This is a genomic window from Acidobacteriota bacterium (assembly GCA_016196035.1).
Taxonomy (GTDB): domain Bacteria; phylum Acidobacteriota; class Blastocatellia; order RBC074; family RBC074; genus JACPYM01.
On record JACPYM010000095.1, the window covers coordinates 1 to 57,671 of the forward strand.

Here is a 57,671-nt window from a genome sequence, read left to right on the forward strand (position 1 = left end):
GTTTTGCAGCCGCGTAGCGGCGACCCGATTTTAGCCCGGCGTTTCAACGCCGGGAAAGCTTGGCAACGGTTCCGCGTCGCGTCAGCGACGCCTGAATTCAAGCGTCGCTGACGCGACGCGGAACCGTTGCCAAGCTTTCTACCGTGGTTTGAAAACCACGGCTAAACTCAACTGTCGCTACGCGACAAAAACTGATGAGCCTTGCATTTTTACCACTACCTACAGTTTTACTCACACCTCATTTGAAACTATTGAAGCTTGAGCGTCCGCCGCCAGCGCCGCGAGCCGCGGTTTTCCGCTGATGATAAAAACAGCGGCCTTGCTTGCCGTGACCTGGCTGGATCCGCCGAAGGCATTACGTTATGAGTGAGAAAACGACCTCTGAATACATCCACGGCACCGACCCTGAAGAGCAGGCGCGCCTGTCGCTGCTCAATGATTTGCTCAACGTCGGCTCGTTGCGCGAACTGCATTTGCAGGTCGGCGAACGCATCCTCGATGTCGGCAGCGGCCTGGGCCAACTGTCGCGGGCGATGGCGCGGGTGGCGGGCGAGCGCGTGCTGGGCATCGAACGCAGCGCCGCACAAATTGCCGAGGCCGTGCGCCAGGCCGCGCAGGCGGGCGAAGCCGCGCTGGTCGAATTCCGGCAGGGCGATGCCTTGCAGTTCCCCTTGCGTGACGAAGAGTGGGGCACGTTCGATCTGGCGCACACGCGCTTTCTGCTCGAACACCTGCCCGACCCGTTGCCCGTGGTGCAAGCGATGGTGCGCGCGGTGCGGCCCGGCGGACGTATTGTGCTGGAAGACGACGATCACGATTTGTTGCGCCTCTGGCCGGAGCCGCCCGGCTTCGCGGCGTTTTGGCAGGCGTATCAGCGCAGCTATGAACACCTGGGCAACGACCCTGTCATCGGGCGGCGGCTGGTGTCGTTGCTGGTCGAGGCCGGCGCGGCCCCGGTGCGCAACACGTTTATCTTTTTTGGCAGTTGCCAGGGCGAACCGCATTTCGCGCATTACGTCGAAAACTTGATCGGCGTCATCCACGGCGCGCGCGCCACTGTGGTCGAGGCTGGTTTGTTGGCTGCCGCGCAATTTGACGCGGGCCTCGCCGCCTTGCACGAATGGAGCCGCGACCCTGCCGCGACGCTCTGGTATGCGGTCTGTTGGGCGGAAGGCCGCCGCGTGCATTGAAACACGGTTGCGCGGTTTGGTTCGGCGGCGCGCTCGGACGGGCTGAACCCTCAATCGTGTCCGCCAAGTCATCACTGCCACTGATAGCGGTTTGCAAGTATGTGCGACCGAGACGATACGGAGAGCGGTCGCGACCTGGCAGCTCGTTGGTGTGCGACACCGCAGCACCAGGTCACGACCGCTCTCCGTATCGTCTCGGTCGCAGGTCATCCCCAACTGCAAGCTGCTATAACGCTTTTGGGAAGCGTCATTCTCAAAAGTGGACACCCGCCGTTGGCGTACCGCCACAATGCCGAAGCCATTGAAGAACTTACCCCCGCCGCTGTCTTGGCACGCTGCTTGGAACTGCACTCTTAACCGGCAGTTCGTTTTCTATCAAGAGGAGCAACGATGAACACCTTACTGCAAGACCTACGCTTCGGCGCGCGAATGTTATTCAAACAACCGGGCTTCACGCTGATTGCCGTCGTCACGCTGGCGCTCGGCATTGGGGCGAATACGGCGATTTTCAGCGTGGTGAATGGCGTCCTGTTGCGCCCGCTCAATTACCGCGAACCGGAGCGCCTTGTGACGCTCTTGCACGAAGGGCGCGGGCCGGTTGCACCCGCCAATTTTCTGGACTTTCGCGCCCACGGCCAAAGCTTCGCCCAGATGGCGGCGGCGGAAGCCTGGGGCGGCGCGCTCACGGGCAACGACCGGCCCGAACAACTCAGCGGCTTGCGCATGGGCGAAGGGCTGTTCGACATGCTCGGCGTGCCCGCGCTGTTGGGGCGCACCTTGCAAGCCGAGGACTTTCAGCCGGGCCAAGAGCACGTGTTGCTGCTGAGCCACAAACTTTGGCAGCGCGTCTTTGGCGGCGTGGCGGATGTCGTGGGCAAGCAGGTGCGGCTGAGCGGCGAAAGCTACACGATCGTCGGGGTGATGCCGCCGCAGTTTCAATTCCCGCCGTTCTGGTCAACGCGGGCTGAGATGTGGACGCCGCTCGATTTGCGTGCGCGCGCCACCAGCCGGGGCGGGCAAAGCCTGCGCGTGTTTGCGCGGCTCAAACCGGGCGTGACGCTCGTGCAGGCCCAGACCGAGATGGAAGCCATGAGCAAACAACTGGCGGCGGCCTACCCGGCAGCCAACACCGGCCTCAACATTCGCGTCACCACTTTGAATGAAAAAATCGTCGGCGATGTGCGCCCGGCTTTGCTGATTTTGTCGGTGACGGTTGGCATGGTGTTGTTGATTGCTTGCGCCAACGTCGCGTGTTTGTTGCTGGCGCGCGCGGCGGCGCGGCAAAAGGAAGTCGCGATTCGTGGGGCGCTGGGTGCCAACCGCTGGCGCATTCTCAGGCAGATGCTGACCGAGAGTTTGTTGCTGGCGTTGGGCGGCGCGTTCAGCGGCGTGTTGTTGGCCGTCTGGGGCGTCGAATGGTTGACCGGCTTGCTGGCAGGTAATAGCACGAGTTTCAGCGTGCGCCTACCGCGTCTGAACGAAATTCAAATTGATGCGACGGCGTTGTTGTTCACCTTGTCCGTCGCATTGCTGACCGGTTTGCTCTTCGGCCTCGCGCCCGCGCTGGCCGCGTCAAAACCGGATTTGAATCAGGTACTCAAAGAGGGCGGACGCGGCAACACGGGCGGCCCCAGCCGCTGGCGCGCCATGCTGGTCGTCGCCGAACTCGCTTTGTCGCTGGTCTTGCTGATCGGCGCGGGCCTGCTGGTCAGTAGCTTTCTGAAGCTGCAAGCGATTGATCCGGGCTTCAATCCGCGCAATTTACTGTCGGCGACGGTTTCGCTGGCGGGGGCGACGCAGTATGTCGGCCCGGCGCGCGAGGCTTTTTACCGGCAATTGACAGAGCGGCTCAAAACAGTGCCGGGCGTCACAGCGGCCAGCGCGATCAACCACCTGCCGCTGGCGGGCGATACCTGGGGAACCAATGTGGTGTTTGAAAATCAACCCTTGCCACCGCCCGGCCAAGAGGCAGGCGCGACCTTCCGCGTCTGCCGCCCGGATTATTTCAGCACGATGGGCGTGCCGTTGCGCGCGGGCCGCGAATTCACCGAGCGCGATGCGCCGGATGCGCCGCGCGTGGTGATCGTCAACGAAACCCTGGCGAAACGCTACTGGCCGTCGGAAGAGGCCCTCGGCAAACGCCTCACGCTCGACGATCCGCGCGACCGCACACAACCGGTGCAATGGCTCACCGTGGTCGGCGTCGTCAAGGATGTGAAACAGGGAAGCTGGACCGCCGCGCCCGAGAACGAAATCTATCTACCCTTTCAACAAGACCCGATCTTTTATGCCGGTACCGCCGGGCACATGACTGCGATGACGTTGGTCGTGCGCACCACCGTCGCGCCGCAAACCCTCGCCCCGGCGGTGCAGGAGGCCGTCAGAGCGCTCGACCGCAACCTGCCCGTCTCGGCCAGCGTGAGCATGGAGCAAGTCGTCGCGGATACGCTCTGGCAGCCGCGTTTCAACTTGCAACTGATCGGCCTCTTTGCCGCCCTGGCGCTGGTGTTGGCGGCGGTCGGTCTCTACGGCGTGATGTCCTATTCGGTCACCCAACGCACGCACGAAGTCGGTTTGCGCATGGCGTTGGGGGCGGGGCAGCGCGATGTCATTAAGCTGATGGTCGGGCAAGGGATGAAACTGGCATTGCTCGGTGTGGGCCTGGGCCTGCTGGTGGCGCTGGCGTTGACGCGGTTGATGACGAAGCTGTTGTTTGGCGTGAGCGCCACTGACCCGCTGACCTTTGCGGGAATCGCCTTGTTGCTGACGCTGGTCGCGCTGCTGGCTTGTTACATCCCCGCCCGGCGCGCGGCAAAAGTTGATCCGATGATTGCGCTGCGGTGCGAATAGATATTGGATGCTAGAAGCTGGCTGCTATAGACCTCAAGAAAAAGAATTTCCCTAGCAAGCTCCAACGGAGCATCAGCCAACAGCCTGGGGTGCAGCCCCAGGCTGCACATTGAGTCGTTGCGCGAAGCCCTGAAAGGGCGCCAGCCATAGGCTTGGCTGGCGCCCTTTCAGGGCTTGCCGAACCATTTGCACGCCCCCAGGGCTTCACCCTGGGCTGTTGGCTGGCCGTCCCTTTGGGACTTTTCGGAAATTCTTTTTCTTAAAAACTATAGGAAAGGAAGCCAGCCTCTAGCCTCCAGCTTCTGGCATCTCCTATGAGGTATTTATGCAAATCTTAACTCAAGACCTGCGCTACGGCGCGCGAATGTTACTGAAGCAACCCGGCTTCACGTTGATTGCCGTGCTGACGTTGGCGCTGGGCATCGGCGCGACGACGGCGATCTTCAGCGTGGTGAATGCGCTGGTGTTTCGCTCGCTGCCTTTCACGGAAGCCGAGCGGCTGGTCTGGATCGCGAATGTCGGCGCAGATGGGTTGTCGGGGCAGACGACGCGAATGAACAATTTTCTGGACTGGCGCAATCTCAATCAGTCGTTTACCGATCTCGCGGGCTATTTTGCCTTCTCCGATTACGAAAGCTTCAGCCTCACGGGCAGCGGCGAACCGGAGCGATTGACGGGCTATTTCATCACGCAAAATTTCCTGCCGCTGTTGGGCGTGCAGCCGCTGTTGGGGCGCAATTTCGATGCGGACGAAAGTCGCTTGAACGGACGCAAAGCCGTGCTGCTGAGTTATGGATTCTGGCGACGACGCTTTGGCGGTGACGCGAAAATCGTCGGGCAAACCATCACGCTCAAAGATCAGGCGACAGTGGTCGTAGGCGTCTTGCCCCCGACGTTTGATTTCGCTTCGACGTTCACGCCCGGCACACGCGTAGACCTGCTCGCGCCGTTTCCGATGGCGAAAGAATTAGACCGTATTGGGAATACGCTGGCCGTCATTGGCAAGTTGAAACCGGGCAGCCACATCCCGCAGGCGCAGGCGGAATTCGATGCGCTGAATCAGCAATTGCAGAAACAATATCCGGCCCGTGGCGCTGGGTTCGGCGCACGGATGACAGACCTGCAACAACAGATCAACGGGCGCTTTCAGCGCGGCCTGTGGGTGCTGTTGGCGGCGGTCGGCTGCGTGCTGCTGATTGCCTGCGCGAATCTCTCGAACCTGATGCTGGTGCGGGCTTCGGCGCGCCGCAAGGAGATTGCGTTGCGACTGGCACTCGGTGCCACGCGCTGGCGTTTGGTGCGCCAGATGCTGACGGAAAGCGTGTTGCTGGCAGTTGCTGGCGCGGCAGTTGGCTTGTCGCTCGCGCTGTTCGCAACCGATACCATCGCGTCCACCAATGCGTTCAGCCTGCCGCTGTTGCAATCGGTGAAGGTGGATATGACGGCGCTGTTGTTCACGCTGGCGGTGACGATTGGCACGGGACTGCTATTTGGCATGATGCCCGCGTTGCAAGCGACGGGGACGAATGTGCAGGAAGATTTGCAGGACGCGACGCGCGGCTCCAGCGGAGGCAAACAACGCGGACGGTTGCGCGACACTTTGGTGGTTGCCGAAATCGCGCTGGCCTGTGTGTTGTTGATTGGTGCGGGCTTGCTGATGCGCAGCTTCTGGCAGGTGCTGCAAACCGATCCCGGTTTTCGTGCGGAACGAACGGCGGTCTGGCGCATTGAGCCGGGACAAAAATATGACACCCCCGGCAAAAAAAATGCGCTGTATGCTGCGCTCACCGAACGCGTTGCCGCGCTGCCCGGCGTCGTTTCGGTGGGACTGACCGATACGCTGCCGCTGGGGCGTAATCGCAGTTGGGATGTGCGCGTCAAAGGGCAAGCCGTGCGTGAAGGCATTGGCGTGTTTCCGCGCATGATTGATCCCGGTTATCGCACGACGATGGGGATTGCTTTGCGAGCCGGGCGCGACTTCACGAAATTCGACACTGAGAAAACCGAACAGGTGACGATGATCAGCGAAGCTCTCGCCCACCGTTTGTTTCCCGGCCAGGAAGCCGTCGGACGCCAGGTGATCACGGGCGACCGCGAATATCGCGTGACTGGCGTTGTGAGTAGTGTCCGACACAGTTCGCTCGAAGCCGAGGCCGAACCGGAAATGTATTTTCCGCTCGCGCAAGCCGTGCAAAGCTCGATGGAGATGGTAGTGCGGACGACGCAGCGACCAGCGGCAATGGCCGCAGAGATTCAACGCGCCTTTCACTCGGTAGATGCCAATCTGCCTGCCCGCGACTTTCGCACGCTGGAAGGCATCGTGGCGCAATCGGTTTCGCCGCGCCGCTTTGTGATGCTGTTGCTGGGCGGCTTTGCGGGGCTGGCGCTGTTGCTGGCGGCGCTGGGGATTTACGGCGTCATTTCGTTTTCCGTCGCGCAACGCACCAATGAAATCGGCATCCGAATCGCGCTGGGCGCACAGGCGGCAGACATCTTCAAGCTGGTGCTGGGACAGGGCGCGCGGTTGATTGTCGGCGGTATTGTCATTGGCTTACTGGGCGCATTGGCTCTGACAAAAGTGATGCAAAGCTTGTTGTATGGCGTAAGCGCGTCTGACTTGCTGACCTTTGCCGCTATCACGACGTTGATCTCTTGCGTAGCGTTGCTGGCCTGCTGGATTCCGGCGCGGCGAGCAACAAAAGTTGATCCAATGATTGCGCTGCGGTGCGAATGATGCACCACGCCAATACGTCGGCGGGCGTGATGCCGAGGGCTGTCGGATGCAGAAACTACACCTTGACACCGATCTGGGCGGCGACATTGACGATCTGTGCGCGCTGGCAATGGTGCTCAATTGGCCGGAAGTGGAGTTGCTCGCCGTCACCACGGTGGCTGAACAGCAGGGCCAACGCGCCGGTTATGTGCGCCATGCGTTGCGGCTGGCGCAACGCCCAGATATTCCCGTTGCCGCTGGGGCCGACATTGCGCAGCACGCTTACCGCGTTTGGCAGGGCTTGCCCAACGCCGCCGACTACTGGCCGGAACCGATTCCGCCCGCCCGTCCCGCGTTGGACGAAGCGCTGGCCCTGCTGGCGCGCAGCATTGAGCAAGGTGCCACCATTGTCGCCATTGGCGCGTTCACGAACCTGGCGTTATTGGAACAGCGCCAGCCCGGCATCCTGCGCCAGGCTCGGTTATATCTGATGGGCGGATATGTCTTCCCGCCCCGCGCCGGATTCCCGCAATGGGGGCCTGAGATAGATTTCAACGTCCAGGTTGATGCCGCCTCGGCGCAGTTGGTCATCACGCATTCCAATCCGACCTTCGTCACGCTGGCGGTCAGCGTCGAAACCTCGTTGCGCCACGCCTATCTGCCCCGCTTGCGCCAGGCCGGGCCGCTGGCGCAACTGATCGCGCGGCAGGCCGAGACGTTTGCGCGGGACGAAAACCACGCTGCGCAGTTTGGGCAAACGTGTGCGGGTGTGCCGGACGATACGATCAACTTTCAGCACGATGCGCTGGCGTGCGCCATCGCCCTGGGCTGGCGCGAAGGCGTGGAAATTCGTGAGTTGCCGTTGCGGTCGGAAATCAAAGACGCCTGGCTCTGCCATACGCCAGACGCGCGCGGCAAACCCACGCGCGTCGTGACAAAAATCAATGGCGACAGGTTTAATGAATTCTGGCTGGAGACCGTTACCCGCCGCATTTGAGGCTGCGTGCTTCACTTGGTTCATCCCGCTGGTTTGACGAGGCTGTTACTTGGCTTGGCCGTGGCTCGCGGCAGCTTGCAGCAATTGAGCAATCTCTGGCTTGCCCAACTGCTTGGCCAACTCCAACGCGGTCAGGCCGCTCTTGTCCTTCGCTTTGATATCGGCACCGTGCTGTAATAGCAGGCGGATGGTGGTGGGCCGATTGTAACGCACGGCGTACATCAGTGGCGTAGACCCATTGCTGTCAGCCGCATTGACATCGCAACCAGCCCGCAACAATGTTTCGCCAATCAACTGTAACGCCTTGTCAGGCAGTGCCTCTACTTCAAAGACCGACACCTCGCCATGCTCATCCTGTATTGCTTGGAACTTGCCACTCGAACCAGGCTTGGGTGGCGGCGGCGGGATTCTCTTGTTTCCCCGTTCGATCACGTCGCCACTGGGCCGACTTTCCATAGACATCACCATCAAAGCATTGCGTCCGTCGCTATCGCGCGTGTTCGGATCAGCGCCTTTTGCCAGTAGGATTTTGAGGGCGTTCTCGTTTCCCTGGATGAGCCTGGGAAAGCGGTGATTGGGCATTGGATAAAGCCATTGATAACGCGCCGCCGCCAGCAACGGCGGGCCAAAGCGGGTCGGTTCGTTGAGGTCTGCGCCGTGAGCCAGCAGCAGTTCGATAGCCTGCGGGCAGTAGGTGAGCGCCACGATCAAGGGGCTGCGTCCGATGGAATCGCGCGCCTGCACGTCAGCGCCGTGTGCGATCAGCAATTGCGCGATTTCTACGCGGCGATCCGTCAACGCCACATGCAAAGGCGGCATCGCGACAGCGCCGATGCCCGGTGGCGTCCAGCTTCCACTCAACACGAGCGGTGTATTCACGCCCACGCCCTTTTCGAGCAGGAATTCCGTCATCGCTCGTGATTGAATGATGCGCAGGTCGTAGGGATGGAAACTGCGCCCACCGAATGGCAGTACTGCGCGCCGCAGCCAGCGTTGCCAGCCTCTGGCTGGCGTACTTGGCAAGGCCCAAAAGGGAAGCGGGACGCCGGCGGCTTGCAAAGCTTTGACCGTATAGAGCCGGCCTGAGTTGATGGCCGTGCTCATCAGGGGAAGTTTCAAGAACTGCAAGTTGCCCAGCAGCAGCAGCAGCGCGCAGGTCGGCGCATAGGTCTTGAAATAAGGCCACCAACCGTTCGTTTTGGTTTCCATCGCCTGACGCAAGTGCGACACGGCTGTGTCTGTTGTGGTCTCACCCAAAGCTTTTCGCGCGGTGAAGTACAGCACAGCTTGTTCGATTGAGCTTTTCACGCTGAGGTTGAAGGCGGTAAAGCCGAGCGCCAGCAGCAACGGCAGCAGCAAAACGGCGTTGTCGAACAATTCCCTGCGCCCGCCATCCAGCGTGTTGCCCCAGAGCACCAACGCCGTCTGCCACGCGGTCAGCACGAGTGCGAAGGCCAGCAAGCGCCTGAACAAAGGATAGGCCAGCTTGCGGCGCAACGGCTCAATCAGTTTGGCTGAGCGTTGCGCGGCTTGGTCAACGCTCAGACCTTCCTGCATCAACGGCGGAACGCTCAGCAGGGAATCAGCCCAACGCTTAATCTCAGCCAGTTTGAACGAGCTCAGTTTGCGCGCGAGGCCCGCCAATTCGGCCCAGGTTGCTTGGGCCAGCGCGCCGCTGCGCTGCCGAATTGCGCTGACGATGTTGCGTGCGTCTAGCTCCGACTTGGCGGTTTTCTGCGTCTGTTCGAGGAAAAGCGTGAATGCTGCCGTGACTGAATTCTGTTTCCATAAAGTCGTAGCCGCGATCAACAGCCAGAGCAACCCGAAGACCAGGCCCGCTGACAAAGGCCGCAGCCCCGGCAATTTTACCGTCGCCAGCAGCAGCAAGCCGGTCAAGAGCCACATTCGCCATTGCAAGCGCACCGCCAGTTCCAGCAGTTTGAACCTGTGTTGCCGCAGCAGGGCATCGGCCTGCTGGCGCAACCAGTCATTGCCGGTGGTTTGCAGATTCAGCAGAAAAGCAAATGCGCCAGCCGTAGCGGGCCGCGCCGCCGGTTCTTTTGCCAGCGCCTGACCAACGACGGCATCGAGTGTGGCAGGCAGACCCCAACGTTTTTGGCTGAGCGGCACGGGCGTGGTTTCACGATGTTGTTGCAGCAGTTCCGCGAAGGTTCCGTCAAAGGGCAACTCGCCGCTCAGCATCTGGTACGCGATCACGCCCAGGCTGTAAATGTCCGAAGCGTTGTCTAGCTCTTCGCCCCGGCCCTGTTCGGGCGACATGTATTTCGGCGTGCCCAGCACGGTGCCCGCGCGCGTCAATTGCCGCAGCGTCAGATTCAGCCGCAGCGTTTCGTCTTCTGTGATGGAATAGGGCTGAAGTTGCGGCGCGGCTGGCTGGCTCGTTTCGCTGACGACCGGCAGTGGCTCCGGCTCTTCGAGCACCAGCAAGTCTTGCAACTGGGCGATGCCGAAATCGAGCACCTTGACGTTGCAACCGGCAACTCCGACCGGTTCGAGCCAGATGTTTTCCGGTTTGAGATCGCGATGCAGAATGCCCAGCCGATGCGCTTCGTCAATCGCCGCGCAGGTCTGGCTGAGAATGTCGAGCGCGTCAGCCAATGGCAGCGGGCGTTTGTCTTTGAGCTTGGCCGCCAGCGTACCGCCTTCGAGATGTTCCATCACCAGATAGGCCAGCGTTTGCTCGTGCTCGCCCGTGATGCCGAAGTCGGTCACGTTGACGATATTCGGATGGCGCAAACGCCCGATGGTCTTGGCCTCGCGCCGGAACCGTTCGATGAATTCGCGCTGGCCCGCCAGTTCGGGCGCGATCACTTTGACGGCCACGCGGCGGCCCGTGCCGACGTGCAGCGCGCGATAGACCGCGCCCATGCCGCCGCGTCCGCACAATTCCTCCAAACGGTATTTCCCATCGAGCAAGCGTCCGATCATCTGCTGACCAGAGGGCGGCGTCAGCGCCTCTGCGAGTTGCGCTTGCCAGCGGCCAAATTGGGACGCAAGGCTGATGCGCAGGGCGGGCGTTTCCAGGAAGCTGTGATTTTCCTCGTGGTTGTTGAGCAGGGATTGAAGTTCGTGTCGCAAGGCCGGATCGTGTTGTGCGACCTGCGCCAGAAACGCCGCGCGTTCTTCGGTTGGACATTCCAGCGCCTGGTGAAAAAGCTGATCAATCTTTTCCCAATCTGTGTTCATCGCTCGGCTCCATTGTCCTGCTGTGTCGGTGATTGTTTAATATGCTGACGGTGCAAGCAATCGTCCGTCACCGCAAATAGCGACAAAGCGGTGCGAATCCGCCCAGGCTGAACGAAAAAAAGAAAATCCCTGGGTACGCAGCGCTTCCAGCGTGCAGTCTCGGCGTGAGACCGAGCAATGCCGAAGGGTACCCTTTCAGCATCATTCTATCTTCTGCCAAGACCGCACGCTGGAAGCGGTGCGTACCCAGGAATTTCTCTCGAAGGAAAACGCAATGTCTACGAACTCATCCGAAATCAGCCTGTTACTTGATCAATATCGCGCCGGGCAGGCCGAAGCGTTTGGTAAATTGATGGCGCTGGTCTATGACGACCTGCGCCGCCTAGCCGCCTGGCAGCTTCAGACCGAACGCCCGGAGCACACCTTGCAACCCACCGCGCTGGTGCACGAAGCCTATCTGAAACTGGCCGGACAGAATCCGGTCGAATGGCAAAACAAGGCGCACTTCTTCGCCCTGGCGGCCCAGGTCATGCGCCACATTCTGGTGGATCACGCGCGCACCAAACAGCGCGACAAACGCGGCGGCGGACAAGCCAGCGTCGCACTTGATGAAGCGCTCAAGCTGAGCAACGCCAGCGAACCGGGCCTGGTCGAATTGGATGAAGCGCTCGACACCCTGGCCGGGCAGGACGCGCGCAAGGGCCGCATCGTCGAGTTGCGCTATTTCGGCGGACTGAGCATCGAAGAGACTGCCGACGTGCTGGGCATCTCGCCCACTTCCGTGCGCCGTGAATGGACGCTGGCAAAAGCCTGGCTGCGGCGCGAACTGGGCAAAGACGTCCGCGCTAATTGAACACGCCTTTGTTCTCTACTGGGAAGCGCCGTTCCCGAAAGCGAACAATCAATCTCGCGCAGCGTTGCGTTCCCGTTTCAAATTGCTTTTCGCCGCAGACTTTAGCCGCGCGCATGCGCTGGCACGGAAACTGTATGCCAAACCCCAGAGCCGCTGACGATTCACTGACGATTCACTGACGATTGTTGACCAGTTATTCAACGCAGATTCAGGGAGCACCACTGATGAACACCTTCTGGCAAGACCTGCGCTACGGCGCGCGAATGTTGATGAAACAGCCCGGCTTCACGTTGATCGCCGTTGTTACGCTGGCGCTGGGCATCGGCGCGAATACGGCGATTTTCAGTGTGGTCAATGCGGCGCTGCTGCGCCCGTTGCCATACGTCCACGCCGAACAACTGGTCGCGGTCTTTGTGCGCACGAACAGCGACCCGCGCGAATATGTCGCGTGGCCTGATTTGCTGGACTGGCGCGCGCAGAACCGGTCGTTTGCCCAACTGGCGGCTTTCGTGCCGCAGAGCGTCAACCTGACCGGGCGCACCGGCAGCCAGATCGAACCGGGCCGGGTCATCGGTGGTTTTGTGAGCGCCGATTTTTTTCCCATGCTTCAGGTCACTGCCGCACAGGGGCGCGCCTTTTTGCCCGGCGAAGATGTGACGGGCGCTGAGCGCGTCGCTGTTGTCAGCTATGAAACCTGGCGCGACCGGTTTGGCGCTGATCCGCAACTGCTCGGCCAGACGCTGACGCTCAACAATCAACCGTTCACGGTCGTGGGCGTCCTGCCAGCGGGCTTCCGCGCGCCTTATTCCGAAATTGAGGTGTGGCTGCCGATTCAGCATTACCCGAATTTTTCGCTCGACCGCAAGGTCACGAGCGCGGGCGTGTTCGGACGGCTCAAGCCGGGCGTATCCATGCGGCAGGCGCAAACCGAGATGGATACGATTGCCGCCCGCCTGGCCCAGCAATATCCCGAAACCAACAAAGAGCGCGGCGTCAATCTGGTTGGTTTGCAAACGCTGCTGGCCGAGCAATTGAAACCCGCGTTGCTGGTATTGTTCGGCGCGGTGGGCTGCGTGCTGTTGATCGCCTGCGCCAATATCGCCAACCTGTTGTTGAGCCGCGCGGTCGGGCGTGCGCGTGAACTGGCCTTGTGCGCCGCCTTGGGCGCCAGCCGCGCGCGCCTGTTGCGGCAACTGCTGACCGAAAGCCTGTTGCTGGCGCTGGTGAGCGGAGTCATCGGGCTGCTGATCGGCGTCTGGGGGATGGAGGCCCTGGCAACCAGCAGCGCCGTCAATTTGCCGGGGCTGTTTGAAATCAAACTCGATCGCGCGGTGTTCGGGTTCACGCTGGGCGCGGCGCTGTTGACCGGTTTGGTTTTCGGCTTGTTGCCGGCCTGGCGTTTCTCGCGGCCTGACCTGAACGAAGCCTTGAAAGAGGGCGGGCGGACGGCGGGCGCGCAACCTTCGCGCAACCGCTTGCGCGGATTGCTGGTCGTCGCTCAGGTCGCGCTCTCGCTGGTATTGCTGGTGGGCGCGGGGTTGATGGTCAGAAGTTTTGCGAACCTGCTCGGCGTTGATCCGGGCTTCGATGCGCACAATGTGCTGACGCTGGAATACCGCGTGCCGCGCAACAAATATCCCGAACCGCAGCAGCAATGGCGCTTTCACGAACAGGTGGTCGCGCGCGTGCAAGCCCTGCCCGGCGTTGAATCTGCCGCCGCCGTGGGCGCGATTCCGCACGGCGGAAATTCCGGCACCTCCGGGTTTACTCTGCCTGAGCGCGCGACACCGCCCGCCGGTCAGGAACCGCGCGCGCAAACCAATCGCGCCGATCCGCACTATTTCCGCACCCTGAAAATTCCGGTCTTGCAGGGCCGCGTTTTCACCGCGCAAGATCAAGCGCAAACGCCGCCTGTGATCATCATCAACCAAACGATGGCGCGGCAATACTGGCCGGCGGGCGAGGCCCTCGGGCGGCAGGTGCATCTGTTGTCCCCGGACGTCACGGCCACGGTTATCGGCGTCGTCGGCGACATCCGGCATCTCAGCTTGGACGAACCCGCGCAGCCGCAAATCTATCTGAACTACGCGCAGCAGCCGCACATCTTTGCCTCGCTGGTGGTGCGCACGCGCGGCGATGCCAACAGCTTTGCCAACGCGGTGCGCGCCGCTATCTGGTCGGTGGACAGCGAACAGCCCGTTTGGAAAGTGCGCACGCTCGAATTCCTGCTGCAACGCTCGTTAGGTGGGCAGCGATTTCTGCTGCAATTAATCGGCGCGCTCGCCGGCCTGGCGCTGCTGCTGGCGGCGGTCGGCATTTATGGCGTCATCGCCTATGCGGTCAGCCAGCGCACGCATGAGATTGGCATTCGCATGGCGCTGGGCGCACAGCGGCGCGACGTGTTGCGGCTGGTGCTGGGGCAGGGCCTGAAGCTCGTCTTGCTCGGCGTCGCACTCGGCATGGCGGCGGCGTTCGCGCTGACGCGGCTGATGAACACCCTGTTGTTTGGTGTCGGCGCTACCGATCCGTTGACCTTTGGCGTCGTGGCGCTGCTGTTGTTGCTGGTTGCGCTAGCGGCCTGTTGGTTTCCCGCGCGCCGTGCGCTGGGCGTTGAGCCGCTGATGGCGTTGCGCGGTGATTGAGTTGCCGCCGGCGGTTTCATTGTCGCTAACTAAAATCTTTGCCGCAGAGGCACAGAGACACGGAGGAAGACGGAGAACGGTGCCAACGCTGTGAAAAAGCCCTGTGTCTCCGTGCCTCTGTGGCTAAGCTGTTCGTGTCTTGCGTAAGTTCTGATGAGGTTTGCCATGTTTTGTCCCTCTTGTGGCGCTGAATCTGATGAAGCCTGGCGCTCGTGCCGTCGTTGCGGCGGCACGAGCGCCGTTTCGGCAAACGCGGCTGCGCCTGCAACACCGCTGGTGCAACCGGTGCCGCGGGACTGGCTCATTCCGCTGATCAACGCCGCCGCCGCCGTCAGCCTTGCCGGGATCGGCATCGGCGGGCTGGCGATCATTCTCGGTTATCTGGAAAGGCTGCTGCGTCTGGAAGTCCCGCTGCAAGCCGCCTTGCTGGTGACGCTGGGCGGCCTGCTTGGCTTTTTCATGGTCATCGGATTTATCAGTCAGCAGCTTTTCCGCAGCCTGCATAAGCCACAAGCAGCGTCTCAACCTGAGCCGCGTTTCGCCGAGGCCGAACCGCAGGCCGCGCGGCTCAACAGTGCAGAGGCCGCCGCGGCCAGCGTCACCGAACACACGACCCGTCATCTGGAGGGAGAGTTATGCAAGCGTTGATGCAAGACCTGCGCTATGGCGTGCGCATGTTGCGGAAGAACCCCGGCTTCGCCTTGATCGCAGTTTTTTCGCTGGCGTTGGGGATTATGGCGACGACGGCGATGTACAGCGTCATTCACGCCGTCATTCTCGACCCGTTCCCGTACAAAGACGTAGACAAGCTGATGAGCGTCAAGGTGTGGAGTCCGCACGAGCGCGGCTTTCGCACTTACTATTCGACCGATCAATTTCTGGAAATCGCCGAACGCAGCGCAATCTTTGAAGGCGTGATCGCTTCGACCATCAGCGATGTGTTGTGGACGGATGGCGCGGAGCCGCAACGCTTGCGCGGCAATTTCGGCACGGCCCGGACGTTTCAAGTGATGGGCGTGCCGCCGCTGCTGGGGCGCACGTATACGCCGGAAGACGCCAACACCGCAGCCGCGCCGGTCGCGGTGTTGGGCTACAAATTCTGGCGGCGGCAATTCGGCGGCGACCCCGGCGTCATCGGCAGGGAAATGCGCTTGAACGACCAAGTCCGCACGGTGATCGGCGTGATGCCCAAGCGGTTTATGTGGCGCGGCGCCGATGTGTATCTGCCCGTGGTGCTCCGGCGCGGGCAAACGGTCGAAGGCATTCGCAGCGTGCATTTGCTCGGACGGTTGAAACCCGGCGTCACGCCCGCACAAGCCGAAGCCGATTTGCGCCCGATTATCGCCGATCTCAAGCAGCGCGAACCCGATCAGTTCCCGCAACAATGGCAAGTCGGCCTGCTATCGTTCAAAGAAACTTTTCCCAGCGCCATCCGCGAAAACCTTTGGATTCTGTTCGGCGCGGTCGGACTGTTGTTGCTGATCGCCTGTGCCAACGTCTCGAATCTGTTGCTGGCTAAAGCGGGCGAGCGCCGCAAGGAAATGACCGTGCGCGCGGCGCTGGGCGCAAGTCGTGGGCGCATCATCCGGCAGTTATTGACTGAAAGTCTGCTGATTGCCGTGACGGGTGGCACGCTGGGCGTTTTGCTCGCCGTCTGGAGCTTGCAGGCAATCTTGAAAATCGTCCCGCCCAACACCATCCCCGATGAAGCCGAAGTCACACTCAACATGCCGGTCTTGCTCTTTGCGCTGGCGGTCTCGGTGCTGACCAGCATGCTCTTTGGCCTCGCGCCAGCCTTGCACACGGCCACGCACGATTTGGCGAACCCCTTACGCGAAGCGGGCCGCAGTATGGCTGGTAGCCGGCGGCAGGCGTTCTTGCGCAAGAGTCTGGTCGTCGCCGAAGTTGCACTTTCGCTGCTGTTGCTGGTGGGCGCGGGGCTGATGATCCGTAGCGTGCTGGCAATGCAAAACGCCGGCCTCGGCTTTCGCACCGACCGTGTGTTGACGATGCGCGTGCCGCTGCCCGAAAAGCGTTACCCCGACCGTGCGCAGCGCGTGGCGTTCTTTCAAGACGTGTTGCGCCGCGTGCGTGCTGTGCCGGGCGTTGAGGCCGTCGGGTTGAATCTGGGATTGCATCCGTTGGGCAGCATGGGCGCGGCAGTCGAGGTCAGCGGCGCAGCGCAACAAGACGCGCGTGCGGCGATGATTCATCACACCAATGCCGATTACGCCAAGGCAATGGGGATCACGCTGTTGCAAGGCCGCCTGTTTACGGAAAGCGAAGTGGACGGCCAGCGGCAACTGGCGCTGGTCAATCAAACCTTCGCGCGCAATCGGCTGCCCGGGCGCGATCCGCTGGGCCAAGTCATTCGCATTCCGCGCCTCGCCCAGGCTCCGTTCAAAATCGCCACCGACTCCTTTGAAATTGTCGGTGTCGTGAAGGATGCGCAGAATCGGAATTTGAATCAAGAGATCACGCCCGAAATCTATATCCCGTTCACGCTGGCCGGGGCGGCGGATCGGCTGGCTGTCCTGGCGCAAGGCGACCCGTCGGCGCTCACCCGCGCCGTGCTCAACCAAATTCGCGCGGTGGACGCCCAGCAACCCGTCACCAATGTGATGACCATTGACGGCGTGTTGCAGGAATTCTTTTACGCTGATCCGAAATTCAATCTCGTGCTCTTTGCGGTCTTTGCGGCCTTGGGGCTGACGCTGGCGGTGATCGGCGTTTACGGCGTGATGTCCAGCGCGGTCGCCCAGCAGACACAGGAAATCGGCTTGCGGATGGCGTTGGGCGCCAGCCCCGGCGCGGTTTCGGGCATGATCATCAAACGTGGCGCGAGGCTGCTGGCGACGGGGATTGGCGTGGGGCTGCTGGGCAGTCTGCTGGCAACGCGCTTGCTGAAAGGCTATGTCTGGAATCTTTCGGCCTTTGACAGCTTTGATCCGCTGACCTTTGGCGCGGTCGCCTTGCTCTTGCTACTGGCCGGATTGCAAGCCTGTTGGTGGCCGGCCCGGCGGGCGGCGCGCATAGACCCGTTGGTGGCGTTACGGATGGAATAGCTCCGTTCGAGGTGAAATGTCGCTGGGCGCGTAAACAAATCTGCGCAACCTGAAACCTTTCTCCGTGGCGTGTCCCTTACTGCAAACCTGTCCGGTTCGTCTCAATGTAAAGCGGAGGAGAAACCACCATGCAGACTCTTTGGCGAGACTTGCGCTACAGCGTGCGAATGCTGCTCAAACAACCGGGCTTCGCCGTCATCGCGGTGCTCACCCTGGCCTTGGGCATCGGCGCGAATACGGCGATGTTTAGCGTGCTCAATACGTATCTATTCCGCGCGCTGCCATATCCGAATTCCGCGCAACTGATGCGCGTCTATCGCACTTCGATCCATTCGCAAAGCTGGCCGCATTCGCCCGCCAGTTTTATGGATCAGCGCGAAAAGAATACGGTCTTTGAGCGCATGGTCGCGTTTAACGGCATCAGCCCGAATCTGGCCGAAGAGGGCGAAGCCGCCGAGCGTTTGCAGGGCATGGCCGTCACGGCGGATTTCTTTCCGGCCCTGGGCGTGCCTGCTGCGTTGGGGCGCGTCTTTACCGCCGCAGAAGATCAACCGGGCGCGAGTCAGGTCGTCGTGCTTAGCGACCGTTTCTGGCAACGGCGTTTTGGCGCAGACCCGAACATCGTGGGGCGCACGCTGCGGCTGGATGGCGAAAATATCAAAGTCGTGGGCGTGATGCCGCCCGGCTTCGATCATCCGTTGCTGTGGGACACGGTGGATGTGTGGCGGCCTTTGGCGTTTGCCGCCGACCAGCGCCAGAATCGCGGCAATAACTTTTTGCGCCTCTTTGCGCGCCTGAAACCGGGCGTCTCGCTCGCCCAGGCGCAGGCCGCGATGAATGTATTGGCGGCCAACCAAGCGCAAGAACATCAAGAGAATCGCAATGAAGGGCTGCGGCTGGAACCATTGCAACGCTCTGTGTCGGATGACATCGGGCGCAAAGTCATGTGGTTTGTCTTTGGCCTCGCGGGGTTTGTGTTGTTGATTGCCTGCGCCAACCTCGCCAATTTGCAACTGGTGCGCACGGCAGGACGCGCGAAAGAATTGGCGGTGCGCATGGCATTGGGCGCTGGGCGCTGGCGTTTATTGCGGCAATCGCTGACTGAGAGTTTGGTTATCTCGTTGCTGGGCGGCGCGCTGAGTTTGCTGTTTGCCGTGCAAGGCGTTGATTTCATCAGCCAACGCCTGTTTAGCGAATTGCCCGGCGCGGCGGTGACGCTCGATTATCGCGTGTTCGGCTTTGCGTTGTTGTGTTCGGTGCTAACGGGGCTGCTTTTCGGCGTTGTTCCCGCGTGGCTGGCCTCGCGCACGAATGTCAACGAAGCCTTGAAAGACAATCTGCGCGGTTCCTCCGCCGGGCGCGGGCAACATCGTTTGCGCCACGCGTTGATTATTGGCGAAGTCGCCTTTGCGCTCGTCTTGCTGGCAGGCGCTGGCTTGTTCTTGCGCGGGCTGTATCGCTTCACCAAACACGATCCAGGCTGGCAGGTGGATGGCTTGTTGACGGCGCAGATCGGGTTACGCGGCGCGAACTATGCCAAACCGCCGCAACGCCTGGCGTTTTATCAGCAACTGGAAGAACGCCTGCGCGCGCTGCCCGGCGTTGAACAGGTGGCGCTGTCGAATTCAAATCCGGTCTGGGGCTTTAACAGCAGCGGTTCGTTCCGCATCGAAGGCCAGCCCGTGCCGCAAGCCGGTCAATGGCCCGAAATCTATTTCGAGCCGGTCAGTACCGACTATTTCAACACGCTCGGCGTGCGGCTCAGCGCCGGACGCACCTTCACTGCCGCCGACACCAGCGACAAAGCGCCGGTCATCATCATCAACGAAACGACGGCGCGCCGTTTCTGGCCCAACGAAAGCGCCATCGGCAAACGCCTCGGCAGGCCCGGCGACAACCCCAACTGGCACGAAGTCGTCGGCGTCGTGAACGACATGGCTTTTCCGGCAGACCTAAGCGAACCGTATACGCGCTTCCAGGGCTTTCGTCCTTTAACACAATCGCAGACCAACAGCGTCGTCATCACTTTACGCAGCACCACGCCGCCCGAAGCGCTCGTGAACACGCTCCGCGCCGCCGTGGCGCAACTCGATCCGGCGCAACCCGTGCACAGGCTGCGCACAGCGCGCAGCCTGGTCGAACAAGGTTTGGGCAGCATCGCACTGCTCAGCACGCTGCTCGCCGCTTTCGCGGCCTTGGGACTGGCCTTGGCGGCCATCGGCATTTACGGCGTCATCTCATACACCGTCGCCCAGCGCACCGGCGAAATCGGCATTCGCCTGGCCTTGGGCGCGCAATCCAAAGATGTGCTCTGGCTGGTGCTGGGCAAAGGTGGACGGCTGATTCTGCTGGGCGCGCTGCTGGGCATTGCGGGCGCGCTGGCCGAGGCCCGCTTGCTCGCCGCAGCCATTCCAACCTTGCCGACGCGCGATCCGCTGACCTTGGCGCTCATCACCTGCGCCTTGGTGCTCGTCGCGTTCTTGGCCTGTTATCTGCCCGCTCGACGTGCGACCAAAGTTGATCCGCTGATTGCGTTGCGCTACGAGTAGTCGGTAGTCGGTAGACCTTAGCGGGATTAAGCAACGAACAACCACGGGGCACACGGGGCGCACGGGGAACTCAAGGAAACCTCCACGGAGGAAGAGTTTTGATCTGCCGCCCCGCTTTGTGTTTTCCCCGCTTTCCCCGTGTGCCCCGTGGCTAATTCCTCTTCCCGCTAATGTCTAGTAATCAGTAAGTGGGAGATCGAATGGTTTGGAAAATACGATGTGTCTCAGCCGCCGGAATGCGTGTGGCTGAGGGTTTGGAAGAAGCGCTCAATCTCCGCCGTGGACTGCAAGATCAACGCCTGTTGGTGGGGAGCAAGTTGTGCGAGTCGCGCCAGCAACTTGGGTTTGCGTTGCGCCGGGTAATGCCAAATCCAACTGAGGAATTCAAACGAGAGTTGCTCCGGGCAGCCGGGCGTCATGTCCGGGCGTGTGCGACCCCGGTATTGCACGTAGCGCTTGAGCACGCGCCACAAACACAAGCTGCGCGGCAAATCCAAAAACACCACCGTATCGCAGGCCGCCAGTCGCTGTTCCAGTGTCCCGCCATAATTCCCGTCCATAACCCAGCGCTCGCCTGCCAGCAACCGCGCGACGGTGGCGGCCCATTCCTGCTTCGGTGGTTCGACCCAGCCCGGCTGCCAGTACAACGCATCCAGATGGAGCAGCGGCAACCCCGTCGCCCGCGCCAAGCGCGCCGCGAACGTGGATTTGCCCGCGCCACCTGAGCCGATTACCAACACTCGTTTCATCGGGATTACTTCAAAGGTCTGGATCAGTTTGCAATTGTGTTTATGTGAGCAGTAGGCACCGGAGCGGTACCGCGCGCGTGAGCAAGCGGCGCGTCAAGCTTGTACCAATGGCTGAACCGCCAAACCTCCGCTTGCTCACGCGCGCGGTACCGCCCCGCAGGTTCCCGTACACTGAAGTGAAAACCGATCTAATACGTGCGGCTGCGATTGAACCGCCTACATCCAACCGAGTTCTTTCAGCGCCCAAGGGGCATTCCATACTTTCACCATACCCGCGACTTTATTTTCGTCGTTCATCGTCAACACATAGACATAATCGGTATGTGTTTCTTTGTTGGTGGGCGGGACAGGGCCACCTTCGCCCGTATGCCGGGCGTGGTAGGTCGCAAAGAAAATGGCCGTGTTGGTCGTCTCGTCAAAAGCCGCCGCATGCAAGTCGTAGGTGGCCCCCGGTGCGGTGATAGTTCCGATGGCCGCCATCCAGTCACAATAAGCTTGAATCGTGGTGATCCCGGCCAGCGGCTCACTCTGTGCCCTGAATGATGCGCCCTCCGCAACATACGCTTGGCACCCTTCCCAGCCTGCTGGAGCTTCGCAGGCAGCAAAGAATTTCTTGGCGTTTTCAAAAGCAGTCATCTTGTCTCCTTACTTGGTTTGGTTGAAGTGATACACCGAATCGTAGCGGGTTGTTCTTTAGCGCCTAACACCGCATTCATCTGGGCGGCGACCTCTGCTACCAAACCTATCGGTTACGGCAAGCCGCTCCGGTTGAACGGATGTTATCCCATTTCCTAGAGGGCAAGAATACGAACGAGAAAATCCTTGGCTTTATGCTCATCAATCTCGGCACTTGGTCGCTCAATCAGACCATTTATCGCTTTCCCCTCAAATTGGGATACACCTCTGGAATTTCGCCCAGCCCAATGCCGTAGCAAGATTGTTCCATCAAGCAGATTCTTTTGAAACATGGATACCAGGGCTGTGTTGACAATCCTGCCCGGATCAACGCCAACGAAATAGAACATGAAAACCGACCTGTCTCCCGCAAGAAACTCAAGCATCTTGTCCAAGTTGTAAGCCTTCGGATTGGAGTTGAGTATCAGTATCTTCGTCTTCACGTCCGTTTCAGTGTCAAACGCATCAAAGTGTCTTTGATAGTCACCGAGCGTGTTAGCGGTCTTGAACGAAGGCAGCCCATTTGAGCCAGACTTCAGGGACTCGATCAGGCGTTGTCGCAGCGACTCGTCGTCTCCGGCTATCAAGTATTCGATCACACGTCCCCGGACATTCACATTCTCAATCAGGGCTGCCAAGAGGATTTCGTTCTTGTATCTGGCGACTTTGTCATCAAGTTCATCCTTCAGCGTTGTGACATCCGGGGATGCAACAAAACGAATAGCCCTACTGGGGGCTGCAAGAATATTCTCCCCTTCGATGCCTCCAACCGTAAATTTCGAACCAGATGGAGATATGTTGTTTGTGGCTTCTACGAGTCGCGCTAAATTCCCCTCAAATCCGATGTCTGCATGAATAGCGAAGAGTCGAACAATGTTCTCGGCGCAATTCTCGATACCCTCAAAATTCTGTACTATGTCGGAGCCGTTGAAACTTCCGCGAATGTTGTTCACCCTGAGTTCTTGGGAACTGTGACTTATTTTCTTTAGGAAGGTCGTATTCGCGATAAGACAGAAGTTCTTTGCAGGAGTGACCAGACACACAATAAACGGACGGTCGTCATACTTTTTGAGATTTGATAGCGAAAGGACTGTGTTGCCAAAGTTACGACTGGCTGACGAACTAAAGCGTATTGCAAACTCCGCACAATAGTAAACCGACCGATCCTTCGTCAGACTGAGTTCCTCTGAAACCAGCATAGCGAGACGGGCTTTGTCACTGATGCCATTATTATCGTGGATCAATTGAAGAAGATGATCGAGCGCTTCAGGCATCGAATAATCCTTTCGTTCGCACATTTGGCGTTTTCACTTTTGCAGGCTTCTGGTCATTGAGGCTGTTTCTCTCCCAAAAAACGCCGTCGGCATATCCTTGAATACTGGAATCTTCATTTGCAGCTTCGAGGCGCTTTAGCACCCAGCAGCAATACTCGCGGTTAATTTCAATGCCGCAAAAGTGTCGTCTGAGCTTTTTGGCGACGACTGCTGTGGTCCCGCTGCCAAGAAACGGATCAAGAATGAAGTCGCCAGGACGGGAGCTAGCAAGAATCAGTTTTGCGATCAATTTTTCTGGTTTCTGCGTAGGATGATCGGTATTCTCCGACATAGACCAGAATGGAATGGTTATGTCGGTCCATAGATTTGATGGATGTGTGAGTCTGTGGTTTCCGTTTTCCGTTTCATCCCAATCCTTCGGCCTTCCGTCCTCATGACGATACGGCGCGATTACCTTCCGCTTTAACTTCACAGCATCAACGTTGAAAGTGTACTCATCTGCAAGTGTGCAAAACCAAATATCCTCGGTGTTGTTCTTCCAGTTTGCCTTCGCCCCGCGCCCCTTCTCGCGTTCCCATGTGATTCTGTTACGGATATGCAGATGCTGGTCTAGAACTGGAAAGATCAGCGTGGATGTTCTCCAGTCGCTACAAACGTAAACGGATGCTGTGGGCCGTAGCAATGGGACTAGCGAAGACAGGATGCTATCGAACCATGAAATGTAGGCGTCGGCATCTTGAGCGCGGAATACATGGCCGTTGAAATCCTTTGTCAGATTGTAAGGGGGGTCAAGTATGAGAAGGTCCGCAAACGAGCGAGGGAGTAGTGGGCATGCCATCGCAAAATCCTGATTTATGATGCGGTCTGTAATCAACGGCACTGTTGCGGGTTGCGACAATTGCAGTAACGCTCCTGACAATCTCGACACTTCTTCTGCCTGGCATATCAGCGTTCTATTCCGTGGTGCACGTATCTTCATAATTCTATCGGGCTAACATGTAATTAGGTTGCAAAGTCAGGTTCCTGATAGCTCAAACATGTTTGAGCTATCAGAAACTGTTTCTCATATCAGAAACTTTGTCGATTGCTGGCATCAGAAACATTGGCCAGCTAGCGGCCTTCTTAATTTTTGCCATCAACATCAGGCTGTTCACGTGCCATTCGCACCATCGTATCCAGCAAACGCTCAAGTACGGCAGCCGGATTTGTACAACGTCCGGTATGCACCGGCGAAGTCTGAATGATGGTGCTGCGAGGGGCGACCAGCCAATGGAAGCGTTCGCGTTGCGACAGTTGGCCAATCGGCCCGGCTTGCGCTCCACCCGCACAAATCGCGGGGATAGCCGCCAGGTGTGCGCGGATGAACGCGACATCCAGCGTGGGATCGAAAACGAGCAACCGCTGTTCGTCCAGTTCGATACGGGCTTCGAGGAATTTGTGGGTCTGGCAGTAGACGATCACGCCGACGTTGAGGAACTCTTCGCGCTCGACCTTGGGCACGACGCGGATGGTGGCGTAATCATAGGTACAGGGATCGTGGTTACAGGGATCGTGCACGAAGCGCCTCCTCCAGAAAAGCGTGTGGTGCGGCGAGCCGGTTCGACAGGTATTCAACGTAAGCGTCCCGGTGTTCGTCGCTGCTGCTAAACGGCGCGTCGCCCAGCAGCCAGGCGTCAGGAATCTGTTTGACTACGCTGTCTATGAGCGCGGGCGTGAGCAGCGCGGACATTTGCGCGTCGGCGGCTTCGAGCGCGCTGGCAAAGCCGAGCAGGACGTGATCTTTGATCAGCTTGAAAGGATCGCGGCTGCGTTCGCGGTAGTTGGCCCAACTGTGATGAAAATAAAGCGCCGCACCGTGATCAATCAGCCAGAGCCGCCGATGCCACATCAACATGTTCGCATTGCGCGCCGTGCGATCCATATTCGTCACAAAAGCGTCGAACCAGACGATGGCCGAAGCCAGCGCCGCATCGGGCTGTTCGGCCACTGGGTCAAAGGTCACGGAGCCGGGCAAGTAATCGAGCGCGAGATTCAGCCCGGCGCTGGCCCGAATCAGGTCTTGTATCTCCGGGTCAGGCTCGGTGCGCGCGAGTTCGGGATCGAGTTCGACAAAGACGATTTCCGGCACGGGCAATCCGGCGGCGCGCGCCAGTTCGCCCGCCACCAACTCGGCGATCAAGGCTTTTTGTCCCTGGCCTGCGCCGCGAAACTTGAGCACATACATGCCCTCATCATCGGCTTCGATGATGGCGGGCATGGAGCCGCCTTCGCGCAAAGGGGTCACATATCTGGTGGCAATTACTGTTCTCACGTTGTTTTCCAGTTGTTGAGCGGTCAGACGGGCGCAATTATGCGGCACCCGTTCGGCGCTGTCACGACGGGTCACCTTTCAACTTGAATCAAGCTTTTTCCGCCACGCATTCGACGCCATCGCGGGAAACTGGCAAAATGGCGCCCGTCGTTTTTGATCCAAGGAAATGCTGTATTGGCAATGGACGCCGCGCGTTTAATCAGGAGACAAGTTTGACTACAGAGAATCCAAATCTGAGCACCGCAGAAGCAGAGCGCATTCTGGAGAATTTGATTCAAGAGACCATGAGCGGAAAACTCCGTTGGGGTTTTCAGCCGCCCTCGACCGCCCAGGCCAATCGCGGCACGACGCATTATGTGTTGCGGTTGCGTCGCCGGGTGTATCGTCTGACCGCCCGGCGCGACGGACGCAAGCAGGTGGACTGGACGATTGAACAAACAGAGCCGGAAGGCGGCCTGATGACCAAGCTTTTCCAGTTGGCGACCGGCGTGAGTGCTTAAGACAGGCCGCCGCCCGGGGCTGCCGGCCAAGCGCTGCCACGCGCTTAGGGCGGGGGCAAGCCGCGCACGCAGCGCACTGTGTCGCGTGCGATCAGCAACTCTTCGTCAGTCGGAATCACAAAGGCCTTTAAGCGGGATTCGTCTTTACTGATCAGCCCTTCGCGCCCGCTGGAAAGCAGTTTGTTGCGGTCGGCATCCAACTCCAACCCCAGCCATTGCAAGCCGTCGCAAATGCGCGCGCGCACATTCGCCGAGTTCTCGCCAATTCCGCCGGTAAAGACAATCGCGTCGGCCCCGCCCAGCGCCGCCAAGTAAGAACCGATGTATTTGCGCGCCCGGTAGCAAAAGATGTCTATCGCCAGCCGCGCGCGCCGGTCGTTCATCTCTTGCTCTTCTTCCAGCAATTCACGCATATCGTGTGTCAGTCCTGAAATGCCGAGCAGGCCGGATTGTTTATTCATCAGACTGTCTGCCTCGCGCGCCGACAAGCCTTCTTTGGCCGAAATGAAATCCACGATGGCGGGGTCAATGTCGCCGCAACGTGTGCCCATCACCAGGCCTTCCAGCGGCGTCAACCCCATCGAAGTGTCAATCGAATTGCCCGCCTTGATGGCCGCGATTGAACAGCCGTTGCCGAGGTGTAAGGTGATGATGTTGGTCTCTTCGCGTTTCAGGTTGCAGAGTTGCCGGTAACGGTATGCGACATAGCGATGTGAGGTGCCGTGAAAGCCGTAGCGCCGGATGCGGTAGCGGCGATAAAACTGATACGGCAAGGCATACAGGTAAGCGTGTTCCGGCAAGGTTTGATGAAAGGCCGTGTCGAAGACTGCCACCTGCGGCAACGCGGGGCCGAACAATTCGCGCGCGGCCTGAATACCTTTGATGTTGGCCGGGTTGTGCAGCGGCGCCAGGTCAATGCAATCCTCAATGCCGCGCAGCACCTCAGCAGAAATGAGCACTGAACGCGCGAACCCTTCGCCGCCGTGGACGACGCGATGGCCCACCGCGTGCACATCCGCCATGCTGTTGATCTCGCGAATGCCGGATTCCGGCGCAGCGGCCCAGCGCACGATGAAATCAATGGTCGCGCGCACGTCACGCAACACCGCCGAGGATTTTTGCGGGGCGCGGCCTTCGACCTGTAGGGAAATGATCGCCTCGCCGCCGATGCGTTCGATGATTCCGCGTCCCAGCCGCCGGTCGGCGTTGTTTTCAATCAGGTCAAGCTCGGTCGCAATCAACTGAAACTTGATCGTGGCGCTGCCGCAATTGAGGACCAATATGTTCATAATCCGCATGGCTCCGTCCAAAATAAGCTACCAACTCATCGCCCAGCGCGGCGCAAATGATACGGCAAGCGCCGCGCCGCGCCGCCCACCGCAGCCTACGCAAACCTGACTGCCGCGCGCAACCCTGGTTGCAGTATCGGCGTCGCTAAAGTTGTGCTGTTCTCACGCCCCGCTTCTCGCCCAAGCTATAGATTTCAAGAAAAAGAATTTCCTCTTGAACCCGCGCAGCGGGTAGCCAGAATTTAGCCCAGGGTGAAGGCGCAGCCGCAACCCTGGGTATTGGACGCCTTAGCATCCAAGCCCACGAAGTGGGCGGCAGACCAGCATCTGTCGCCCACTTCGTGGGCTTGCGAACTTACACTAGCGCCACCCAGGGCTAACGCCCTGGGCTTTATGCTGTCGCCCGCCTTCGCGGGCTTGCTACAGAAAAGCATTAGAGTTGTTGCGACCTTTGGAAACAACAACTCAGCAAATTGGCGACGGGGACACTGAAACCCAGTGGGCGACCGTCATTCTCCATTCTATATTCTCCATTCTCTTTCCACTGCAACAAGTCTATGATCTTGAAATCTATAGCCTCCTAGATCGGGTTGCAATTGTGTGTACGGTTCGTAGTCCCGGCTGCCGCCGGAAGATGGACAAGCCTTCCGGCGGCAGCCGGGACTACGAACCGTACATTGATCTGCGAACTGATCTAGTTCGACAATCCGCCGCAGATTGCTACCGCACGCGGTTGCATCCAACCCCTTGAAACGCTTTCCCGCCTCCGTCAGTTGTGGGAACGGCTGATCCCACAACCGGACAGCGCCATCGCGACCACGGTTGTGGCTGCCAGTTCAAATTCCCATCTGCCAGCAGTTAAGTGAGACCTGAAACTGGCACGCAGATTGGTTAGCGGCAATTGCACGTCACAAACATTGCCGCCCTTGCCGCCGTCCAGCGTGACGACGCAGCCTGCCTGCCGTTTGCTTGGCGGGCAAAGATGAATGGAGGAAACAGATGAACACACTCTGGCAAGACCTGCGCTACGGCGCGCGCCTGTTGCTCAAAAAGCCGGGCTTCACCTTGATTGCGGTGCTGACGCTGGCGCTGGGCATCGGCGCGAATACGGCGATTTTCAGCGTGATCAATGCGGTGCTGCTCAAACCGCTGCCGTACCGCGAACCGGAGCAGTTGATCACGGTGCGCTCCAATCAATCGGTGCTCGATCTGGATGATTTGCGCGCGTGGAGCCAGTCGTTCAGCGCCGTCGCGGGCATCAACAAACGCCTGCTCGATTACACGGGTGGCGCGGAGCCGTTGCAGGTTTCGGCTGGCTTGGTGACGGGTGGCTACTTCGCTACGTTGGGCGTGAATGCGGCGCTGGGGCGCACGTTGAATGAGAACGACGACAAACCGGGCGGAGCGCGCGTTGTCGTGTTGGGTTACGAATTTTGGCAACAGCGCTTCGGCGGCAATGCCAACGTCCTCGGCCAGGCGCTGCAACTGAGCGGGAATAGTTACATCGTCGTGGGCGTAATGCCCGCCGGCTTCAAATCGCCGCGCGATGATTCGGGGTTGTGGGTGCCGATTCGCGTGGCGGATGGGAACGCCTCGGCCTATCGCGGCGTGCATTTTCTGCACACCTATTACCGGCTGAAACCCGGCGTCACGCTGGCGCAGGCCGCCGCCGAAATGCAGGTGCTCGACAAACGGCTGGCCGAGGCCTATCCGGCGGAAAACAAAAACCGGCGCACGACCTTGCTGCCGTTGAAAGACCGCATCGTCGGCGAATCGCGCACGGCGTTGTGGGTCTTGTTCGGCGCGGTCGGTTTGGTGCTGCTGATCGCCTGCGCCAACTTTGCCAATCTGTTGTTGGCGCGTGGGGCGGTGCGCGAACAGGAGTTGGTCATTCGCCAGGCGCTGGGCGCGGGGCGCGGGCGATTGTTGCGGCAATTGCTGACCGAAAGCGCGCTGCTCGCCTGTCTGGGTGGCGCGGCGGGTTTGTTGTTGGCATGGTGGGGCGTCGAAGCATTGGTTGCGCTCAAACCCGCCAACCTGCCGCGCTTGGAAAGCATCAGTTTGGATGGGCGCGTGTTCGGCCTCGCGTTGGCGGTTTCATTATTGACCGGCATCGTGTTTGGGTTAGCACCTGCGTGGTTGGCGACACGGTTGAATGTGAGTGCGGCGTTGAAAGAAGGCGGGCGCGGGGCAGTCAGTGGCGCGCGGCATCGGTTGCGCAGCGGACTGGTCGTCGCTGAATTGGCGCTGGCATTGATCCTGCTGGTGGGCGCGGGGCTGCTCATCAAAAGCTTCTGGCAACTGCGCACGATCCAGCCGGGCTTCAATGCGAACAACCTGCTGACGCTGCGGTTGGAACTGCCCGAAGCGCGCTACCAAGAGATTGAAAGGCAAACGCAATTCCGGCGCGCGCTGCTCGATTCGCTCAACGCGGTACCGGGCGTGCAGGCGGCGTTGGTTAGCGAAGTGCCCCTCAGTGGCGATTGGCTCAGCCACGATTTCACGCGCGAAGGCTGGCAACTCAAGCAGGGCGATGAACCCGATGTCTGGACGCGCAGCATCGAAGGCGATTACCTGCGCACGCTGCAAATCCCGCTGCTGGCCGGGCGCGATTTCACCGCGCAAGACAAAGAAGGCGCGCCGCTGGTCGGCATCGTCAATCAAACGCTGGTCAGCCGGTACTTCCCAAATGAAGACCCCCTCGGCAAGCGCGTGCGTTGGGCGCGCGACGAACAGGTCAACTGGATCACCATCGTCGGCGTTGCGGGCGACATCAAACACTTCAGCCTGGATATTCCCGAACAGCCCGCGCTTTATACGCCCTATCCGCAATCGGGCCGCGCCTGGAAGCGTTGGATGGGCCTGACCATTCGCACGCAAGGCGAACCCGCGCGCTTTGCCGATGCCGTCAAACAAGCCGTCTGGAAGCTGGATTCGCAATTGCCGCTGACCAAAGTGCGTTCGATGAATGAAGTCATGGCGCTCTCGCTGGATGAACGCCGCTTCAACCTGTTGCTGCTCGCCGTCTTTGCCGCCGTGGCGTTGGCGCTGGCGGCCAGCGGGATTTATGGCGTGATCGCGTATGCCGTGACGCAACGCACGCACGAAATCGGCGTGCGCATGGCCTTGGGCGCGCGCACGCAAGACGTGCTGGCGTTGATCGTCAAGCAAGGCGCCAAGCTGGCGTTGCTTGGTACGGGCCTCGGTTTGCTTGGCGCAGTGGTGCTGACGCGTTGGCTGAAGACGCTGCTGTTCGGCGTGAGCGTGACCGATCCGGCGACCTTTGCGGTGATTGCGTTGCTGTTGTTGGGCGTGGCGTTATTGGCGAGTTACTTGCCCGCGCGGCGCGCGGCGAAAGTGGATCCGTTGGTGGCGTTGCGGTACGAATAATAGGCGCTGACCGTTGCCACAGCCGTAGTCGCCAATAACGCAGGAACAGCGTGGTGAGGGTAGCGCAACCTGCCGAGGTTGCGCAGCTCCAGCCACGGTTACTTTGGAACCATGATTGGAGTTGCCGAAGCCGCGCAACCTCGGCAGGTTGCGCTACGCGCGCGTCGCTTCTTTTGTTATCGCAGGGTGGAACGGCGCTACAGTTTTCGCCGGTTGAGATGTATGCTGTGCCGCACTTCAACCTCGTTCCGCAAAGGAGAACCCATGAAAAAGCAGCTTCTGATCGTGCTGACCTGCGCTTTGCTCGTGGCCGTGTTTACGCTGGGCCAACAATCCAAGCTCAACGCCGCCGCGCAAGACGCCCCTGAATACGGCCCCGCCAAAGGCACGCTTGTCATTGTCGGCGGCGGCCCGACCAATGGCACCGGCATTGTGGAAAAGTTCATTGAGTTGGCGGGCGGCCCGAATGCCAAATTCGTCATCGTGCCGACGGCGGGTGGCAACAAATTGCCGAATGGCGAGGTCAAGGTCTATAAAGAAGAAGAAGTCGTCGCGGCGTGGAAAAAGCGCGGCGTCACCAACGTGCGCATGCTGCACACGCACGACCCCAAAGTCGCCGACACCGAAGAATTCGCCGCGCCGTTGCGCGAAGCCAATGCCGTTTGGTTCGACGGCGGACGCCAATGGAACATCGTGGATTCGTATATGAACACGCTGACCTACCGCGAATTTCACAAGGTGCTGGAACGCGGCGGCGTGATTGGCGGTTCTTCGGCAGGCGCGACGATTCAGGGCGATTATCTGGTGCGCGGGGCGATTGCCGGGCCGGACATCATGATGACGCCGGAAAAGGAGCACGAACACGGCTTCAACTTCTTGCGCAAGACGGCCATTGACCAGCACCTCAACACGCGGCTGCGCTGGGACGACTTGATCCCGGTCATCAAGAAATATCCCAACCTGCTCGGCATCGGTTTGTCCGAGGGCACTGCCATCATTGTCAACGGCGACCGCTTTGAAGTGCTGGGCGCGTGGAAGGTCGCGATTCACGATAACACCCAGGTTTACCAACCGTGGGAGAAACCGTATTACGTGCTGTCGGCGGGCGATGCGTACAACATGAAAACCCGCAAGGTCGAGAAGCGTGGCAATGGTGCGTTGACGCGACCGCAACCGGCGGCGAGTGGGGAGGGGACGCCATCGCGCAGAACTCCCGAATAGTTCCAACTCAGGGGAGCCGTTAGATGTGACTGCGGACAGCGTCAAGCAATTGCTGAATGGCATCCGTAACGACTGCCGGTTCGTCCAGTTGAATGTGGCGCCTGCTGTTCGGTGCGCCATCAGTTTGCTGTTACGCGAGAGTTTCGTGAACTTGACCTTTGTGGCCGCTTTTCTTCATTTACCCTCGTTTCTTTTCTTCGTTGCTTCGCGGTTTCATTTTCTTGAGGTCTAGAGCGGTTTGCAATCGCGTTTACGGGAGCAACTCGCGCCGGGACGGTACCGCGCGCGTGAGCAAGCGGGGCGTCAAGCATACGCCGTTGGCCGAATCGCACAGGCACCGCTTGCCCACGCGCGCGGTACCGTCCCGGCGCGCGGCTCTTTTCCCGTAAACTGAAGTGAAAACCGATCTGAAGCAACTCAAAGCCCCGGAAAGCGGCGGCGCAGCAGCGGCGCTTGGCGTTCGCTGACTTGCAGTTCAGTTTGTGCCGCATCCTTCATCGCCAGGCTGAAAGAGCTTTTGAAATCGGGGCGCAGTTCTTTGATGTGCGCCAGGTTGATGAGTGTCGAACGGTGTGCGCGGAAGAATTGGTCAGCGGGCAAACAGTCTTCGAGCTGGTTGAGTTGGTAGTTGACCCAATAGGTCTCGTTCACCGTATGCGCACGCACAATGCCATCTGCCACGCGGAAGAAATAAATATCGGTTGGCGCGAGCAGCAAGAAACGATCTCGTTTGCGGGCTACGATGTGGCGCAGCGGTGTGGTCGCAGGTGTGGTTTGAATGAGTGCCGAAAGTTCGCGTTGTTCATCAGCGCGTTGCGGCGCAGAGGCGTGCAAGCGTTGCGCGCGGTCTACTACCAGCGCCAGACGTTCATCTTCGACGGGCTTGAGCAGGTAAGCCAGCGCATTCGCGGCAAAGGCCGCCAGCGCGTGTTGATCGTAACCCGTCACGAAAACCACCAACGGCAACGTGACAGAAGCAGGCAAGGCTTGCAGAACTTGCAAGCCATTCAGCCCCGGCATTTCAATGTCCAAAAAAAGCAGGTCGGGCGCGAGCGCAGTGATTTGTTGTAAGGCCTGCAAGCCATCGGCGGCTTCGCCAATGATTTCGACGGCGGAAGCGTGCGCCGCCAGCAAGCGCGTCAGGCGCGCCCGCGCCGAAGCTTCGTCATCCACGATCAGGGTTCTCATCATAAAATGTAGAGCAACCTTTTCAGGTTGCTCGTGCCTTCTTATTCAGTCAATTGAAGAGAAACCGAACCTTTTCAGATTGTGCGTGAACTCGTATTGGGTCAGTAACGAGAACCTGAGCAACCTGGAAAGGTTGCTCTACGTTTCGCAGGGTAACAGCAAGGTTACGCGGCTGCCCCCCGTGGCGACGGTTTCGCAATTCATTTGCGCCCGTCCGCCATAACTCGTTGCCAACCGTTCGGCGACATTGCGCAAGCCAATGCTGTGGCCGTTGCGCGCGGTTTCATTCGCCGCCATGAGCGTAGCCGGATCTCTAGCGAAGCCTAAGCCATCGTCTTCAACCATCAAGCTAAGTTGTTTGCCAATGCGCCGCACGCTGACCTGCAACGTGCCGCCGCCGATTTTGGGCGCGAGGCCGTGCTTGAGTGCGTTCTCTACCAATGGTTGCAGAATCAATGACGGCACACTGGCAGCCGCCAGCGACTCATCCATCGTGAATTGCACGCGCAAGCGGTCGCCGAAACGCAGGGCTTCGATGTCGAGCCAGGTTTTGAGGAAGTCGAGTTCTTCGCGCACCGAAATCATTGGGCATTCGCTGCCGCGCAAAACGTGGCGGAAGATTTTGGCCAACTGCACGGTGACGCGCTCGGCCTGTTGCGGATTGGCGACGATCAGGTCGGCAATCGTATTGAGTGAATTGAACAGAAAGTGCGGATTGATTTGCGTGCGCAAGGCGCGCAATTCGGCTTCCGTGATCTGGCGGCGCAACCGTTCCTCTTTGTTCTGTTGCGCCTGGCGCGCGCGTTCGAGGGCGAGCGATTCGAGACGGCTGCTGACTTGTCCGGCGAGGCCACGTAGCCAACTCAATTCGCTGTCGAGCAAGTTGCGCCGTTGTGCGCCGGGCGCAATGGCAAGCACGTGCGTAACCTGACCGCCGACGCGAATGGGCGCGAGAAATTCGACCTCTTCTCCCATTCGCGCACGCAACGGATCGCCGGGTTTTAGTTCGCATAATTCGCCGCTGTTGAGCGTGGCGGCATGTTGCGCCGTGTCGAACGCAACCAGCGGCGCAACCAGCGGAATGATGCGAGTATCCTCCAACAGCAACGTAGTGCGCGCGAATTGCGCGACGCTGGCAAACATCGTTTCGGCTTCTTCTTCGTGCGCCAGATTTTCCCAGCATTGCCGCGTCACCGCCGCATAATCCGGCTCACGAAACAGCCAGCCATCCACCAGATAATCCAGTTTTGGCAAGAGCCAGACGAAACCGCACAACAGCAACGTCAGGCATGCCGTCGCCGCGATGACGGAGCCTGCCGTAGGGAAAACCGCGATCTGCCTGACGACGCGCGGCAACTCCCACAACAACCAGACGCCGCTGCCCAACGCCAGCAACAACGCCGTCAAAAGGCGCACACTCGCTTTGATGAAGACATTCGACAGGCGAAAGTCGCGGAAGTAAAATGTCATTCCAAACATCATCAACAACGGGGCTTGTTGTTCGGCAAAGGCTAACCATTCAGACTGCCAGCCGTAAGCCCGCGAAAGCAACGCAATCACCGCCGGCGTCATTACGCCGCACACCATCATCACGGCATAAAACCGGGCGGCGAAATCGCGTGACCAGCTGCGCCGCAGCAACAACAACGCGCCCAGCGTAACCGTTGCGACGTGCAGCACCAGTCCCAGAATCGCCGACCGGCAATGGCTGTCTGCACCCGCAGCGCGGCTGAACCCGTAATACAGCGTCAACGCGCTTGCGCTCAACAGGGCCAGGCCGTAAAGCCAGCGCGAGGCTTGCGCACTCCATGAATCTTCGGTACGCGGGCGTTGCCACAGCACCAGAAAACTCACCGGAAAGAAGACGCCGCCCGCAAAAGTCAGGCAATCCGCTGCCACCAGCCAGACGGATTGCGCCGCAAAACCGGCGATCACCAACAACCTTACGCACAGCGAACCCAGACACCACGACAAAGCGATAATCGCCTGCAAATATTTGGCGTACGCGTGTGTCAGGGCGGGCGGGCGGCGTGATAACAAGCGGAGAAACAGCACACACATCATCGCGCCTACGCCAAACCCCAGCGTTTGCGCGATGAGAATAACAGTCATTCCGTTTTCTGCTGATAGCGGCATCCTTCGCTCCTCATTGCTGCGGGCCAGTCATCCCTGGCAACTGAGCAAGGATGATCCCAACCGGTACCGGAACGCCAGCCTATTCGGCTGAGCGCGGAAAATTTCGTGTGAACGCCGCGCTGAGACGAAAATTTCCGCGCTCAGTCCTTTCTGCTTCTGCGTGCGCCGCTGCTGCCCCTATTTTGTGCGCGACGAACAACACGTTCACGGAACCACAACACTTGCTGAAGGAGCATACACAATGACACGCAAACTATTTTTCATCCTGGCGCTCTGCGCCGCCAGTCTCACCGGATTCACCAGTCAGGCACGTAATGATAACCGTGTGACCTTCACCAAAGAGATCGCGCCGATCCTTTACCAGCACTGTGCGCAATGCCATCGCCCGGACGAAGCCGCGCCGTTTTCCGTCTTGCGTTATCAGGACGTGCGCCCGTGGGCCAAATCCATTCGGGAAAAAGTCGTCGCGCGCGAAATGCCGCCGTGGCATGCCGATGCGCCGCACGGACAGTTCTCCAACGACGCGCGGCTGACACAAGCCGAGATTGACGCTATCGCCGCCTGGGTAGACAGCGGCGCACCCGAAGGCAATCCGAAGAATTTGCCGCCCGCGCCGAAAGCCGCTTCAACGTGGGCGATTGGAGAGCCGGATGCCGTGCTGCAAATGCCGCAGGCTTACACACTCGCGGCGCAGGGAACGGACGATTACATCTACTTCCGCGTGCCGACCCATTTCACCGAAGACAAATGGATTCAAGCCGCCGAATTCCTCCCCGGCAATCGGCCTGTAGTCCATCACGCCCTCGTGTTCGTCGAGTCGCCGTCGCTGTACCGTCGCGCGCTCGATCAGGCCAAAACGCAAGGCGGCGATTTGCGCAACCCAGTCTCGGTCTTTCAAACCTCACGCGGTAGCTCTGAATATCTGGACGGCACGGTTTATCGCACCAAGCCAGACACGCCCGTCATCAACGATCTGTGCGCTTCGACGCGCAACAGCGACAGCGGCGGCGGCCCATTCCTGCTGATGGGATATGCGCCGGGCAAGAACGCCGATGTTTATCCGACTGGCACAGCGAAACGCATCCCGGCGGGCGCGAACCTGATCTTCCAGATGCATTACGCCAAGACCACGGGACAGTCCGAAACCGACCGCACCAGCGTCGCGCTGCGGTTCGCCCGGCAACCGGTCGAGAAACTGGTCGAATCGCTGATGATCGAAAACTATCAATTCGCCATCCCGCCCGGAGCCGCACAACACACAGCGACGGCCTGTTACACGCTGCCTCGCGAGGTCGAATTGATGGATTTCACGCCGCACATGCATGTGCGCGGCAAAGCCATGAAATACGAGGTGATTTATCCAGACGGCAAACGCGCCACGCTGCTGAATGTGCCACGCTACGATTTCAATTGGCAGACGCTTTATATGCTCAGCCAGCCGTTGCGAGTGCCCCAGGGCGCACGCCTGATGGTCACAGCCACCTTCGACAATTCCGCCCAAAACAAACGCAATCCCGATCCGACCAAAACAGTGCGCTTTGGCGAACCGACATACGACGAAATGTTGATTGGGTTCGTAGGTGTTGCGCGTCCGAAACCGCCAGAACGTCCGGTGGCGAAACTCGCGCCAGAAACACTGGCAGCGTATGAGGGCGTGTATTCCGCCGGACTTGGGCCACAATTCACCATCCGGCAGGAAGGCGGCACGCTTTATTTCATAATCCCCGGTCAATTGCCCTTACCCGCGACGCCTGAATCAGCCACAAAATTTTACTTCCGGGATGTAGAAGACGCCGAGGTGGTCTTCAGCAAAACCGCAGCGGGCGATGGGGTTGAATTACAGGCGACCTTCGGCCAACAAAAGATCCAGGCGAAGAAGCGCAACTAGCTCACGTAACATGCGCTATTGGCTGAGCGCCTTGTACTGTATTGGCGACATCCCCGTGATTTGCATTTCACGACGGCAAATTCAATGCGAGGCTAAAGAACATGCGATTGGTTTGACCCATTGAAACTGCTGCCATCCGCTTTCAATTACCAAGCAATCCATTCCGCCCGATCCAGGCTATTTCTTCAAATACTCATTCGGTTCGACCAATTGCAGGTCGGGGCAGCTCTTGATGGCTTCACGCAAGTAATACGCGTGCCCCTGGCCGAAGATCACCAGCACGCGGTCTTGCGGCGAATCAATCGTCTGGCTGATGTTCGTAAAGATGCGGAAGTTGCGTTGATACCAGGCCGTCAGCACATCCGCACCGACAAATTGGTCTTTGCTGCGCACGCGCGCCAGTTGCAGATAAAAGTCACGCGTCTGCTCTTGCAACGCAGGCTCGTTCATCTCGGCCAGCGCCGCGCGCACGGTCATCTGCTCCCATTCTTTTTGTTTGACCTGCACTTGCGCAAGCGTCTTTTGGAAAAGTTCGAGGAAGGCTTTGTTGCCGGTCTCTTGCGCGGCTTTCATCAAGGCATCGAAATCCATGCCTATTTGGTGATCCACCAAATAGACTTGCTTGTGCCCGAAGCGGCGCGCCAGCCGGAAGCCGAGTTGCTGGCTCTCATTGGCGTTGAGCTTGAATTCATCTTTCAGATACGCCTGATAGTGCGCTTGAAACTGCGTATTTTCAGGCGGCGTTTCCAGCAGGATTTTGGTGGGTTTGAAACGCGCCAAGGCCTCGAGCACCTCCGCGATTTCCTGCTGCTTTTTCTCGCCGAGATGATCGGGGAAATTCGCTTTCACCGCATCCAGATTCGGATTGGCAAAATGATAGGTGCCCAGCACCATGACTTGCGCTTTGCTTTGTGATTGGGCTGCGGCGACACCGGCCAGCAAGAGTAAGACTGCCAGCAGTGAAAACAGCTTCGACATATGGATGTTCCTTCTCCCGCGCCTGTTGCGGTTGGAATTAGATCGCGCCTGTCTCTGCGAACTGCTTGATCGCTTCGTCGCTGTAACCCAGCCCCTGCAAAATCTCGCGCGTATGTTCGCCGAGTTGCGGCGGCGGCAATTCCATCGTCCCTGGCGTCGCCGAAAGGTTCACCGTCGGCGCGATTTGTTTCAACGCGCCTTCGGTCGGATGTTCGATCTCGCCGATCATCCCGCGCGCTTTGATTTGCGGGTCTTCGATCATTTCTTCAACGTCGTTGACCAGCGCGATGCAAGTGTCTACGCCGTCAAAAGCCGCCAGCCATTCCGCCGCTGTGCGTGTTTTGAAGAGGTCGCGCAGCGCCACGATCATGCCCGTTTGGGCATTGTTGAATTGCTGCGGGATGAACTCTTCGCGGCCCAGCACGCGACAGGCTTCCTGCCAGAATTTCGGTTCCAGCGCGCCGAGCGATAGATAACGCCCATCCTTTGTTTCATAAAGCTGATAACAGGCGTACTTGCCTGACAACCCATCATTGCCACGCGGCGGTTGCGCTTCGTTCGCCAGGTAGGAAGCCAGCGGCACATACATCAACGACAACGCACTGTCGGTCATCGAGACGTCTACGAATTGGCCTGCGCCCGTGCGCTCGCGCGCCTGCAACGCCAGCAGCACGCCGATGACCGCGTGCAAGCTGCCGCCCGCCAGATCGGCCAGTTGCACGCCGGGCAAAACGGGCGGCCCGTCTTTGCCGCCAATCACGCCCAGCACGCCCGCCGTGCTCAGGTAATTCGCATCGTGACCCGGCTTCAGGCGATACGGCCCGTCCTGCCCGTAGCCGGTGAGCGCGCAATAAATCAGGCGCGGGTTCAACGCTTGCAACGTCGCATAACTCAAGCCCAGCCGCTCCATCACGCCGGGGCGGAAGCCTTCGACGACGACATCGGCTTGGGCGGCAAGCTTCAGGAAAATCGCGCGCCCGGCTTCGGATTTGAGGTTGAGCGTCAGGCTGCGTTTGTTGCGATTGGTGACGAAGAAGTACGCGCCGGGCCGTTTAATGCCGGCGCGCGAATGCCGCGCGGGATCGCCGGTGCCGGGCTCTTCGATTTTGATGACGTCGGCGCCGAAATCGCCGAGCATCATGGTGGCGACGGCGCCAGGCAGCAGACGGGTGAGATCGAGGACAGTGATGCCGTTTAAGGGTTTCATAGTGAGTTCCTAACGAGAATGTCAAAGGCAGGCAAAGATTGGGCGGCAAAATCAAAACAGTCAAGCTGGTGCAAGAGGAAGTTGATACGAGTTTCGACGCGCAGCGTCTTTGGAGTGCGTGCGGCACAGGCCGCCGCTTTGGTAATCCCTTCGTTTGGTATACCGCCAAGGGGATACCAAAGCGGCGGCCTGTGCCGCACGCACTCCAAAGGCTTCGCCAGACAAAACCTTCTGTTCAGCCCGCCATAGGATAGTTTGGTTGAAATGACAAAGGCGGCGGCGCTATTCGCTTTTGTGAATAGCGCCGCCGCCGCTCTCAGCTTTGTTCGAGCGCCGGATCAGAACGACAGCTTCAGCGCGAACTGAATCTGCCGTGCTGGCGTGTATAAACTGCGAATCGTGCCGAAGCCGCCCGCCGAGGTCACCGCGCCGGTTGCGTTGCGCACGATGCTCGACGCCGTGCCGCTGGGCGTGCCGAAGTTGGTCTTGTTGAGCAGGTTGAAAAACTCCGCCCGGAATTCCAGCTTCGAGACTTCGTTGATCACCGGCAGCGCGAAGTTTTTCTGCAAGCCCAGATCGAATTGATAAACCGACGGGCCGCGTCCGAGGTTGCGTCCGGCGTTGCCGAAGGGTTGATCCTGTGTGGGCAGGAACACGGCTTCGGTGTTGAACCAGCGATCAATCGTGCGCTCGCTCTTGGGCAGCAGCGGATTGCCGACCAGGTTCGGACGCAAGGCGATGCCGCCCAGGAACGAGGCCAGATTCGCTGTGACCGGCGAGGGCGTGTAGCGGAAGTTGACCGCCTGACCGCTGTACATCGCGTTGATGCCGGTCAGCGTCCAGCCGCCCAGCGCCGCATCCAGCGCGTAGGGCAAGCTGCCGAGCCACGCGCGGCCTTTGCCGAAGGGCAGTTCCCAGACGAAGCTGGTCGTGTTGTTGAAGGGTTGATCGTAAGCACCGACACCGCGATCCGCCGCGATGTTGAACAGGTTTTGCGGACGCCCTTCATTGCCGCCCGGTTCTTCCAGCACTTGCGAAACGTTATCAATCGCCTTCGAGAAGGTGAAAGAATTGAGCACGTACAGGCCCTTCGAGAAACGGCGCTCGAATTTCACCTGCAACGCGTTGTATTCCGAATAGGCCGCCGGCAGCGTCGCCGAGATCGAGCGGAAGCCTTGAATCGGGCGGCGCGCATCCAGCGCGGGGCGTTGCGCGGCGGGCAAGGCCAGTTCCGCTGTGGTCAGCGGACGCGCCTGGTTGTAATCGGCCAGCAACAACATCTTCAAGGCGTGATTGCCGACATAAGCCACATCCAACAGCATATTGCCCGGCAATTCGCGTTGCACCGACAACTGCCAGTTTTGAATGTAAGCCGTGCGCGTTTCGCGCGGCGTGAAGAGCACAACGTTGTTGGGCAGATTGGTCGGATAGCCAGTCTGCGTCGGACGGAAACAGTTGTCGGCATAGACCGTGCCGGTGCAGAGCGCGAGCGCGGCGTTTTGCGTGACGTTCGCGCGCGTGATTTGCGGGAAGTTCGTCGCCAGCAAATCGGCGCTGCCGACGCGGTTGAAATGCACGTAGCCGATGCCGTACCCGCCGCGCACGACCGTCTTGTCGAGCAGGTTGTAGGCGAAGCCCAAACGCGGCGCCCAGTTGTTGCGGTCGGGATCAACCAGCGCGCGGTCATACGCCGAGCCGTCTTTGGCTTGAATGATCGCCTTCGTCGTCGGGTCGAAATTCGACAGACGATTCTGTGCTTCGCGGAAGGGCGAGGCGTATTCGTAACGCACGCCCAGATTGAGCGTGAGTTTCTGGTTCACTTTGAAGTCGTCTTGCGCGTAGGTGTAATGCAAGCGCCGCTGCATCTCGACCACCAGCAGGTTGGCGAATTCGTATTGCGAACGCGCGCCGAAGAAGAAGTCCGACAGGTTGAAGATCGTATTCGCCGCCGATGTCGCAGTGTTGCGGCTGAACTGGCTCGAATAGGTATCCAGGCCCATCAGCGGGTTGGTGTCCTGCACGTCGGTGTTGACCGAAAGGTATTCGTAGCCAGCCTTCAAACTATGGCGGCCCCGCGTCGTCGTGTAGTTGAAGCGCGGATTGATCGAGAACGGATTTTGAAATTGTGGGTTGGTGGATTGACGGCCCAATTGCGCAAAGCCGGTGACAGTTTGCGTGGTCAAGCCGCCCGTAATCAAACGGTCTTCGGGCAAGCCGGTGATGCCGTAAAGTTCGCGCACGCTCGGCCCGCCAGAGAGAGGCGGACGTTTACCGCCTTCGATTTTCGAGACGCCCAGCCGCGCTTCGAACGCCGAACCGTTCGAGAGCGCATAGGTCGCACCCGCCACCAGTTGCTGATTGAGCACGTTGATGAAGCCGTTCTGGTTGCTGCCCGACGGCCCAGGGATGTTCGGCCCGTTGAACTCGTTCACCTTGCGATGGCTTATGCGCACAAAGCCGTTGAGCTTGGCGCTGAAATTGTGATCGAGCTTGAGATTGAACTTGTCGTTGAAATTGCGGTTGGTCACCAGTTCGCTGTAATTGCTGGCGAAACTGGTTTCAGTTTTACCCGCCACATTGGGCGCGGGCAATTCGTTGAGCACCTTGCGCGCGAGCGCCGTCATCGGAATGCGCTGGCCTGCTGTGAAGATCGTGCCCGCCGCAATCGTCGCTCCGGTCGAATCAACAAACGCATAAGGCACGCGCACATCGCCAGTCAGAATGCCCTGACGTTGCAGCAAGGTCGGCAGCGTCGAGAAGACGACGTCTTTGGCGACTTGGCGAAAGCCTTCGTAATCAAGGAAGAAAAACGTGCGGTCTTTGATGATCGGCCCGCCCAGCGTGAAACCGAATTGATTACGGATCAACGGTGGTTTGACGCCGCTCACCGGTTTGAAAAAGCCGACCGCGTTCAGCACGGTATTGCGATGGAACTCCCACAGGCTGCCGTGAATTTGGTTGGTGCCGCTGCGATAGGCCGCGTTGATGACCGCGCCACCGCTGCGCCCGAATTCCGCGCTGTACGTGTTGGTCTGCACTTTGAATTCGGCCACGGCGTCGGGCGAAACCTGCACGACTTGCGAAGAGAAGCCCTGGTTGCTGGTGCCGTAAGCGTTGTTGTCCACGCCATCAAGCAGGAAGTTGTTGAAAGTGTTGCGCAGGCCGTTGACGTTGAAAGCGGCCTCGCGTCCGCCGCCCGTCGCGGCGTTTTGATTGGATTCGCGCACACCAGGTGCGAGCAGCACGAGGTTGGCATACGAACGGCCATTGAGCGGCAGGTTGACGATCTGTTCGCGTTGCACGACCTGGCCGCGCACGCTCGATTCGGTTTCCAGCAGTTGCGCGGCGTCGGTGATGACGACGGTTTCCGAAACCTGGCCGGGTTGCATGGTCAGGTCTACGCGCTGGCGGGCGTTGACGACGACTTCGACACGCTCGGCGACCGCAGTCGAGAAGCCCTGCAAGGCGGCGCTGACGCGATAGATGCCGATGCGCACGTTGATGAATTGATAGTTGCCTTCGTTGTCGGTTTGCGCGGTGGTCGCGAGGCCGGTGGCCGCGCTTTTCAACTCGACTTTGACATTGGGGAGTACTGCGCCATTGGCGTCACGCACAGTGCCGAGCACGGTGGCGGTGTCGAATTGCGCCCACGCGGCGATGCTGGTCAGGCTCAAACAGAGCGCCAGCCAGAGCAGTCGCAACGCAGGGTTCCGCAGAAATTGGAGACGATGCATGTTTCCTCCTCAGGAATATCCATTGGTGTTGCCATTGGTGGTAATTGATGGAAGACGGTGGGGCATTCCCCTGGCCGTAAGTAAGCAAAGACGCTAACAGCCGCTGGTCAAATCGAATTCAAGCAAAGCTTAAGTGCGCGTGAAATCTTCAGGGTTGTCCGCTGGCAATCGGGTTTGCCGACGCTGTTTGCCGCCAGCCCGGCGTAATGCCTTTTTCGTTGGCATCCTGCGCATACGCCGTGCTCCACGCGCTCCATCCATCGGAATAATTGCGAATGTTGCCGTAGCCTAGCAGATAGGCATAGAGGAACGTCAAGCTGGAACGCCAGCCGCTGCCGCAATAAAAAATCACCTCGCGCGCGAAGCCTGGTCCGTCGTGCCCTGCTTTGAGACCCGCCTGTGCCCAGCGCACTGCAATTTCGCTGACGCTGCGCAAGGTGCCGTCGTGATCCTGATACAAGCGCGCCTTGTCATCGGCATCGCCAATCGGCAACGCACCGGGAATGCGCCCGCGCAGGGCCATGTAATCGTAGCCGCTGATTTCGCCACGATATTCGGCCTCGCTGCGCGCATCGGCCAGCCAGACGTTGCCGTTGTCAAAATTTGCGCGCACATACTCCGTCGTCGCCAACCACTCAGCACGCGGCGGAGCGGAGAAGGAAACAGCCGGTGGCTGGCGCACCTCAGTCTCGCCCGCATAGCCCGCCGCCTGCCAGGCCTGGTAACCGCCGTTGAAGAAGCGCACATCCTGGACGCCCGCGTAATTGAGCACCCACCAAACGCGCGCGGCGGCAATCGTCTGTTGGCTGTATACGATCACCGTCGTCTCCGGCGTGATGCCATGACGCCCGATGACCTGTTGCAACGCAGCGACGGATTTCAAATGCCAGCGCGGATAGCCATTCTCGAAGTCATCCGTATCCAGATGCAGCGCGCCGGGCACGTGGCCCTGGTTGTAATCTTTGGCCGCTGTGAGCGCCCCCCAACTCGTTTCCAAAATGACGAAGCGCTCAGTGCGATAGGAGGCGGGGCGCGGGGCCTTGGCATTGGGCGCATAAAAGTCTTGCACGGCTTTGACCCAGGCAGCCGAGACGATGGTTTCATAACGTGGCGCGGCGTTGAGCGGAAGTTTTTCTGTCTTGCTCCATTCGTTCATGCCGCCTTCATACACTGCCACGCGCGGATAGCCCAGCAAGCGCAGGGCGAAATACGCAAAGCCCGCGCGCGTGCCCGCGTTGGAATAGAGGGCGATTTCTTTGTCGCTGGTAAGGCCATGTGCCGTCCACAGCGTTTTCAATTCCTCTGCCTGGCGCATTACGCCATCGGCGGCCAACGCCCATTGCCAGGGCCAATGTACTGCGCCGGGGAGGTGGCCGCCGCGTGTTTGGCCCGGCGCGGGCCAGCCCAAATACTCTTCATCTGAGCGCACATCAACTAAAGCAAAATCCGGTTGGCCCAGGCCCCGTTGAACTTGTTTTTGATTGAGGCGGATTTTCTTTTCCGGTGCGGCGTCAAACGGGGTGTGGGCAAATTGCGGTTCATAGGTTGTCGTGCGACGATTTTCGCCCAGCCAGCGCGGCCAGCCGCCATTGAGCAGGGCGACCTGCGAACAGCCCAGCGTTTCAAGCGTCCAGAAAATGTAGCCGGCGGTGCCTTGCGATCTGGGCGGATCGTCGTAAATGACGATGTTGGCGCTGCGCGTCAGGCCCAAACGCGCGAGTTGCAGCGCCAATTCAACCGGGTCTTCGCGCCGTTGCGTGGTGTCGTCGCGTAAGGTTTCGACCGGCAACGCAAGCGCGCCGGGCACGTGGCCCGCCGCATATTCGGCGCGCGAACGCGCGTCAATGATGCGTAAGCCACGCTCGTCCAATTGCCGATTTAAGGCTGTCGTTGAGATGAGCAACGAGGCGTTGGGATAAGGCGGTGAATCCATGGAACAGGCCGAAGCGAGGAGTAAGGTCAGACAGCAAGCCGTCCAGCCTCTGATGGACGCCCAGGCAGGTAGTGTAGGTTTCGTTGGCGGAGAACTGACTTCCATCGTACTGCCTGCCCAAACACCTCTGTACACATAGTCAAAGAGCGTGAAGTTCAAGTTTCTGCCGTCGTTGGAGCTTTCGCACACAGGCTGAAGCCTGAACTCCATGCTCTTTGTTCTCTGGTGTAAGCCCCTGTGGGTTATTTCTTCTTGGCCGCCGGTTTCTTGCTCGGGGCCATGGCTCTGGCATATCGCCCAATCGTATCCGGGAAAGTTTTGGTCAACGCCGGCGCGGGCTTGGCGCCTTTCAGCACCACTGGCGCGGCATTTTCGTCGCCATAGGCTTCCTTCATATCGTCCTTGTCCGCCGCGATCACGCTGCCTTTGAGTTCGAGACCCGCGAAGAGGCCTTTGCTGCGCGAATAAGAAAGAATCTGCGCATCCATTTTCAAATCGGTCGAAGCGCCCGCCTGACGACCCACCGGCCCGGCGGCGGCGGTGGCGTCGCCGCCAATCTCGAATTTGCTCGAAAGCAGGCTGTTCATGCCGCTATCGCTCATAAACAGCAAAATGAAATCGGTGGATTGCGCGCCGATCTGCAAGCCGAAACTGCCGCCTTTCATATTGAAATAGGCGGGCGCGCTCCAGCCTTTGGCCGTGTGACAGGTAGCGACACCGCGTCCGCCGCGTCCGCCGATGACGAACCCGGCTTTGATCACGTCGGGGAAAACCGCCACGCAGCGGGCCTTGCCCAGCACCGCTTCCGGGATGGCCTTGTCGGGAATGTCCATGATTTCTTTGAACACCTTGGCGGCCTTGTTGGCCTGTTTGACGGTGTCGCTGCTGGCGCTCAGCTTGCCTTGCGCAAAGGTTGCGCCGCTGAGCAGACAGAGAGTGATGAGCAGAGAACTGGAACGCAGGTACATAGTCTCCTCCGTAAGTGAATTTGTTTGGGGGGAACTGCTTAATTTCGCTGCCAGCATTGTGTCAGGACGAAGTTGCTGGAAGCAAGCTGTCAAAAGCCCGCCGCTTGCAATTGCGTTTACGGGAGTCGTTGACGTGGGGACAGTACCGCGCGCGTGAGCAAGCGGCGCGTCAAGCTTGCGCCATTAGCTGAACTGCCAACTGCCGCTTGCTGACGCGCGCGGTACTGTCCCGCTGCGCGGTTTTCCCGTACACCATAGTGAAAACCGATCTAAAGCCGGAAATAACCAGAATAAATACTTCGGCGGCGGCTGAAATGTTTTGGCCCTGCGGTTGTTTTCAGAATGAAGAAGTCACCAACGTCGTCAAGCGAGCTTGGGTAGTGTCCTAAAGTTGTGTTGCCAGCGAGTGCAAGCTGTTTCCCCACGAAGCCACACGAAGAAAACACGAAGCTGCTTGGCGATCTTCGTGTTTTCTTCGTGTGGCTTCGTGGGGAAACAGCTTTGTTTTAGGCAGCAACACAGGAATAGGACACAACTCGAGCTTGGTTGGCAGTTTAGCAGCCAGGGCCTGCTTGGCCATATCTCGAACAATGCCCACCGTCCCGGGAGTCGAAATTTTGCTAGCAGAATTTATTCACAGACATCACCCAAATGGGTGACGACACCAAATCCACCCCCCCCCAAATAAAATCCGCCGGTCACCGAAATTTCAGCGCCAGCGCCGACACTATGAATTGTAAGCAACGGGGAATGAGTGCTGGCCCCTTGCGGGCCTAGCCGTGCAACAACGCCTAACCCAGCGAAAAAAACAAAATGCCGTCAAGCAAGTCTGGGACGCAGTTTTTCCGCCAGGCTTGATTGACGGCCTCCTAAACACGCTCAGTAAACTTTTGGAGAAAGTCTGATGACTGCAAAACAAGCGATCAATCGAGCCAGCTTGGGGCTGGCCTTCTTATGTTTGGCCGCAGCCGGCTTCGGCTGGCGCGCGCTGGCGCACCGCGCCGTCAATGGGACGCCGCAACCCGCCGTCAGCCGTCCGCCACTGGCGGCGCTGCTTAACCCGGATGGCACGCTCAAACCGGCGCACGGTTTTGAAGGCAGTCTGGACGGACGCGGCTGGCGTTTGACCGCGACTAGCGAGGGCGCGCCGCGTTTTGTCAGCGCCGCACCGGGCGATGAATTGTGGGACGCGCAATTCACCAACGCGCTCGGCGTCAACGGCACGGTCGAAGCCATCGCCGTCAGCGGCAGCGATGTTTATATCGGCGGTTCATTCAGCGCCGTGCAGGGCGTCGCGGCCAAGAACATCGCGCGCTGGAATGGCAGCGTCTGGTCGGCGTTGGGCGAAGGCATCAGCGGCACGGTGTATGCGCTGGCTGTCAGTGGAAGCAATGTTTACGTGGGTGGAGGATTCATCACGGCTGGCACCACGGCAGCCAACGGTATCGCCGTTTGGAATGGCAGCATTTGGACGCCGCTAGGGGATGGCGTGACCATCGCCAGCGGCGGCAACGGTAGTGTGCTTGCGTTGGCCGTCAGCGGCAGTGACGTTTATGCCGCTGGAGGATTCACCACCGCTGGCAGCGCCCCGGCCAACAACATCGCGCGTTGGAATGGGAGTACCTGGTCGGCCCTCGGCGGCGGCTTGACGGCAACCGGCAGCAACACCGTTACGGTGGAGGCCCTGGCCATCAGCGGTAGCGATCTGTACGTGGGCGGCTTTTTTAGCAGCGCGGGTGGCACAGCGGTCAGCAATATTGCCCGCTGGAACGGCAGCGCCTGGACGGCACTGGGCGCGGGCCTCAACAACCAAGTCAAGGCGCTGGCCGTGAGCGGCGGCAACATTTATGTGGGAGGCAGCTTTACCGGCGCGGGGAATGTTGCGGCACTGCGCATTGCGCGCTGGAATGGCAGCGCCTGGGTAGCACTCGGCAGCGGTCTCAGCGGGGAAAGTTTTTCTGATGTAAATGCGTTGGCTGTCAGCGGCAATGATGTTTTCGCAGGCGGGGGATTCACCACCGCAGGCGGCCAGCCCACCAAGCGCGTCGCCCGCTGGAATGGCAGCGCCTGGTCAACGCTCGGCAGCGGCATTGGCCAGACGACCACTCACCAAGTAAAAGCACTCGCCGTCAGCGGCGGTGAACTCATCGCGGGTGGCTTCTTTTCTACGGCGAGTGAAGTGCTCACTGGCAATCTGGCCCGTTGGAATGGCAGCGCCTGGTCGAGCCTGGGCAGCCCCGGCCCCAGCAACAGCGTCAATGGTGTGGTCCGTGCCATCGCGCTCAGCGGTAATGATGTTTATGTGGGCGGTGATTTCAATTTGGCGGGTGGTGTGGCCGCCAACAACATTGCCAAGTGGAATGGCTTGTCCTGGTTGGCGCTGGGCAGCGGTCTGGATAGTTCAGTCAACGCGATTGCCGTCAGCGGCAATGATGTTTATGTAGGCGGCAACTTTGGCAGCGCGGGCGGCGTCGCTGCGGGTGGCGTCGCCAAATGGAACGGCAGCACTTGGTCGGCGCTCGGCAATGGATTGAGGTTGGTTGGTGCACTGGCAATAAGCAGCGGCAACGTCTATGCAGGCGGCTCTTTCACTACAGTCAATGGCACGACTTTCAATAACATTGCGGTTTGGAACGGTTCGACCTGGGCACCGCTCGGTAGCGGCGTGAATGGTCAGGTTTTGGCGCTGGCTGTCAGCGGCAACGATGTTTACGCGGGGGGCACATTCACCACGGCGGGCGGCAATCCAGCCCGCACGATTGCCAAATGGAACGGCAGCGCCTGGACGGCGCTGACTACCGATGTGGGCACGCGGCAGATGTCGGCGCTGGTACTCAATGGCAACGATCTTTACGCGGGCGGCTTCTTTACCAGCGTGGGCGTGCCCGACACCACGGGCGTCGCCAAATGGAATGGCAGCGTCTGGGCGGCGCTTGGCAGCGGCATCCCGCGCGGCTTTGTCTTCGCCCTCGCCTTGCAAAACAACGCGCTTTACGCGGGCGGCAGCTTTTTAAGAGCGGGCGATACGGCGGTGAACAACCTCGCCAAATGGGATGGCGGCAACTGGTCAGCGCTCGGCAGCGGCGTCAACAGCGGCGTCAGCGCCCTCGCCGCCAACGCCAGCTACGTATACGCGGGCGGCAGCTTCGCCACGGCGGGCGGCAAGCCTTCGCATTACTTTGGCCGCTATCAGCAGCCTTGCACCGGCACGCTCAGCGCCGCCAGCCAGAGCTTCCCGGCGAGCGGCGGCGCGGGCAGCGTCAACGTCACGGCCCCGGCATGCAACTGGACGGCTGTCAGCAATGCGCCTTGGGCCACAATCACCAGCGGGGCAACCGGCAGTGGCAATGGCACGGTCAATTTTACCGTCACCGCCAATCCCGATCTCAGCACGCGCACGGCGACGCTGACCATCGCCGGGCAAAGCTTCAGCCTCACGCAAGCCGGGCAAACGTGCAGCTACACACTCGCGCCCACCAGCGCGACGGCCAGCGCCAGCGGCGGCACGGGCAGCGCGACGGTGACGCCCAACCTCGCGGCCTGTGCCTGGACGGCCACGAGCAACGCCGCGTTCATCACGATCACCAGCGGCGCGAGCGGCATGGGTACAAGCGCGGTGAATTACACGGTCGCGGCCAATCCGAATCCAAGCACGCGCACGGGCACACTGACCATCGCGGGGCTGACTTTCACGGTGACGCAGGAAGCATTGGCTTGCAGCTACACGCTGACACCCGCGAGCCTGAGCGTCGCGGCCAATGGCGGAACGGGCAGCGTGGCCGTCGCCGCCGCGAATGGCTGCGCCTGGATGGCCGCGAGCAACGATGCTTTCATCACGCTAACCGGCGGCGCGTCGGGCAATGGCAACGGCACGGTCGCGTTCACTGTCGCGGCCAATCCCGCCGCTACCCAACGCACGGGCACGCTGACCATCGCGGGCCAAACCTTCACCGTCACACAAGCGGGCCAACCGTGCAGCTACACGCTCACGCCCGCAAACGCTAGCGTCCCGGCCAGCGGCGGCGGCGGCACAGTCGCTGTCGCCGCGTTGAATGGCTGCGCCTGGACGGCCACGAGCAATGCCGCCTTCATCACCGTTACCAGCGGGGCCAGTGGCAATGGCAACGGCACGGTCGCTTTCAGCGTCGCGGCCAATCCAACCACTAGCGCGCGCACGGGCACGCTGACCATTGCCGGACAGACCTTCACCGTCACGCAAGCCGCGCTGCTTTGCGACTATGCGATTGCGCCCACCAGCCAAACCGTGAGCGCCGCCGCTGGCACGGGCAGCGTTGCGGTGACGACCACGAGCGGCTGCACTTGGACGGCCACGAGCAATGTCAACTGGTTGACGATCACCAGCGGTGCAAGCGGCAGCGGCAATGGCAGCGTCAGCTTCACCATTGCTGCCAACCCCAGCACCAGCGCGCGCAACGGCACGCTGACCATTGCCGGGCTGACGGCCACCGTCAATCAGAGCGGCGCGGTGACCAACCGGCTAGTTCGGTTGGCCCCGGCGGTAGGCGCGGCAGGCAGTACGGTCAATGTGCCGGTTGAACTCGTGGCGCAAGGCGATGAAACGGCGCTCAGTTTCAGCCTGGGCTACGATCAAGCTTTACTCAGCAACCCTTCGGCGACGGCAAGCGCTGACGCGAGTGGCGCAACGCTGAGCCTGAACCTTGATCAAGTTGCGCAAGGCCGGATTGGCTTGCGGCTGACGCTGCCTGCGGGACAACGTTTGGCAGCGGGCACGCGGCAACTTGCGCTCATTACGTTCACGCTGGCCGCCGCCGCAACCGGTCCGACCGCGCTCAACTTTGGCGATATACCGACGGCGCGGCTGGTGGCCGATAGCGCGGCCAATCCGTTGCCCGCGAATTACCTGGGCGGTTCCGTGGCCATCGCACAACCGGTGGCTAGCGTCTCCGCCGCCAGTTTCAGCGCCGCCGCGCTCGCACCCGAAGCGATGGTGGCCGCCTTCGGCACGCGGCTGGCGACGCGCGTCGAAGCCGCCAGCACGCTGCCCTTGCCGACCAGTCTGGCCGGCACGAGTTTGCGGGTGCGCGACGGCGCGGGCACGGAACGGCTGGCCCCGCTCTTTTTCGTCGCGCCGGGACAAATCAATTATCTCGTGCCGGCGGGGACGGCGTTGGGCACGGCGAGTTTAACGGTGACGAGCGGTGACGGCGCGCTCTCGCTAGGCACGCTCAACATTACCAGCGTCGCGCCGGGACTCTTCGCCGCCAATGCCAACGGTCAGGGCGTGCCGGCGGCGGTGGCCTTGCGCGTCAAGGCGGATGGGGCGCAAAGCTTCGAGCCGGTGGCCGTCTTCGATCCGGCGCGCAATCAATTCGTGGCCGTGCCGCTCGATGTGAGCGCCGCCAATGAGCGCGTGTTTCTGATTCTGTTCGGCACGGGCTTCCGGTTTAACAGCGCGTTGGCGGCAGTCAGCGCAAATTCGGGCGGGACGGATTTGCCGGTCTCATTTGCGGGCGCGGCGGGCGAATTGGCGGGCCTCGATCAACTCAACGTCGAGTTGCCGCGCAGTTTGAGCGGACGCGGCGAGTTGAATCTCACAGTGACGGTGGATGGACGCAGCAGTAACACGCTGCGGGTGTTGCTGAAATAAACGGGACTGGCGCGAACCCTGATCCTTCGCCACAGAGTAACAGCGCGCAGGAGAAGATTTTTGGTTGTCCTAAAGCGGTTTTCACATCAGTGTATGGGAAAAGCCGCGCAGCGAGACGGTACCGCGCGCGTGAGCAAGCGGCGCGTCAAGCTTACGCCATTGGCCGAATCGCCCAGGCTTCGCTTGCTCACGCGCGCGGTACCGTCCCGGCACAACGCGCTCTACCGTACACTGAACTGCAAACCGATCTAAGCGCTCTCTTCGTGACTCTGCGGCAACGACCCTGCATTCGTAAAAAGGTGGGGCGCGGAAACAAAATTCCGCGCCCCACCTTTTTATCTATCTTGATTGCGTTACCGAAACTCAGTTGCCCTTTTCAATCATCAGCGTGCGCACCGGCGAAGTCACGATGCGTTTGCCGTCAAAGCAGATTTCGATGCGCAAGCCGATCCCGAGCCAGCCCATTTTCAGCATGCAACCGCCAAAGGTGGAGCCGCTCACGGTGGCTTCGATAGGTTGCGAAAAGAAACGTCCGCCTTGCACCAGGGCTTTGCCGGTTTCGGGTTCCAGCAAAAAAATGTAGTAGTCGGAATTGAGGGTCTTGGCACAGACCGTATCGAATTGGCTGAGCGAACGAATCGCCACACCATCAAAGCTCGAACTCATCTCGGTGAACCCGTCAAGCGAGCAATAACGCGGGATATTGTGCATTCGTGGCTCTTTCATCATCCTCACCAATTTCAACCGGTCAATTCGCAACCAAGCAGGCAACGCTGCCTCGCAGCCATCAGCGCACTCTGAATTTCAAGTTGCTTTCCCTGCTAACCGTAGCCGCTTGCACAACCGGTGCTCATGGCCACCAAAGTTGGGGCAGTATAACCTCATTACTGCGCACACGGTCAAGTTTCGTTTCGTGCCCCGCAAGATTTCCGGGCGCCGAAATTCACCTCCTCTTGCCCGGCATCTTGCCAAACTCCGCCATCTCTCCTAAGCTGCGCGCATCATCCATAAAACTGTAGTTGTTGCAGTATCCATAGAATTACCGGACAGGAAGTAATTGGCTGGCAGACGATCCGCCAAAGAGACTGGAATCCATCAACCGTTTTTTCTATAAATTCATAGTCTTCATCGTTAGCGCGTAAAAAAAGCAGTGCCGTCAGCAATGCGCGAGCACTGAAAATCAACTGGTTGGAAGCGGGCGCCCGCAATCCTGTCTTTCACCTGTCTGCTTACCCTTTTTGGGAGGACCCTATGAATAGGAATGGTTGTGAATGGTTTCGTCGGGCCGTCAACGCGGCTCTCACACACAGTTTATTGATGGTGGCAGTGGGCCTTTGGCTTAGTTGGGGGGCCGTCCCAGTCAACGCCCAAGCCACTTCCACCGGCACGGTTTCAGGTCAAGTCACCGATGCCACCGGCGCCACCCTGCCGGGGGCTGAAATCATCCTGAAAGACACGGCCACCAATGCGAAACTCACGGGCGTGACCAACGAAGCGGGGCGTTATAGCTTCGTCAATGTGCCGCCCGGCGTGTATGACATCACCGTCACCAAGACCGGCTTCCAGCGCGCCGCCGTCAATGCGCACAAGGTCACGGTCGGCACTGTTTCCACCATCAACCTATCGCTGCAAATCGGCAACGTTGCCGAAACCGTCGTCGTGACGGCCACCGGCACCGAATTGCAAACGACCAACGCCACCGTCGGCACGACGCTCAGCGGACGGCAACTCGAATTGCTGACCAACCTGGGACGCGACGCCAACGCGCTGATGGTCTTGCAACCGGCGGTCGCGCCGGGCGGTCAGGTGGCGGGCGCGGTGCAGGATCAGAATACCTACCAACTCGATGGCGGCAACAACACCAGCGATATGGATGGCACGCAGAATATCTATACGCAGGCTGCTGGGTTCATCGGCGCGGGCGCGGCGGGTGGTACGCCGTCGGGCGTCTTGCCCACACCGGCGGAAAGTATCGAAGAATTCAAAGTCGGCACGACGAATCAAACGGCCGATTTCAACGGTTCGGCCGGCGGCCAGATTCAACTGGTCACCAAACGCGGCACCAATCAATTTCACGGCGCGGTTTATGACCACTATCTCGGCAGCAACTTCGGCGCGAACTCGTGGCTGAACAATCACACGCCGTTCCGCAACATTCAGGGACAGGTCGTTTCACCCTCCACGCCGCTGCCGTCGAGCCATCAAAACCGCTTTGGCGGCAATGTGGGTGGCCCGCTGACGCCGCACTTTCTGGGCGGCAAGACGTACTTTTTCGCCTTTTACGAAGGCCGCCGCTTTCCGCAAAGCACCAACTTCGAGAAGCCGGTGCCGACGGCATTGATGCGCGCGGGCGTCATTCAAGTGCCCGACAGCACGGGCGTCTATCGCCCCTACAACCTTAATCCGACGGCGGTCACAGTCAACGGCGTGACCTATCAACCGGCCACGTGCGGCGCGACGAATGTGGCCTGTGATCCGCGCGGCATCGGCCTCAATCCGATTGTTTCGCAAATCTGGCAGAAGTTCCTGCCGCTGCCCAACAACCCGACGGGCGGCGACCAATACAACACGCAAGGCTATCGCGGTTCGATCAAATTGCCGCAGACTTCGGACAATTACGTGTTGCGGCTCGATCACGACTTCGGGCCGAAATGGCGCTGGATGGCGAGCTATCGTTATTACGATTTCTCGCAACTCGCCACGACGCAGGTGGACATCGGCGGCGCGCTGGGCGGCACGCTGGGGCAGCCGGTCTCGCTTGCGCCGCGTGTGCAAAAGCCGGGTTATTTCGTGACGGGCTTGACGACGACTCTCAAGCCGACACTGACCAACGATTTCCACTACAGTTACACGCGCAACTTCTGGCAATGGGGCACGGCGAGCGCGCCGCCGCAATTGGCGGGCTTGGGCGGCGCGGTCGAAATCGGCGGTGAATCGGCCAATGCGCTGATCCCTTACAACGTGAACACACAGAGCGTGCGGCAACGGTTCTGGGACGGCATTGACCATCACTTCCGCGACGACATGACCTGGATCAAAGGCAATCACCTGTTCCAGTTCGGCGGCTTGTACCAGCGCAATTGGAACTATCACCAGCGCAACGACAACGGCCAGGGCATCATGGCCGCGAACGTTTATCAGATCGCCAACATCGGGCAGAACTTCACGACGGGCGGTGTGACCTATATTCCGTCCACCGTGCCAGCGGCGCAAAACAGTTCTTGGCAGAGCCTTTACACCCAGGTGCTCGGCATCGTCGGCCAGCCGCAAACGCTTTACACGCGCAAGCTGCCTGACCTGAGTCTGCAACCGCTGGGCACGCCCGCCGAAGACATCGCGATCATTCCGACTTACAACGTCTATTTCAGCGACATCTGGCGCATGAAGTCGTCGTTCACGCTGACATATGGATTGGGTTATACGGTCGAAATGCCGCCGTTTGAAACGGCAGGCAAGCAGGTGATGCTGGTGGATTCCGCTGGTAATGCGATCCGTTCGGCGGAATATCTGGCGAAACGCAAAGCGGCGGCCTTAGCCGGGCAGGTCTACAATCCGACGCTCGGTTTTGCGACCATCGGCAATGTCACGGGCAAACCCAAATATCCTTACGATCCGTTTTATGGCGGATTGAGTCCGCGCATTGCAGCCTCGTGGAATCCGAAATTTGCGAGCGGCAGTTTGCTCAGCAAAATTTTCGGCGAACAGCACGGCGTCGTGCGTGGCGGTTACAGCCGCATCTATGGCCGCTTGAACGGCGTGGATCTGGTGCTGGTACCGTTGCTGGGCACGGGCTTGATGCAGGCCGTCTCCTGTCAGGGTGCGGTGCGCGCCTCGGCGGCGGTCAACGGCAATCAATGTTTAGGCGCGACTGTGGGCGCGAATCCGCTGACGGCTTTCCGCATCGGCACCGATGGCAATGTCGCGCCAGTGCCAGCGGCGGCGGCGACCATTCCACAACCTTACTTCCCCGGCGTGGGCGGCAACGCTTCGGCGGGCGATGGTTCGGTGCTCGATCCGAGCTTCCGGCCCAACTATTCCGATTCATTCGACCTGACGATTCAACGCGAATTGATCCCGCGCAAACTGATGGTGGAGGTCGGTTACATTGGGCGGCGCATCGGCAACGAGTATCAATCGGTCAACCTGGACGCCGTGCCGCACATGACGACGTTGGGCAACCAGGCGTTCTCGGCGGCCTATGCCAATCTCTATCAGGCGCTGGTGGGCGGCCAAACCATCTCCGCCCAGCCGTTCTTTGAAGCGGCGCTGGGCGGGCCGACTTCGGCCTACTGCACGGGCTTCGCCAATTGCACCGCCGCCGTGGCGTCGAAGCAGGCGACCAACATCCGCTCGACGCGCGTTTACGACCTCTGGGCCAATTTGAACAGCCAGACTTCGTGGACGCTGGGTCGCACCTTGCCGAGTTCCGGCCCCGGCTCGCAATTGAGTTCGGTCTTTATGCAAACCAGCCAGGGCTACGGCAACTACAATGCGTTCTTCTTTTCGCTGGAAGCGCGCGACTGGAAGGGGCTGACGGTGCGCTCGAATTACACTTTCAGCAAGACGCTGGGTACGGGGGCGGTGACGCAATCCACTAGCTCCTTCACCATCGTTGATCCTTGGGACATCAGCGCGATGTACGGCACACAATCCTTCGACCTAACGCATGTCTACAACCTGTCCGCGTTGTATGAAGCGCCCTTCTTCAAAGGCAAGAAAGGCGTCTTGGGGCATGCACTGGGCGGCTGGACAGTCGCGCCGCTCTTCCAGGCGCGCAGCGCGTTTCCCTTGCGCGTGAGCATGACGCAAGGTGCGGGCAGCAATTGCCAGGCGTTTGGCGAAGTGAACTGCGCTTCGGGCAACACCTGGGAAAACGCCGTGTTCGTCGGGAAGTACGCGGCGGGCAATTCCTCGCATTACGACCAATCCTTCAGCGGGACGGTCGGGCGGAATACCAACGCGGCGAATAACGGTTCGGGCATCAACATGTTCGAGAACCCGGAAGCGGTCTATAACTCCTTCCGGCGTTTGATCCTGGGCCTCGATCATCGCGGTGGCGGTAACGGCGTGTTGCGCGGGTTGCCGACCTGGAACCTCGACCTGAGCGTCTCGAAGGACATCCATTTCACCGAGCGCGTAGGCATGTCGTTCCTGGCGCAGTTCGCCAATGTGCTGAACAAATTCCAGCCCAGCGATCCGAGCATGAACCTGGACAGCCCGCAAACCTTCGGGTACATCAACGGGCAGGCGAATTCGTCCCGGCAGATTGAATTCGGGTTGCGTATTCACTTCTAGCAAGCGGTCAGGCAGAGATGGGGAGATGGAAGGTTATGCCGTAAAGTCCATCTCCCCATCCCCCCATCTCCCCATCTCATTTCCTCGCTCATTTCTTCAGCGCCAGCTTGATTTTCTCAATCACTTCTTTGACCTGCGGCACGTTGGCGGCGCGGGGCGCTTCGGTCAGGTATTGTTCAAACGCCTGCAAGGCGGCTTCATATTTTTGCTGACTGTAGTAAAGCTGACCCAACAGCAACTGGGCCAGCGGCATACGCTTGCCACCAAGAGCGTAGGCTTTCAACAGCGCCGCTTCGGCTGCGGCCAACCTGTCCAATTGGAGGTAGGCCGCGCCGAGGTAAAACTGCACCTCAGCGGATTCAGGTTCGAGCGCGACGGCTTTTTCCAATTCACTGAGGGCGGCCTGGTAACGCTCCTGACCGGAAAGCGCGCGGCCCAGTTTGACGTAAGCGTCCGCGCGGGTGCTGCGTTCGAGCGTCTCGTCCTGCAAGCCTGCGCGTAGTTGCTGTTCAGCTTCATCGAATTGTTTGGAGACCAGCAACCCGTCGGCCAAGAGAACGCGCGCCTGCCCCAACGTCGGCTGGTCTTTGACCAACTCGTTGAGCACCATCACCGCCTCGCCGTAGCGGCCCTGGCGATTGCGCACCAGCCCTAGATGCAGCCGGGGCAAATGAAACCGCGTGCTGATGCTGATGGCCTGCGTAAAGGCCGCCGCCGCTTCATCCAACCGATTGAGTTTCAAATACAACAGGCCCAGGTCATCGAGCACACGCAGGTAACGCGGATAAAGCGTCAAGGCCCGCGTGAATTCGCTGAGCGCCGGTTCAGCGCGCCCGGCAGCGGCTTCTTTTTGCGCGGCCTCGTAAGCGGCGCGGGCCGTGGCAGGGGCTTGCGCGTCAGCTTCGGCTACACCCGGCGAGCGTGCGGGGATTGGGACATCCCGCAAGGGGAGTAGAAAAACCGGAATGTAAGTCGTTGTGCGGGCCAGCCGAATGCGGTAGGTGGTCGTTTCAAAGTTGTGTTTGTCAGTGTCAACGGTGAGTGTGACCTCACCAGTGTCTACCAGTTCAGGCGCAAACTGATATTGGCCTTTTTTATCGGTGAAAAGAAGCTCCGCGTTTTGCCTGTTTCGCGTCAGCCAAAAGCGCACTTCGCGTGTCGGCAGTGTCCCGCCGGGCATGAAAATCTGAATGACGGGCGGCGTTTGTGCGATTGGCGCGTGACTGAAATCCAGCCGGCT

The 57,671-nt window shown here is 59.9% G+C and carries 32 protein-coding genes (1 of these 32 running past the window's edge); 15 read left to right on the forward strand and 17 right to left on the reverse strand.

Going from position 1 to position 57,671, the window contains the following annotated elements; all coding sequences use genetic code 11:
• Window positions 1–362 precede the first annotated feature (362 nt).
• The 4 genes from HY011_27330 to HY011_27345 all read left to right on the forward strand — a co-directional run bounded on the left by HY011_27330 (window position 363) and on the right by HY011_27345 (window position 7,750).
• Window positions 363–1,190, forward strand: coding sequence for a methyltransferase domain-containing protein (locus HY011_27330; protein ID MBI3426658.1), 828 nt, complete (start codon window positions 363–365; stop codon window positions 1,188–1,190).
• A 390-nt stretch (window positions 1,191–1,580) separates the two neighbouring features.
• A complete protein-coding gene (locus HY011_27335; GenBank protein MBI3426659.1) occupies window positions 1,581–4,040 on the forward strand; it encodes an ABC transporter permease in 2,460 nt (819 codons plus the stop codon).
• 325 nt (window positions 4,041–4,365) lie between these two features.
• Window positions 4,366–6,774, forward strand: coding sequence for an ABC transporter permease (locus HY011_27340; protein MBI3426660.1), 2,409 nt, complete (start codon window positions 4,366–4,368; stop codon window positions 6,772–6,774).
• Window positions 6,775–6,820: 46 nt separating this feature from the next.
• A complete protein-coding gene (locus HY011_27345; protein MBI3426661.1) occupies window positions 6,821–7,750 on the forward strand; it encodes a nucleoside hydrolase in 930 nt (309 codons plus the stop codon).
• Window positions 7,751–7,795: 45 nt separating this feature from the next.
• Here HY011_27345 and HY011_27350 read toward each other — a convergent pair whose 3' ends face one another.
• Window positions 7,796–10,957: a protein kinase gene (locus tag HY011_27350; GenBank protein ID MBI3426662.1), complete on the reverse strand. Its 3,162-nt coding sequence runs from the start codon at window positions 10,955–10,957 to the stop codon at window positions 7,796–7,798.
• A 274-nt stretch (window positions 10,958–11,231) separates the two neighbouring features.
• Between HY011_27350 and HY011_27355 the strand changes: the two genes are divergently transcribed.
• The 5 genes from HY011_27355 to HY011_27375 all read left to right on the forward strand — a co-directional run bounded on the left by HY011_27355 (window position 11,232) and on the right by HY011_27375 (window position 20,066).
• Window positions 11,232–11,810: a sigma-70 family RNA polymerase sigma factor gene (locus tag HY011_27355; protein MBI3426663.1), complete on the forward strand. Its 579-nt coding sequence runs from the start codon at window positions 11,232–11,234 to the stop codon at window positions 11,808–11,810.
• Window positions 11,811–12,034: 224 nt separating this feature from the next.
• Window positions 12,035–14,452 (forward strand): ABC transporter permease, encoded by a 2,418-nt coding sequence (locus tag HY011_27360; protein MBI3426664.1) that lies wholly within the window; start codon window positions 12,035–12,037, stop codon window positions 14,450–14,452.
• 165 nt (window positions 14,453–14,617) lie between these two features.
• Window positions 14,618–15,100, forward strand: a complete 483-nt coding sequence (locus HY011_27365) for a hypothetical protein (GenBank protein MBI3426665.1) — start codon at window positions 14,618–14,620, stop codon at window positions 15,098–15,100.
• The gene (locus tag HY011_27370) at window positions 15,088–17,517 is read left to right on the forward strand and encodes an ABC transporter permease (GenBank protein ID MBI3426666.1); all 2,430 of its coding nucleotides are present in this window, start codon (window positions 15,088–15,090) and stop codon (window positions 17,515–17,517) included. The genes HY011_27365 and HY011_27370 overlap by 13 nt, the downstream gene beginning before the upstream one ends.
• A gap of 128 nt (window positions 17,518–17,645) precedes the next feature.
• Window positions 17,646–20,066 (forward strand): ABC transporter permease, encoded by a 2,421-nt coding sequence (locus tag HY011_27375; GenBank protein MBI3426667.1) that lies wholly within the window; start codon window positions 17,646–17,648, stop codon window positions 20,064–20,066.
• 224 nt (window positions 20,067–20,290) lie between these two features.
• Here the strand turns inward: HY011_27375 and HY011_27380 are convergent, their stop codons facing one another.
• From HY011_27380 to HY011_27405, 6 genes are all read right to left on the reverse strand, one after another.
• The gene (locus HY011_27380) at window positions 20,291–20,815 is read right to left on the reverse strand and encodes a DNA topology modulation protein (GenBank protein ID MBI3426668.1); all 525 of its coding nucleotides are present in this window, start codon (window positions 20,813–20,815) and stop codon (window positions 20,291–20,293) included.
• 216 nt (window positions 20,816–21,031) lie between these two features.
• Window positions 21,032–21,451 carry a nuclear transport factor 2 family protein gene (locus tag HY011_27385; GenBank protein MBI3426669.1) on the reverse strand — a complete coding sequence of 140 codons (420 nt, stop codon included), beginning with the start codon at window positions 21,449–21,451 and terminating at the stop codon, window positions 21,032–21,034.
• Between the two features lie 155 nt (window positions 21,452–21,606).
• On the reverse strand, window positions 21,607–22,764 hold the full coding sequence (locus HY011_27390) for a hypothetical protein (protein ID MBI3426670.1): 1,158 nt from the start codon (window positions 22,762–22,764) through the stop codon (window positions 21,607–21,609).
• Window positions 22,757–23,743, reverse strand: a complete 987-nt coding sequence (locus HY011_27395) for a site-specific DNA-methyltransferase (GenBank protein MBI3426671.1) — start codon at window positions 23,741–23,743, stop codon at window positions 22,757–22,759. Before HY011_27395 ends, HY011_27390 begins: the two co-directional genes overlap by 8 nt.
• A 143-nt stretch (window positions 23,744–23,886) precedes the next feature.
• On the reverse strand, window positions 23,887–24,321 hold the full coding sequence (locus HY011_27400; GenBank protein MBI3426672.1) for a DUF3037 domain-containing protein: 435 nt from the start codon (window positions 24,319–24,321) through the stop codon (window positions 23,887–23,889).
• Complete coding sequence (locus tag HY011_27405) at window positions 24,305–25,075, reverse strand: aminotransferase class I and II (protein MBI3426673.1); 771 nt, start codon at window positions 25,073–25,075, stop codon at window positions 24,305–24,307. Before HY011_27405 ends, HY011_27400 begins: the two co-directional genes overlap by 17 nt.
• A gap of 284 nt (window positions 25,076–25,359) precedes the next feature.
• Between HY011_27405 and HY011_27410 the strand changes: the two genes are divergently transcribed.
• Window positions 25,360–25,575: a hypothetical protein gene (locus HY011_27410; protein ID MBI3426674.1), complete on the forward strand. Its 216-nt coding sequence runs from the start codon at window positions 25,360–25,362 to the stop codon at window positions 25,573–25,575.
• A gap of 44 nt (window positions 25,576–25,619) precedes the next feature.
• Here the strand turns inward: HY011_27410 and HY011_27415 are convergent, their stop codons facing one another.
• The gene (locus HY011_27415) at window positions 25,620–26,864 is read right to left on the reverse strand and encodes an acetate kinase (protein MBI3426675.1); all 1,245 of its coding nucleotides are present in this window, start codon (window positions 26,862–26,864) and stop codon (window positions 25,620–25,622) included.
• Window positions 26,865–27,863: 999 nt separating this feature from the next.
• On the opposite strand from HY011_27415, the gene HY011_27420 reads away from it, so the two are divergent.
• Window positions 27,864–30,254, forward strand: a complete 2,391-nt coding sequence (locus HY011_27420; protein ID MBI3426676.1) for an ABC transporter permease — start codon at window positions 27,864–27,866, stop codon at window positions 30,252–30,254.
• Between the two features lie 264 nt (window positions 30,255–30,518).
• Complete coding sequence (locus HY011_27425) at window positions 30,519–31,475, forward strand: cyanophycinase (protein MBI3426677.1); 957 nt, start codon at window positions 30,519–30,521, stop codon at window positions 31,473–31,475.
• Between the two features lie 417 nt (window positions 31,476–31,892).
• Here HY011_27425 and HY011_27430 read toward each other — a convergent pair whose 3' ends face one another.
• Window positions 31,893–32,663, reverse strand: coding sequence for a response regulator transcription factor (locus tag HY011_27430; GenBank protein ID MBI3426678.1), 771 nt, complete (start codon window positions 32,661–32,663; stop codon window positions 31,893–31,895).
• A 138-nt stretch (window positions 32,664–32,801) separates the two neighbouring features.
• The gene (locus HY011_27435) at window positions 32,802–34,775 is read right to left on the reverse strand and encodes a histidine kinase (protein ID MBI3426679.1); all 1,974 of its coding nucleotides are present in this window, start codon (window positions 34,773–34,775) and stop codon (window positions 32,802–32,804) included.
• Between the two features lie 265 nt (window positions 34,776–35,040).
• On the opposite strand from HY011_27435, the gene HY011_27440 reads away from it, so the two are divergent.
• Window positions 35,041–36,687, forward strand: a complete 1,647-nt coding sequence (locus tag HY011_27440) for a c-type cytochrome (GenBank protein ID MBI3426680.1) — start codon at window positions 35,041–35,043, stop codon at window positions 36,685–36,687.
• A 177-nt stretch (window positions 36,688–36,864) separates the two neighbouring features.
• Here the strand turns inward: HY011_27440 and HY011_27445 are convergent, their stop codons facing one another.
• From HY011_27445 to HY011_27465, 5 genes are all read right to left on the reverse strand, one after another.
• Window positions 36,865–37,665, reverse strand: a complete 801-nt coding sequence (locus HY011_27445) for a hypothetical protein (protein MBI3426681.1) — start codon at window positions 37,663–37,665, stop codon at window positions 36,865–36,867.
• 37 nt (window positions 37,666–37,702) lie between these two features.
• The gene (locus HY011_27450) at window positions 37,703–38,872 is read right to left on the reverse strand and encodes a CoA transferase (GenBank protein ID MBI3426682.1); all 1,170 of its coding nucleotides are present in this window, start codon (window positions 38,870–38,872) and stop codon (window positions 37,703–37,705) included.
• 338 nt (window positions 38,873–39,210) lie between these two features.
• Window positions 39,211–42,606: a TonB-dependent receptor gene (locus HY011_27455; protein MBI3426683.1), complete on the reverse strand. Its 3,396-nt coding sequence runs from the start codon at window positions 42,604–42,606 to the stop codon at window positions 39,211–39,213.
• Between the two features lie 148 nt (window positions 42,607–42,754).
• On the reverse strand, window positions 42,755–44,539 hold the full coding sequence (locus HY011_27460) for a sulfurtransferase (protein MBI3426684.1): 1,785 nt from the start codon (window positions 44,537–44,539) through the stop codon (window positions 42,755–42,757).
• Between the two features lie 242 nt (window positions 44,540–44,781).
• Window positions 44,782–45,507, reverse strand: a complete 726-nt coding sequence (locus HY011_27465; GenBank protein MBI3426685.1) for a lipid-binding SYLF domain-containing protein — start codon at window positions 45,505–45,507, stop codon at window positions 44,782–44,784.
• Window positions 45,508–46,411: 904 nt separating this feature from the next.
• Here HY011_27465 and HY011_27470 point away from each other — a divergent pair.
• Complete coding sequence (locus tag HY011_27470; GenBank protein MBI3426686.1) at window positions 46,412–51,136, forward strand: hypothetical protein; 4,725 nt, start codon at window positions 46,412–46,414, stop codon at window positions 51,134–51,136.
• A gap of 363 nt (window positions 51,137–51,499) precedes the next feature.
• Here HY011_27470 and HY011_27475 read toward each other — a convergent pair whose 3' ends face one another.
• Window positions 51,500–51,847 (reverse strand): hypothetical protein, encoded by a 348-nt coding sequence (locus HY011_27475; protein MBI3426687.1) that lies wholly within the window; start codon window positions 51,845–51,847, stop codon window positions 51,500–51,502.
• Between the two features lie 540 nt (window positions 51,848–52,387).
• Here HY011_27475 and HY011_27480 point away from each other — a divergent pair.
• The gene (locus tag HY011_27480) at window positions 52,388–56,431 is read left to right on the forward strand and encodes a carboxypeptidase regulatory-like domain-containing protein (protein MBI3426688.1); all 4,044 of its coding nucleotides are present in this window, start codon (window positions 52,388–52,390) and stop codon (window positions 56,429–56,431) included.
• An 88-nt stretch (window positions 56,432–56,519) separates the two neighbouring features.
• On the opposite strand, the gene HY011_27485 is transcribed toward HY011_27480, so the two are convergent.
• A protein-coding gene (locus tag HY011_27485; GenBank protein MBI3426689.1) for a tetratricopeptide repeat protein crosses the window boundary here: on the reverse strand, window positions 56,520–57,671 show its 3' portion. It continues 45 nt past the right edge of the window; the window shows 1,152 of its 1,197 coding nt (coding positions 46–1,197); the start codon falls outside the window, past its right edge; its stop codon occupies window positions 56,520–56,522.

What these genes read in the sequence shown, in the direction of transcription:
- HY011_27450 (MBI3426682.1), bottom strand. Translation starts at nt 38,872, where the DNA reads ATGAAACCCTTAAACGGCATCACTGTCCTCGATCTCACCCGTCTGCTG.
- HY011_27355 (MBI3426663.1), top strand. Translation starts at nt 11,232, where the DNA reads ATGTCTACGAACTCATCCGAAATCAGCCTGTTACTTGATCAATATCGC.
- HY011_27375 (MBI3426667.1), top strand. Translation starts at nt 17,646, where the DNA reads ATGCAGACTCTTTGGCGAGACTTGCGCTACAGCGTGCGAATGCTGCTC.
- HY011_27420 (MBI3426676.1), top strand. Translation starts at nt 27,864, where the DNA reads ATGAACACACTCTGGCAAGACCTGCGCTACGGCGCGCGCCTGTTGCTC.
- HY011_27345 (MBI3426661.1), top strand. Translation starts at nt 6,821, where the DNA reads ATGCAGAAACTACACCTTGACACCGATCTGGGCGGCGACATTGACGAT.
- HY011_27360 (MBI3426664.1), top strand. Translation starts at nt 12,035, where the DNA reads ATGAACACCTTCTGGCAAGACCTGCGCTACGGCGCGCGAATGTTGATG.
- HY011_27415 (MBI3426675.1), bottom strand. Translation starts at nt 26,864, where the DNA reads ATGAACATATTGGTCCTCAATTGCGGCAGCGCCACGATCAAGTTTCAG.
- HY011_27330 (MBI3426658.1), top strand. Translation starts at nt 363, where the DNA reads ATGAGTGAGAAAACGACCTCTGAATACATCCACGGCACCGACCCTGAA.
- HY011_27430 (MBI3426678.1), bottom strand. Translation starts at nt 32,663, where the DNA reads ATGAGAACCCTGATCGTGGATGACGAAGCTTCGGCGCGGGCGCGCCTG.
- HY011_27455 (MBI3426683.1), bottom strand. Translation starts at nt 42,606, where the DNA reads ATGCATCGTCTCCAATTTCTGCGGAACCCTGCGTTGCGACTGCTCTGG.
- HY011_27445 (MBI3426681.1), bottom strand. Translation starts at nt 37,665, where the DNA reads ATGTCGAAGCTGTTTTCACTGCTGGCAGTCTTACTCTTGCTGGCCGGT.
- HY011_27435 (MBI3426679.1), bottom strand. Translation starts at nt 34,775, where the DNA reads ATGACTGTTATTCTCATCGCGCAAACGCTGGGGTTTGGCGTAGGCGCG.
- HY011_27395 (MBI3426671.1), bottom strand. Translation starts at nt 23,743, where the DNA reads ATGAAGATACGTGCACCACGGAATAGAACGCTGATATGCCAGGCAGAA.
- HY011_27365 (MBI3426665.1), top strand. Translation starts at nt 14,618, where the DNA reads ATGTTTTGTCCCTCTTGTGGCGCTGAATCTGATGAAGCCTGGCGCTCG.
- HY011_27340 (MBI3426660.1), top strand. Translation starts at nt 4,366, where the DNA reads ATGCAAATCTTAACTCAAGACCTGCGCTACGGCGCGCGAATGTTACTG.
- HY011_27440 (MBI3426680.1), top strand. Translation starts at nt 35,041, where the DNA reads ATGACACGCAAACTATTTTTCATCCTGGCGCTCTGCGCCGCCAGTCTC.
- HY011_27350 (MBI3426662.1), bottom strand. Translation starts at nt 10,957, where the DNA reads ATGAACACAGATTGGGAAAAGATTGATCAGCTTTTTCACCAGGCGCTG.
- HY011_27475 (MBI3426687.1), bottom strand. Translation starts at nt 51,847, where the DNA reads ATGCACAATATCCCGCGTTATTGCTCGCTTGACGGGTTCACCGAGATG.
- HY011_27465 (MBI3426685.1), bottom strand. Translation starts at nt 45,507, where the DNA reads ATGTACCTGCGTTCCAGTTCTCTGCTCATCACTCTCTGTCTGCTCAGC.
- HY011_27390 (MBI3426670.1), bottom strand. Translation starts at nt 22,764, where the DNA reads ATGCCTGAAGCGCTCGATCATCTTCTTCAATTGATCCACGATAATAAT.
- HY011_27425 (MBI3426677.1), top strand. Translation starts at nt 30,519, where the DNA reads ATGAAAAAGCAGCTTCTGATCGTGCTGACCTGCGCTTTGCTCGTGGCC.
- HY011_27335 (MBI3426659.1), top strand. Translation starts at nt 1,581, where the DNA reads ATGAACACCTTACTGCAAGACCTACGCTTCGGCGCGCGAATGTTATTC.
- HY011_27385 (MBI3426669.1), bottom strand. Translation starts at nt 21,451, where the DNA reads ATGACTGCTTTTGAAAACGCCAAGAAATTCTTTGCTGCCTGCGAAGCT.
- HY011_27460 (MBI3426684.1), bottom strand. Translation starts at nt 44,539, where the DNA reads ATGGATTCACCGCCTTATCCCAACGCCTCGTTGCTCATCTCAACGACA.
- HY011_27410 (MBI3426674.1), top strand. Translation starts at nt 25,360, where the DNA reads ATGAGCGGAAAACTCCGTTGGGGTTTTCAGCCGCCCTCGACCGCCCAG.
- HY011_27480 (MBI3426688.1), top strand. Translation starts at nt 52,388, where the DNA reads ATGAATAGGAATGGTTGTGAATGGTTTCGTCGGGCCGTCAACGCGGCT.
- HY011_27380 (MBI3426668.1), bottom strand. Translation starts at nt 20,815, where the DNA reads ATGAAACGAGTGTTGGTAATCGGCTCAGGTGGCGCGGGCAAATCCACG.
- HY011_27370 (MBI3426666.1), top strand. Translation starts at nt 15,088, where the DNA reads ATGCAAGCGTTGATGCAAGACCTGCGCTATGGCGTGCGCATGTTGCGG.
- HY011_27470 (MBI3426686.1), top strand. Translation starts at nt 46,412, where the DNA reads ATGACTGCAAAACAAGCGATCAATCGAGCCAGCTTGGGGCTGGCCTTC.